The following is a 47,316-nucleotide window of genomic DNA, read 5'->3' on the forward strand; positions in this document are numbered from 1 at the left end:
TGTTGGTAGAATGAATAAGCGTTTGATTATCGGCGGCGCACGGATAATATTTCTAGAAGCAACAGTCCTAACCTGCGCCGCAAAAACCAATGATTCAATCAATGACAATTGAACAATTCAACAATTTGACAATTTGAAAATTCAACAACTCAACAATGCCAATCTGCCTCTGGCGAAGAAAAGAAAAAAAAGCAACAGTTCTGTAAGCCGGGTTCTGTCATCGCATGCAATGGCTTGCGCCGCTTCATACTGTTTCCATCATTTATCTGCCCGCTGCGTTGCCGCAACGATCTAACGACCTACCCCCCGGGATTGGGCGGGCAGCCCTCTTACCCCGGTATATTTGGTCTTTCAACCCATAAGGTTTGCCCCGGCCGGAACTCTCGAACCGGCTGCGTGAGCTCTTACCTCACGTTTTCACCCTTATCATGGCACAAGTGTCATGACGGTATTTTTCTGTGGCACTCGCTGTCTTCCATCCGTTCCCGGATAGAAGCCTTCCCGTTAGGAAGTATGGCGCCCTGTGTTGCCCGGACTTTCCTCCCCGCACAAGGCGGAGCGATGGAACGAACTGTTGCACCGCAAAGGTACGGAATCGGACAATACAAAATTTCGCTTTGATATTATATCGTCAATGCATATCTTTGGTATGACGGAAAACCATTGAATCATATACCAGGCACCAGCCGAAACAGCTAAGAGAATTAAAAAAATTATACTATGATATTTGCCGTTTTCGCTATTGTAATCCACTTCGTGTTGCTGATTTTCTTTATTCAATGGAAATTAGGAATGCTTGAACCCAAAAAGGAAGAAATGGGGAATATGAGTCCTGATGAATACCCCTTCTATTATAAGCTCGATCTTTCCCATCACCGCCTGCGCCCACTTCCGGTGGTCAGACCGGGAAACTACCTTACGGTTGAGGAAGAAGATATTCTCAGGAAACGATTCAGATATTACAATGAATTGCCGCTCTGGCTGCAGCCCCGCTTCTGCAAAAGAGTGGCTCACTTTATAAGACATAAGGATTTTGAAGGGCGGCAGGACCTGGAACCGACAACCGAAATGAAGGTTCTGATTAGCGCTGCCGCCATTAAACTCACTTTCGGACTCGACGACTATATGCTTGACCACTTCCGTAAAATCATTGTTTATCCGGAAATCTATTATTCAAAACTCTCTAAAACCTATAATAAAGGCGAAGCCAGCGAACACGGAATCATTGTATTTTCATGGGACAATTTTGTTGAATCGCTCGAAGAATTCGATAACGGCATCAACCTCGGCTTTCATGAATACTCGCATGCCCTGTTAATGATGTGCTCCAATACCGACATCGGCGACCCTTGCGCCCGCGACGGTTATGGGCAATTAAGCCTGCTGCTGTCGGCCGACCACCTTTCCACAAAAGTCCGTGAAACAGGTTTGTTCAGAGATTATGCCTTTAAAAATAAAATGGAGTTCTTCGCAGTAAGCGTAGAAAATTTCTTTGAACGTCCGGTCCAGCTTCGCGAAAAATGCCGCGAACTGTACGACCTGCTCCGCTTTATGCTCAATCAGGACCCGGCAGCAGAAGTGAAAATAAGTACTGAATTACCCAGGTATTCTGAATAAAAATATCTTCAAAATTATAACAGAATTCATGGCTATATTCGTATCGGATTTGCAAATATTAATAAACTATTTTTGTAATGAAGTTCGTTTTAAGCTATCTTTACAAATCGAATATAAAATTTAAACCATAACCTCAAAAAACAAGACCGTATGAAAAAAGTGATGTTAATGTTGTCTGTTCTTGCTGTGGCAATCGTTGCCTCCTCATTTGTTTTAGCACCCGCAAAAGCAGTGAACGGAGCAAAATCTAAACTTACCGCCAGCACAAGTATTCCTGCCGACGTTTACAAAGTATTTGAAAAATCATGCATTGCATGCCATTCAGACGGAGGAAACGGCATGGCAGCAGGTATGGTAAACTTCCCCAAATGGGACACCTACAATGCCAAAAAACAGGCTAAAAAATCGGCCGCTGTATGCAAAGCTATTACCAAAGGCAGCATGCCTCCGGGCTCTTACAAAACCAGCCATCCCGAAGCAATTCCCAATGCTCAGGATATAAAACTGGTTACCGATTGGGCAACAAGTCTGAAAATAAAGAAATAGAACACATTATTTCTGCAATAACAAATGGCTCACAGTGCATAATCAAGCACAGGTGGGCCATTTCTGTTTGCAAAAAAATAGTACTTTCGTACAATAATAATATGTATATCGAATGGCGCAAAGGGTTTTTGTGACAGGCAGCGGTATCGTTTCCGCAATTGGGAATAACACACCTGGGGCATTGGATTCACTGATGAACAGACGTTCGGGTGTGGGTAAGATTACGCGTATGGAAACATCGTACCGCGATGTGATACCCGTAGCCGAAGTAAAATATTCGAATGATGAATTGCTTGCCGCCTGCGGACTGAAAAACAGGGGAACATACACACGCACCGGACTGCTCGGCATGCTTGCCGCACGCGAAGCGCTGCAAAGCGCCGGACTTGACCCGAAAGCACAGCGAACAGCACTGTTATCGGCAACATCTGTTGGCGGAATGGACCGCAGCGAATTGTTTTACGACACCTTTTTTACCGACCGCTCAAAAGGCAGATTGTGCGATGTGGCATCACACGATTGCGGAAGCAGCACTGAGCAGATAGCCGCTTTTATTGGTGCACAGCACATGGTAAGCACCATCAGTACAGCATGTTCATCTTCAGCGAACTCGATAATGCTGGGTGCACGCCTGATTAAAAACGGACTGGCCGACTGCGTGATAGCCGGAGGTACGGATTCACTGACACGCTTCACACTCAACGGATTTAATACACTGATGATACTCGACCGCGAACACTGCAAGCCCTTCGACGAAAACAGACTCGGGCTGAATCTGGGCGAAGGCGCAGGCTTCATTGTGCTTGAATCGGAAAAGATGATTGAAAAAAGCGGAAAGAAAGTACTGTGTGAGCTTACCGGCTATGCCAATGCCAACGATGCATTTCATCAAACAGCATCTTCGCCCGAAGGCACAGGCGCCTTTCTGGCCATGAGTGGCGCTATTGCTATGAGCGGACGCGAACTTTCCGATATCAGCTATATCAATGTTCACGGAACGGGCACTTCTAACAACGACCTGTCGGAAGGCATTGCCATAGAACGCCTCTTTGGCGAAAATGTTCCTTTATACAGCAGTACAAAACCCTATACCGGACATACACTGGGTGCCGCTGGCGGCGTAGAAGCCGTATTTTCGGTACTTTCCATAATGCATGGAATTGCCTGGCCATTGCTGAACTGGCACACTCGGATGAAAGAACTGAAATCAACACCCTTAACAGAACTGAAACAGGGTTTGGATATACAAAACGTTCTTTCCAACTCATTCGGATTTGGCGGTAATAATTCATCACTGCTGTTCTCAAAAGTATAACGGATCAACAAGATTATATGAAGGCTTACATTACAGGTATAGGAGCAATAACAGCACAGAAAACGGCTGTAAAGCCATTCTTTGCGGAAACTCCCATCGCGCAGGAAGGTGAATGGCTCCGCAGCATTGAACCCGATTATAAAGAATATGTAAACCCGGTTCTTATCCGAAGAATGAGCCGCGTCATAAAAATGGGTGTAGCATCAGCGCTGATGTCGCTGAAAGAAGCCGGCATCACCATGCCCGACGCCATCATCACCGGAACGGGTCTGGGATGTATTGAAGACACCGAGAATTTTCTGAATAATATTATTACCAACAAAGAACAATTTCTTCCCCCTACTCCCTTCATTCAGTCAACACACAACACCATTGCCGCGCAGGTAGCGCTCATCCTGAAATGCAACAATTACAACTTTGCTTACGTGCACGGCGGACTCTCGTTTGAATCGGCTTTGCTCGATGCTATGATGATGATGAACGAAGGCAATGGAACTAATATTCTCGTTGGAGGCACCGACGAACTTACACAGGCATCGTGGAGCATCATGCACCGTATGGGAATGTATCGCAGCAGCTGCAGCAACCATCTGAACATTCTCAGCAATAAAGGCCGCGGAAGCATCGGAGGCGAAGGTTCGGTTTTCCTGACGCTGAGTACCGAAAACAACAATGCTTACGCAAGCATCAATTCCATCGATATTTTTTCGGGAAAAGCAGACTCGAAAAGAGTTACCGAATATATAAAATCAGGACTTGACACTGCAGAAATGAAGGCAGATGATATTGACCTGTGTATTTTCGGAATGAACGGCGACCGCCAAGGCGACCGCATCTACGACGAACTCAGCAACGGGATGTTCGCAGGTAAAACTGTTGTGGCCTACAAACATCTTACGGGCGAATATCATACGGCAAATGCCTTTGCACCGGCACTTGCGGCAAGCATCCTCCGTTCACAATCCGTTCCCGACAGTGTTGCTGTGCATGGAAACAAACCCGGCAACATCAGAAATATCCTGATCTACAATCATTATTTCAATACGCATCATTCTGTTATTACGCTTTCGGGATGCTGACATTCAGAAACACCAGTACCGTTTTCCTGCTTTCGCTGCTCACGCTGAATCTGCTTAATGTTTTCATTGGCATCAGCGGATGGTGGTACGCCCTGCCTTTAGGATTGTATTCGATAGTAATCATGTGGGGGTCGTCGAAAGTGGATTCCAACTTTCACTTTAAGGTATACTGCAAAGGCGAAACCGATGAAAAGCTTGTTGCACTTACCTTTGATGATGGCCCCGACCCTGAGCTTACACCACAGGTACTGGACGTTCTCAACAAACACGGTGTCACCGCGGCATTCTTCTGCATCGGTAAAAAGATGGATGCTGCCCCCGAACTTACGAAACGCATTATAGACGAAGGGCATGTGTTGGGAACCCACACGTATTCGCACGGCAACTGGTTTGACATGTATGCCCCGTGGACCATGCGTAAAGATATTATGAAGGCTGCAGATGCAGCTTTTAATGCAACAGGGTTGCGTCCGCTGCTGTTCAGACCGCCCTATGGCGTAACAAATCCGAATCTTCGTTTAGCACTGCGCAAAACACCGTTTCTCTCCGTTGGCTGGAGCATACGGACCCTCGATACTGTTAAAAGCGACCACGATAAAATTGCCTCACGCATGAAAGAATTACATCCGGGCGATGTTATTTTGCTGCACGATACCACGAAAGGCATTGCAAAACTTCTGGATGAATCGATTATCAATATTAAGAATTCCGGCTTTAAAATTGCCAGAGCAGACACACTTCTGAACATCAAGGCTTATGAAAACTATGAATCGTAACATCAGCATACTGCTGTTTTCTGTAATAATTCTACTGTCGGCACATGGTGCAAAAGCCGAAGCTAATCCGGCTTTTCAAGATAATACACCACCAAAGGATACGGCTTTCACTGCCATGAAAGACACAACGGCATTCAAGAATAAACTGTCGCAGACATCTAAAAATCTTAAAACACTTGAAAGCGATTTTATTCAGGAAAAGCATATGGATATCCTGACGGAAGCAAGCATTTCCAAAGGACATTTCAGTTTTAAGAATGGTAACATGGTAAGGTGGGAATACACGGATCCGTTCAAATATATCATCATTATAAACGACGGGAAAATATCGGTAATTGACGAAAAGCGCACGTCGAGTTATGATTTGACTTCCAACTCTGCCTTTATTGAAATCAACGGCAAACTTTCAGGACTTATCAATGGCGATATCGTAAATTCAAAAAGTGATTTCAACATTAATTATCTGGAGAACGAACATTTTTATCTTTTAAAACTAAAGCCGGTAGCCAAAGGCATGAAAGACTATTTTAAGAGTATCTTTGTGTGGTTCGACAAATCGGATTATACTGTTGCAAAAATACGTATGACCGAGTTGAGCGGCGATTTTACGGAAATAAGTTTTACCGGTAAAAAAGTCAATCAGCCCATTGCTGACGACCGGTTTATTATTAAATGACAACTAAAAATTCAGTGTATGCTTCTGAATGATTTCTTTACGATAACGGGAATTGAATCAGTTGATGATAAAAATATTGTCAGCGTTGAATTGAATAAAAGTCACACAATCTACGACGGACATTTTCCGGGAAACCCTGTGGTGCCGGGAGTTTGCCAGACTCAAATGATTAAGGAAGCCCTGGAATCTATTATAGGTTCAAAGCTGAGAATGACAACAGCCAATGAAATTAAATACCTTGCCGTGATAAATCCTGAGGTTGATTCACATCTGGTTATTGAGATGAAAATAAAAACTCAGGAAGAAGGCTTAATCGCCGTGAACAGCGCCATAATCTCAGGAGAAAAACAGTTCCTGAAATTTCGCGGTACATTTATTAAAGAATGAATAACAGCACCATAATACACAGCTATCTTTATTCGGCAGCACTGCAGGCCGCACTGGAAGCCGGAAAGAAAGCGCTCAGTTTTTTTCGTTCCGGGTACACCATAAAATATAAAACAGATTCATCACCTGTTACCGATGCCGATATGGCCGCTCATCAGGTAATTCACGACAGACTGCTGCCTTTTGGTTTGCCGATGCTGAGTGAAGAGAGTACTATTTTTGATTATGAGGAACGTCAGCACTGGCAGCAATTCTGGCTCGTTGATCCGCTTGACGGCACTAAAGAATTTATAAGCGGAAACGGAGAATTTACCGTTAATATTGCATTGATAGTTGAGCAAACGCCCGTCTTTGGCGTAGTGTACGCACCGGTTCCTGATGTGATGTATTTTGGATTTGACAATGGCTCGTACAAAGTCGAGAAAGCATCTGAACGTTCGCAGGCTGAATTTAATCTTGAAGCCTTACTTCTGACCGCAGTAAAACTGCCATGCAGCAACACATCCACGTTTACGGTGGTAGCCAGCCGCTCACATCTGAATAAAGAAACAGCTGATTTTATTGAGAATCTGAAACTGAAGCACGGAAAGATTTCAAAAATAACAAAAGGCAGCTCATTGAAACTTTGCGCAGTAGCAGAAGGCAGCGCAAATATGTATCCACGAATCGGCCCTACTATGGAATGGGATATTGCGGCAGGTCATGCTGTGCTTAAGTTTGCTGACGGCACAGTAAGGGCAACTGCAGACAGCTTGGATTTGAAATACAACAAACCGGACTTACGCAATCCGGATTTTATAGCCGTAGGAATGGAATAGTAAATTTTATAAATTTGACTATTGTTTCTCATTCTTATCTCAAAAACATACACATCATGGCAGAAGAAAAAACTGAATTTAAAGTCTCCGGTGAAGATCTTCTTAAAAAGATAAAACAGATTATCCATGAAGGAAACGCGCGCCGCATCTACATCAAAGATGAGAACGGACATGTGTTTATTGAAATACCGTTGACCGTAGGAATCGTCGGAGTGGCCCTCGCTCCTATCCTTGCAGCAGTTGGCGCTATTGCAGCGCTGGTAAGCAGTTTCACAATAGAGGTGGTGAAAAAAGAAGAAGATAAAAAGGAAGAAGATAAAAAAGACTAAACCCGGATTCGCTCTTCATGGAAGCATCGCCACAAACAAGATTATCACCCACTGAAATAAAGGAAACAGCAAAACTGCTGAGAGCAGATATTCTGCGAAGCCTTGCCGAAGCCGGCTCAGGTCATACCGGCGGAAGTCTGGGACTGGCCGATGTTTTCGCATGTCTTTATTTCAATATTATGAACCACCGTCCGGATGAACCTCTATGGCCCGACCGTGACCGGCTTGTGCTGTCAATAGGACACGTGGCGCCGGTGCTGTATGCGAGTCTGGCACATGCAGGATATTTCCCCCTTGAAGAATTGCTGACGCTGCGTAAGCTGGGTTCACGCCTGCAGGGACATCCGGGGCGCGACCACGGACTGCCGGGAATTGAAGTCTCATCGGGCTCTTTAGGCCAGGGATTGTCGGTAGCTGTTGGTATGGCGCTGTCGGCTAAATCGGATAACAAAAGCTGGCGCACATTCAGCATACACGGCGATGGTGAGTTACAGGAAGGCAGCATCTGGGAAGCCGCCATGAGTGCCGCACACTACAAACTTGACAATCTTACCGCGCTTGTAGACAGGAACGGTCTGCAGATTGACGGTCCCACGCAAAAAGTAATGGCGCTCGAACCGCTTGCCGATAAATGGGCTGCCTTTGGATGGAATGTGATTGAATGCAGCGGGAACGAACCTGAAGAGATTATAGAAGCATACGGCATTGCCGGAAGACACAAAGGACAACCCTCGGTTATTCTTGCCGGAACACTTATGGGAAAAGGCGTACCTGAAATTGAAAACGACTACCGCTGGCATGGCAAAGCACCTTCAAAAGAGGAAGCAGAACGATTTATTTGCCAGATATCATAATTTTCTGTTTACGAATAACGTCCTTGCAAATATCCCTATCTTTGTACACTAACTGATTACTGAAGTCTATACAGATGAAAACTATATTCACACTTATTTTCAAAAACATCCTCGCCCCTGTTGTTATTGTACTGAGCATTTATAACGGTCAGCTTTCTGCACAGGAGTATAATGTGTACTACGGTAACATTCATTCACATTCATCATACAGCGACGGCAATCAGGACAGCACTAATTACATTCCTTATGATGATTACGTGTATGCAAGCCAGTCGCACCATTTTGATTTCTTAGGCATTTCCGACCACAACCACATGAACACAAGTGCCAATTTTTATAACGGGACCCTTCAGGCAGATAGTTTCAACCTCACACATCCCAATTTTGTTGCCTTATATGGTATGGAATGGGGATATTACTCCTACGGACATGTGGTCATCTACGAAAGTCAGGCTTTATATGGATGGTCGGGCAGTTACGATGTATATACCGATGCCTATGATTACGACAGTCTGTTTCATAAAATAGTAGCGAAACCCGGTTGCTTTGCTTATCTGGCACATCCATCCACTGCCCATTTTGGCGGACTGGTCAGCAAGCCTTTTGATTCTATTGATGACAAAGCCATTATTGGAATGGCCTATGGTGCTACCAGTGCATATTCGGAAGACACGACCTACAGCGAATGGCCGGGCTATTATCCCGGATATTTCAAGAAGATGCTTCTGCGCGGTTATCATCCCGGTGCGGGTATTGACCACGATAATCATAAAACAAATTATGGACGGAATACACAAAGCCGTCTGGCAGTGTTAGCGCTCTATCGCGAAAAATATCATATTCTCGATGCGCTGCGCAACCGTCGTTTTTTTGCAACGGAAGACTGGAACGCGGTGATAAATTTCAAGATAAATCTGCAACCCATGGGCAGCATATTCACCTCTGCCGGTGTACCGCATATTGAGGTTTATGCCTCAGATGGTGATGGCGAGACCGCTTCTGCCATAACATTATATTACGGCATTAAAGGCGACACGGTAAATACCTATACCTATACAACGGTTTACAACACCGATACGCTTACCATTGATACCGACAGTATTCCCGACCTTTCCACCCATTTTTACTGGGTCGTGGTTCAACAGGATGATGGCGACATCATAACCAGTTCCCCTATCTGGTACACCCGCGACGACGGTCAGCTTGTTGTTGGACTTGACGAAAACTCTGCTCCTGCTCAGGCGCAGGTATTCCCGAATCCTGCATCGGCCTATTTTACGGTTTCGGCATCGTCAGCGATTCAAGACATAGAATTATACAATATTACAGGAATCATGCTTGCCAAACACAACTACAGCGGCAACGGTTTTTCCGCATCCTTTCCATTGACGGGCATCAGCAACGGTATCTGCATCGCCCGCATCCGAACAACTTCCGGCGTTTTCACGAAGAAAATTATTGTACAGAAATAGTTTTTTCCTTGCTCGTATAATCGCTCGCTGTTCAGCAATTAAAATTACTATCTACACTTCACTACCATAACTGTTCATTTTTCATTTTTCATTATTCATTATTCATTTTTCATTTTTCATTATTCATTTTTCGTCTCACCACCTTCATCAATTGCGGCACAAGCTATTCCATTACATTAAGAATCATCATCCGTGCGCCGCCGGGTCTAATCACTCATACACATTCTACCAACAGGTCGCCCCTAGCGGGGCTAAAAAAATTACAAATTGTTAATTAATAATTATTAATTGGAAGCGCGTTGGCCCGGCAAAACTGCGGGGCAGGCGCGGGCATGAATGTGATATTTCGTAGAATTCCGACAATGAAGTTTACTCGCATTGTCAGGAATTCAGAAATATCGCAGAGCGGGCGGAAGCATAGTTTTGCCATGTCCTTTTGGGTACTTTTGTGACTAGACAAAAGTACCGGAGAAAAAACAAGCCCCGGCTGGCGCGCGTTTGTAACGCGTGCCCACGCAGTAATAACCAAAGATACTCAAACTTTTGTTTTTCCGTTAATAAACCAAAGCGTTTATAATCGCCAATTTGTGATTTTTTCGTGTAGACACATTTATCCAGCCAACAACAGTCTACCGTCGCACGCGTTACAAACGCGCGCCGGCAGGAGACGGATTTCGGCTACGCCTCAACTTACTATTTCATTATCACAATCTTCTCCTCCCCAAGCAACAGCCCATTGTTCCATACCTTTGCAAAGTAAAGCCCCTGAAGTTGTTTTGAAAAACTGATATGTTTTTTGATGATGCCGTTACCAATGTCGGCGGAGAATACCTGTTGACCAAGAATATTGGTGAGTTCAATGCGCGCATCCTGAAACGTGCCATTGATTAGCTCCACAGTAACATCTCCCATAGAAGGATTCGGGTAAATTCTAAAGCCCGGCTTTGCTTGACAGTCTTTAACATAAACCGTAACGCTGTCTTTTGTTTCAGACAGATCAAAATATTTTACAGTAAGGTAATACGTCGTTGTTTGTGTCGGACTTGCTTTAGGCCGCGCAATTCCGGGATTACTCAATCCAATAGAAGGCTCCCACGAATAGTTGTAATAAGGTTTGTCATGGCTACCCAAAATAGTACTATCTCCTCGGCAAATTATTGCATTGTCCCCAGCGCCTGCCGCCACAAATACCGAATCACAGGGAATAACACTGACCATGTCTATGTAATAGCCTGCTCCTGCAAAGGTTTCTCCGCCGCCGAAATCAATATACAGAGTATCGGTATTTGCATCATCATTGAAATTTCCTATTGTAATGCATCTTTCCTGACCTAGTGAGAAAAACGAACCTTGAACAAGCATCCATTTTGATTTATCACTTAGAAAGTTGCCACGCTTATTTGAAATTTGTGGAGTAACAGGCAATTCTACAATATCTGAACTTCGTATCGCTGTATCCGAAAAAAAAACGCCAACATCATCAGTTGCATATTGTGCAACGTCATTTAAATTTACATAAAAACTCACACAATATTGCCTGCCTTTTGTTAAAGTTTCTTTTAATTCATTCTGAATGTATTCCCTGTATAAAATACTTTTCCCGTAGACTGCGATGCAATAATATGCAATACCATCTTTCGCATACTGAAATCCATACTGATTTGATGGAACATCATTATTCTCACAATTTGTAAGTGCATTGAAATAATCAGGAGTCCCATCCGTAGGATTTCGCCAATTAAAAACCTCCATTGCACTATCACAAATTGGGTTAGGAAATATTTTATACTCCTCAAAAGATGGGTTCCTCACAAGATTTTCTTGAGCGTAAACCCCTGTGCAAAATAATACTGTAAGGGGAAATAAAGCAATTTTCAAAAGTCCGCTTTTCACTTATTTTATTATTAATATTTTCCCATCGTCATATGATTCTCCGGCCATACTGGAGATTGAATTGACTTAAAAATAATTACCGAATCAACGTAACATTCCCCTTCTTCACCACGCTGCTGCCATCGGCAAAAGTGACCTCCGCCAAATAAAAGTAAACCCCTGCGCTGCAGTCTTTGTTTTTGTAACGCCCATCCCAGCCGGTGTTTAATTCCTCAGTGCGGAACACTTCACTGCCCCAACGGTTATACACAGCAAAGTTTAGTTGTGTAATATTCTCACCGTATATTTTGAAATCATCATTTTGCCCATCCTTATTTGGAGAGAATACATTGGGGATGAAAACGGTATTATGCACCTCCAGTGGCGCAATGGTATCGGGACATTCCATAACAAGGACATCATCGATAAAGTAATAGGCATCTACTTCGAAATTATTTCCAGAAAAAGTATGTGCATTACAATCCTCTATTTTCCAAAAATTGCCAATTAGTAAGTACTTTTCACCGCCATGTGCGGTAAAAGTGCCGCTTATTTTAGTCCATCCCACTGTATCATCAATAATATTACCGAGTGGATTGCGAATTTGAGGCTGATAATATAATGGAACAGGATAGTTTATTGCATCTCCCAGATTAACAATTACAGTATCTGAAAAATACATTCCAAGTGCATCAGTTGCCCAATAACTATAATTATTTAAATTTACATAACACTCGGCATAGTAGCATTTATCGTTTTGTAATGGTATTTTAAGCTCTGTTTCAATATATTCACGCCACATAGGGTAAAAATATATTCCGGCCACACCCTCCCCTGTCCTTGGCATTTGGGCGGCAAATATGGAATTCAATACTGGAGAATGCCCACAAGTATCATAAAAATCACTGCTGGCAACATATAACGGTTGAAACCACGGAGCTGCATAATCAATTTGACAGCAATTATCCGGGCAAATTGTATGATACTCAAACCCGGGATTATTCACAAGATTCCCGCTCTGCCCCACACCAATCCGGCATGAGAGCAGAACGAAAACCAATGGGAATATTAAAACTCGTATTATCATTATTCTCTAATTATTATAAGGTGGTCGGTAACAAGAACGCCCTGCAAATCATATATCTTGTAAAGATACAAACCCTGAGGCATAGAAGCAAGCGATATTATGTTTGTAATGCTGTTTTCAAACGCCTCCTGCATTACTTTTTTACCTAAAATATCATAGAATTCAATGTGAAGTTGTGCTCCGGCAGCTAACCCGGAAGTTTCAATATATACTTCATTATCCCGGCTGGCGCGCGTTTGTAACGCGTGCCTCAACTTCTTTTCGTTTGTAACGAAATAACTCATTATACTGTTTTTAACCGGCGTCCTTCAATAATAATCACAACAGGCCAACCAACCGGTAAGCCTTGCAAATGCTCGCCGGCAGAGGCCGGGTGTAATTTGAAAATTCTAAATTACATACTCCGATATACCTGTGAACACTCCCGGATATAGTTAACAACATACTCTGATATACCTGTGAACACTCCCCGAGATAGTTAACAACATACTCTGATATACCTGTGAACACTCCCGGAGATAGTTAACAACACCTTCCCGATATACCTGTGAACACTCCCGGAGATAGTTAACAACATACTCCGATATACTAATGAACACTCTCGGATATAGTTGATAACATACTCTGATATACCTGTGAACACTCTCCGATATAGTTGTGAGGATACTCTGATATTCTAATCAGCAGTTTGCCGATATAATGAGGGTGGTTTTGGACACTTTTAAGGGGTATTGCGTGAAATGCTCAACGGAGATGTTACTGCTCCGGGGCGGGTGTTTTGGGAACCGAACCGGCACCCGGGAAGCGTTTTTGCAGGTCTTCATAGATGGCTTTGGCAGCCGGGACACCCTGCTTTGCAGCAACCTTCACCGCGGTATAAAACACCATGGACGACGACAGGGTTTCCACCCCCGCCTGCATGGCGGTGTCTTCTATATCCTGCACAAGCGGTTTAAGCTCGCGCAATAATTCATGAAGATACTTCGAAAGCTGATAGACTTTGTTAAACTGGTTCATGTCGAGGTAAGACGGAACCAAATCGCTGTTGCTTGACGCATAATTGAGCGTTTTATCTGCAAAGCTAATGGTTTTATCGCCCAGCTTCAGGCATTTTCTTCGCTGAGCCGCGGTCATGCTGATTACAAAGGTTAGCTTACCCGAAAGGGTCTGTATAGCCTGCAGTGAGTCTGACATGTCCTGTTGTGAGAAATTTGCTGAAGTAAAAGCTGAATTGTTCATAGTTTTAATTTTTTATGGTTTATATTGATTTGGATGATGCCGCCCTGGTCTGTTAGCCAGTGCGGTATAACTTAAAGGCATTTTTTATGCCATTTTGTTATGTCATTAAATATAAACCTCTTAAAGCGAAAATACACACCGGATTTATTCTAAAACAGGAAAAACACGTTCCAGATTGGGACAAAATGAGGGATAAACGCGCGCCGGCTGATTATTTCAACATGATTAGGACCTTTTGGGTTTTAAGAATTTCTTTTCCCTTTCTCAGGCGGCATTCGTAAACGCCGGAGCCAAGATAATCCAGATAAAAAGTATTAACTCCTGATACCAGATTGAAAGAGTTTTTCTTTATCAATTGCCCCATCATATCATATATTTCTAAAGTTAAACCAGTGCCAGCATCAATGCCCAGCACTTTAACATTTATCCACTCCACAGCGGGGCTTGGGTATATCATTATTCCACCGCTCGCGGTTGTATCCAGTGGCGCAATGGTATCGGGACATTCCATTACGAGGACATCGTCGATGAAATAATAGCACAACAGTTCAGGTGCGGTTCCTGGCATGATTTGGTAATTGCATTCCTCTTTACGCCATAAATTGCCAATTAACAGAAACCGTTCACCCCCGGTTGCTGTGAAAGTGCCGCTTATCTTCGTCCAGCCCGCTGTATCTGTAATAATATTGCCTACTGGATTTCTGACTTGAGCGGGTTTGGGCAAATGAAGAACACAATGCAATGTGTCAAATCCAAAAATTGTATCACCGAAATTAATAAACGCTGTATCAGAAAAAAACATTCCTAAAGCGTCGGTTGCCCTATGAGAGACATTATGCAAATTCACATAGCACTCTGCATAGTAGCATCTACCGGCAACTAAGGGTTGTTTTAATACGGTTTCAATATGTGAAGGATAATACCAAGGCCATGGATAATTAATTTCGCACCAGACACCAGCCATACCATCACCGGTTCTCGGCTGTTGAACTGAAAATTCGTAAAGATTATGTAACGTTGTACTGCACCGATGAAAAAACGCACTACTAGCACATGATTGCGGTTCGAACCATGGTACTGCAAAGTATATACTTACACTTTCATCAGGGCAGGTAGAGTACAATTCAAACCCGGGGTTATTTACTAAATTCTGCCCAATGCTGCTCTGCCCCCATAATAAATAACACAGGGATAAAGCAACAAAGCAACAATTCATTTTTATGATACGGCTCATTTTCCCCTGATAATTACTATCCTGTCTGATTTTAGTATACCTGAAGCATTCTTTATTTTGTAAAGATAAATACTCTGGGGTAATTTGTCAATTGAAATTTTATTATAAACACTGTTTGTAAAAGTAGCTTCTTCTACCAATGTCCCAGTAAGATTAAAGAATTCTATTGTCATTTCCTTACCCGTCGGCGTACCTTGTATTTCAATGGTCAATTCATCTGCCGCAGGATTGGGGTAAACACTCACAACTACCTCGGAGATGACACTGTCGTGAGCATTTTCGTTGATTTTGGCAGACCGCTCCCGGCTGGCGCGCGTTTGTAACGCGTGCCCACGCAGTAATAACCAAAGATACTCAAACTTTTGTTTTTCCGTTAATAAACCAAAGCGTTTATAATCGCCAATTTGTGATTTTTTCGTGTAGACACATTTATCCAGCCAACAACAGTCTACTGTGGCACGCGTTACAAACGCGCGCCGGCAGAGATAGCTTCAACAAAGCATTATCTGATAAAATCGGTCAACGCTATTCAGGGATGATCACCTGTTCCCTATTACCTGTTACCTATAAGCTATAATATTTTGTTAAGTGGCAGTATCTCAATATTGAAAAAATATTTTTATACTTCTGGGTACAACTATAGTACAACATCTATTGTTTTCCCTTGTATAAAACTTTAATCAAATATCACAATGGTAATTAAAAGTAAACCGAAGATGAAATTAATCATTTTTCATACGAGCCATTTCTTTTATTCATTACTGAGTTAATTTTGCTAGTGAACTGAAACTTTTGAGAAATGAACAGTGATATTTTTCTTTCTGTGAAGGATCTGATGATTCTGACTGGGAGCAACTGTTATAATTCATGTTGGAGAAGGCATAAAGCTATCCGCAATACTCTATGTCATAACAAAAAAAAACTTACGGTAAGAGAATTTTGCACAGTTGAAAAGCTAAATCCAAAAGAAATTTATCGCGAGCTTGGTCGGAAATTTGTTTTTTAGTTCATCAATTATTTACTACGAACATCAATATGCCTGCGAAAGTTAGAACATTTAAGGAAATCGCAATAGAGTATGGTGTCAATCGCAACACTTTAACAATCTGGTTAAAACCAATTTCTAAAGCTTTAATGCATATTAAGGGCAAAAGATTACTTAGTTGGCAGATACACCTTATCTATAATTTCCTTGATTCTCCAGAATTCCCAATTAGCGACGAACAGTCATCTGACGATATTCAGTGAATGCTGAGCTGTACTTCGTTTATTTGGCTTAAATGGACTCGCGCAACATTTGGCCAATCTGCGCCGTTTTACATTGACCACCCAAGTATGTTCAGTACTATTATTATATGGTGGTCAAATTATTTTGGCGGAAGGTGATCAAGACATCAGGCGCGTCTTTATAACATGTTCTTTATGGCTCATGGTAGAACAACAAGTACCTTTTGGGTTTTAAGAATTTCTTTTCCCTTTCTTAGGCGGAATTCGTAAACGCCGGAGACAAGATAATCCAGATAAAAAGTATTAACTCCTGATACCAGATTGAAAGAGTTTTTCTTTATCAATTGCCCCATCATATCATATATTTCTAAAGTTAAACCAGTGCCAGCATCAATGCCCAGCACTTTAACATTTATCCACTCCACAGCGGGGCTTGGGTATATCATTATTCCACCGCTCGCGGTCGTATCCGGCGGTGCAACAGTATCAGGGCATTCCATGACAAGAACATCGTCGATGAAATAACCGCACAACATTTCTGAAGTTCCTACCATGATTTGGTAATTGCATTCTTCCTTACGCCATAAATTTCCGATCAGCAGAAAGCGTTCACCTCCTGCGGCCTTGAAAGTACCGCTTATCTTCGTCCAGCCAACTGTATCCGTAATAATATTGCCTACTGGATTTCTGACTTGAGGGGGTCTGGGCAAATGAAGAACACAATGCAAGGTGTCGAAGCCAAAAATGGTATCGGTAAAACTACTAATTGCAGAATCAGAAAAAAACATTCCTAGAGCGTCGGTCGCTCTATGAGAAGCATTATGTAAATTCACATAGAATTCAGCATAGTAACATTTTCCTGCGACTAAAGGTTGTTGCAATTCAGTTTCAATAAACGAAGGATATATCCATGGCCAGGGATAATTAATTTCGCACCATATTCCGGCCATGCCATCTCCAGTTCTAGGCTGTTGAACTGAAAACTCGTAAATAGTTTCCGGGGTTAAACTACACTTATGATAATACTCGCTGCTACCACATTGTGGTTCGAACCAAGGCACTGCAAAGTATATACTATTATTTTCGTCAGGGCAGGTCGAGTACAATTCAAACCCAGAATTATTTACTATATTCTGCCCAATACCGATCTGCCCCCATAATAAAAAACACAGAGACAATGCAGCACTGTAACAGCTCATTTTCCTAATACGTCTCATTTTCCCCTGATTATTACTATCCGGTCTGATTTAAGTATTCCTGAAATATTCATTATTTTGTAAAGATAAATACTCTGGGGCAATTTTTTAATAGAAATCTTATTGAAAACACTGTTTTCGAAAGCACATTCTTGTACCAATGTCCCTGTAAGATTGTAAAACTCGATGGTCATTTCCATTCCCGCCGGTGCACCTTGTACTTCAATGGTCAATTCATCTGCCGCAGGATTGGGGTAAACACTCACAACTACCTCGGAGATGACACTGTCGTGAGCATTTTCGTTGATTTTGGCAGACCGCTCCCGGCTGGCGCGCGTTTGTAACGCGTGCCCACGCAGTAATAACCAAAGATACTCAAACTTTTGTTTTTCCGTTAATAAACCAAAGCGTTTATAATCGCCAATTTGTGATTTTTTCGTGTAGACACATTTATCCAGCCAACAACAGTCTACTGTGGCACGCGTTACAAACGCGCGCCGGCAGAGATAGCTTCAACAAAGCATTATCTGATAAAATCGGTCAACGCTATTCAGGGATGATCACCTGTTCCCTATTACCTGTTACCTATTACCTGTTACCTATTACTTATTAACTGTTAACTGTGCAAACCCTGCCGTTAACTGATTTGCCTGTTTCTCAGCATACATTAAATATACTTTCACTGAAAATCATTTCCCTGTTTATGGAATTTGAGAAATGATTTCATCTATAAGCCACTTTTCCAAAAAACAAATAGGATTAACCATAAAAACCAACGTCATGAAAACACCAAAGTTCTTAAAAGAAAGTGTGGCACTGCTCTTCATCATTGCTATACTGATGGTAGTTCCCTTCACCATCATTTCGCGCAACCTTCCCGACAGTAAAAAAGCACAGTTCGTACTGAACGATCCGCTGCTGGTAAAAGACAAGGATGATGACAAAACACTGTCGCCCTACTTTTATGTAAACAGTGAAAATGCCGAAACCGATCAGCTTCCACTCAAGTCCACTTCTGCCAAAGTAAATATTGCGGGTGTTATTGCCGATGTTACCGTTACACAGGTATACATGAATGCAGGCAGCAAACCCATTGAAGCCATTTACGTGTTTCCGGCCTCAACGCGTGCTGCCGTTTATGGAATGACGATGACCGTTGGCGACCGCCTGCTTATCGCGAAAATAAAAGAGAAACAACAGGCACGTCAGGATTATGAAACAGCCAAACAACAGGGCAAAAGTGCCAGCCTGCTGGAGCAGCAACGCCCCAATGTATTCCAGATGAATGTGGCGAACATCATGCCCGGCGATACCATTCGTGTGGAACTGCACTATACCGAACTGCTGATTCCCGAAGGCGGCGTATATGAATTTGACTATCCTACTGTGGTAGGTCCGCGCTATTCAAACAAGCCGGAGGCCACCGCCAGTGCCAACGATCAATGGGTATCGAATCCTTATCAGCATGAAGGCGAAAAACCATTGTACGCTTTCGATTTTGATGTAACACTCGATGCAGGAATGCCGATACGCGATATCCGCTGCCCGTCGCATAACCTGAATATCAATTACGAAGGAACAAACATAGCCCACCTGATACTCCCGTCAACCGGCAAGTTTGAAGGCAACCGTGATGTAATTATTCAGTATCGTCTGGCTGAAAATAAATTAGAGTCAGGACTGCTGCTGTATCAGGGAAATGAGGGCGAAGAAAACTTTTTTCTCACCATGATACAACCACCCGCACGACCAACCGAAGACCAGATTGCACCGAGAGAATACATATTTGTAATGGACGTTTCAGGTTCTATGTATGGTTACCCTATTGATGTTTCTAAAAAGCTGCTGACAAATCTTATCGGAAAACTGCGCGCCACAGATAAATTCAACGTACTGCTGTTTGCGGGTGGCTCAAGCACTTTCGCCGATCAGTCGGTATTTGCAACGCCCGAAAATCTTAAAAAGGCGTTGAATATGATAGACAATCAGCAAGGAGGCGGTGGTACCGAATTATTGCCTGCACTTAAAAAAGCGCTGACTATAGAAAAACAAAATGGCTTTTCCCGCACGTTTGTGATTGCCACCGACGGCTATGTGGATGTAGAAAAAGAATCGTTTCAGCTGATACGCGACAATCTGGGCAAAGCCAACTTCTTTGCATTCGGTATAGGCACTTCCGTGAACCGTTTCCTGATAGAGGGAATTGCCAATGCAGGTATGGGCGAACCATTTATTGTTACCGATGCAGGCGAGGCAGATAAGCAGGCAGAGAAATTCAGGAACTACATTCAGACACCTGTTCTGACCGATATTAAAGTTACCTACGAGGGTTTCGATGCCTATGATATGGAACCTGCAAACGTTCCTGATGTACTTGCAGAACGGCCGGTTATTATTTTCGGGAAATGGAAGAACGGAGCCAAAGGCACGATTAAACTCACCGGAAAATGCGGCAGCGAAAAATTTACCTATACTTATAATGTAGGCGATGTTAAACCGGAAAAGAAAAACAGTGCACTGAAATATCTGTGGGTGCGTCAGAAGATACGTATGCTCGACGACTTCAATAATGCAGGAGCTGATGATAAACTAAAGGAAGAAATCACCGGACTTGGATTGAAGTACAATCTGCTCACCAATTACACGTCTTTTGTTGCCATCGACTCCATAGTACGCAATGTCGGCGGAAGGCAAACCACCGTAAAACAGCCGCTGCCACTGCCCGAGGGTGTTTCTGATTATGCCGTTGGCGGCACCGCAACCACCGGTTATGGAGCAGCAAACGGAAAGAGTTGTGAAAAAATGGCGGCACCTTCTGCAAATTATGAAGTTGATGAAGCAGTGGTAGAACAGGACAGCGTTGCATATGCCATTGTAGAAACAGCCGCCAGTTATAAAGGAGGCGAAAGCGCCATGAAAAAATTCTTACTGGCAAATATTGTGAAGCCGCAGTCAGCAGTAGCAGCCGGCATCAGTGGTACGGTTTATCTGCAGTTTGTCGTTGAAGCAAGCGGAGAAATATCCAATGTGACAGTACTGCGGGGTATTGGTTTTGGCTGCGACGAAGAAGCGGTGCGGGTAATATTATTAATGAAGAACAAATGGAAACCGGCAAAGCAGGGCAATCATAACGTTGCAACAACCATGACATTGTCGATTAAATTTTAGGATTGTAAGTGGTTCAATTTTATAGTTCGGATAAAAGGCGAAGCTGCGTGCTTCGCCTTTTTGCTTTTGAACAGCACATTTTCATTACTTTTGTGTTGTACCACACAAAAAGCCATGAATCAATTTACAAATAGAGGAAATAAGCCCACCAAGACCGGCTTTGGCGAAGGTGTTGAAGCCGCCGGTGCACTGAACCAAAACGTTGTTGGGCTGGGTGCCGATATTACCGCTTCTGTTGGAATGGATCTTTTTGCAAAGAAATTTCCTGAACGATTTTTCTCATTAGGCATTGCCGAACAAAACTGCATGGGCGTTGCAGCCGGTATGGCGTTAAGCGGCAAGATTCCTGTTTTCAGCACCTACGGTGTTTTTGCGGCATTACGTACTACTGACCAGATACGTGTTTCCGTGTGCTATAATAATCTTCATGTTATCATTGGCGGTGCGCACGCAGGTATTTCGGTTGGTCCCGATGGCGCCACCCACCAGGCGCTCGAAGATATTGCCATCATGCGGCCTTTGCCCAATATGACCATCTTTTCGCCCTGCGATGCTACACAGGCCAAAATAATGACCATCGCTGCCGTGAATGAAATGAACGGTCCGGTGTATATACGTTTCGGAAGAGAAGGCGTGCCCGATTTTACTGCCGGTGATACGCCTTTCGAGATGGGAAAAGGTCAACTGCTTCATGAAGGGAATGACCTGAGCATTATTGCCACCGGACATATGGTTTGGGAAGCGCTGCAGGCAGCATATTCGCTGAAACAAATCGGCATCGGCGCACGGGTAATAAACATGCATACCATAAAACCCATTGACACCGAAATAATAATCAAGGCAGCCAAAGAAACAGGCAGGATAATGACCGTAGAGGAACATCAGGTTATTGGCGGGCTCGGCTCTGCCGTGGCAGAAGTCATTGTTCAACATTGCCCCGTGCCCATGCGGTTTATCGGCATGCATGATGTATTCGGCGAATCGGGCAAACCTGTTGAGCTGATGGCGAAATACGGACTCGACGCAGCAGGCATTATTAAACAAACCCAAGAATTTATTCAGCAACAATGGTGACAACAACTCATATGAAAATATTCAAAGGCACCGGGATTTATATGGCAGTTACCATTTTTGTGCTGGTAGCATATTCATTCGTATTACGCTTTGTAAAAAATCGTCCTGAAAAAGATAATGCAGCGCCTGTAGCAGCCGACAGTTCAAAAGTTGCGCAGAAGAAAACTGCCATGATTGCTGACAGTTCGCTGAGCGTTGCCTACCTCGTCGGGCAATTCGATCCTGCCAAAGACACGACTTTTATCCGTACAGACAACGAATACGCCAACAGCGATCAGATGTACCTGAAAAAAGAAGCTTACCTTGCCTTTATCAGAATGTTCTACGCCGCACAGAAAGACGGAGTTAAAATATTCATTGTTTCGGCCACACGAAATTTCGCTTATCAAAAAGGCATATGGGAAGCCAAATGGAACGGCAGCCGGCTCGTTGAAAATAAAAATCTGGCAAGTACCATCAAAGATCCCGTGGAACGGGCGCTGAAAATATTAAAATACAGCTCCATGCCCGGAACATCACGCCATCACTGGGGTACAGATATGGACCTGAACAGCATGGACCCGAAATATTTTGAATCGGCCAACGGAAAGAAAGTGTACGAATGGCTGAGTAAGAATGCTTCCGATTACGGATTCTGCCAGCCCTACACTGCCAAAGGCACTTCCCGCCCCGACGGTTATGAAGAAGAAAAGTGGCACTGGTCGTACCTGCCGCTGGCATCCAACTGCATGAAACAATACCTGAATAAGGTTAAATACAGCGACATTGCCGGATTTAAAGGTGCCGAAACAGCCGAAAAGATTGGTGTTATAGAAAAATACGTGAAAAGCGTGAATTGTAAATGATTAATTTTAAATGTTAAATTTTAAATTGAAATCAAGTATTGAGCGAACAATTAATTTAAAATTCAGCATTTATCATTTAAAATTCTTTAACTCTGAGGGATATTCAACACGCTCCAGGAAAAGTGCTTGTGCAGGCACCGAATATCCGGCTTCAGAACGGTTCTTGCTTTCAACAATTTTTTGAAGGTCATTCAGATTTATTTTTCCGGCGCCCAATTCAACAAGCGTACCCACAATGGCACGAACCATATTCCGCAGAAAACGGTCGGCAGTAATCGTAAAAACGAGCATGCCGTCTTCGTACTGCCATCCGGCTTCAGCAATAGCGCAGTTATTTGTCTTTGTATCTGAATGCACTTTCGCAAAGCTTGTAAAATCGGTGCATTCCATCAGCAAAGCAGCGCCTTTGTTCATACGTTCAATATCCAGCCGTCCGGGATAAAACCATGAATATTCGCGTGCAAACGGGTTGCGCTCAGGAGAAATATAATATTTATAGGTGCGGCTCAACGCACTGAAGCGTGCATGCATATCGGGAGCTACCGCATAGACCTCGTAAATGACAATATCATCGGGCAGTATGCCGTTCAGCTTGAATGTTATTTTTTGAAGTTCGGCAGGGCTCAATTCATTTTCAATCTCAACATGTGCGAAATATTCCTTTGCGTGAACACCGGTATCGGTTCGTCCGGCACCGACAACAGGCAGGTGATTGCGAAAAAGCATGGATAACGCACCTTCAACAGCCTGCTGCACAGTGGCTGCATTATCCTGCGCCTGCCAGCCATGATAGGCAGCCCCGTTAAATGCCATTCGGATAAAATATCTCATTTGCACATATTAATGACGTAAAAGTACAACAAAAGATTATTTTTATACTTTTGTTCTGACTAATTAGGAATAACGAAAATGATAGTTGACCTTTTCATCCCGTGCTTTATTGATCAAGTGTATCCGCAGATAGGAAGCAGTATGCTCAAAATATTTGAGAAAGTTGACGTGGGCGTACACTATAACCCTGAACAGACTTGCTGCGGTCAGATGGCTTTTAACAGCGGTTTCTGGGACGCCACCAAATGCATGGGCGAAAAATTTATACACGACTTCTCGAACAACCGCTATATTGTGGGACCGTCGGCATCCTGTGTGGGTATGGTGCGCAACTATTATCCCGAATTATTCAACAACACTTCGCTGCACAACGAATTCAAAACGATACAGAAAAATATATTTGAATTTTCCGATTTTCTGGTGAACGTACTGAACGTTACCAATCTGGGCGCCACCTTTGAGGCAAAAGTAACTTACCATGATGCCTGTGCCGCTTTACGCGAATACGGCATTAAAGAAGAACCGCGCATGTTGCTCAACAACGTGAAGGGTTTGCAGATTATCGAAATGGAAGACAATGATGTGTGTTGCGGATTTGGCGGCACGTTTGCTGTGAAGTTTGAATCCATTTCAACGGCTATGGCCGAGCAGAAAGTGAAAAATGCCATTGATTCCGGTGCAGAATACATCATCTCTACGGAAGCATCCTGCCTGATGCATCTGGAAGCCTATATCAAAAAACACAAACTTCCCATCAAAACCATTCACATCGCCGACGTACTTGCCAGCGGACTCTAAGAAATAGTAGTAAGTATTAAGTAGCAAGTATTTAGTACAAAAAAACGCTGCCCGCCAATGCGTCTATGAAGATATTTTTTGTACTGACTACTAAATACTAACTACTATTTACTGTTTTCAGGCTCTAGGGTGGTACTGAATAATTGTTTCGCGCAGGTATTCGCGGTCGAGATGGGTATAAATCTCCGTGGTAGTAATGGATTCATGTCCAAGCATATCCTGAACGGCACGCAGATCGGCACCACCCTCAATAAGATGTGTTGCAAAACTGTGTCTGAAAGTATGCGGACTGATTGTTTTCTTTAATCCAATCGCCTCGGCAAGACCTTTTATTATGGTGAAGATCATTTCACGGGTGAGCTTACTGCCTCTGCGGTTCAGAAACACATAATCTTCATTTCCCTTTTTAATGTCCAGATGAACACGCATATGCTGCATGTAAAATTCAATCTGTTTACGGGCAACATTACCCACCGGAACAATGCGTTCTTTATTTCCTTTGCCGATGATTCGGATGTATCCGGAATCAAAATACAAACCGGAGATTTTTAAATTCACCAATTCTGATACACGCAAACCGCATCCATAAAGCGTTTCAATAATAGCCCGGTTGCGATGGCCTTGCGGCTGACTCAAATCGATGGCACCAATAAGTGCATCAATCTCCGGAAGGCTCAGCACGTCGGGCAGCTTACGCCCTATTCTGGGAGCTTCAAGCAACTCAGCCGGATTGGATGAGATGATATTCTCAAGAAGCAGGTACTTATAGAATGCCTTAATACCGGAGATAACACGAGCCTGAGTGCGTGCGCCCATTCCCAGTTCGTTCACCCACATCAGAAAATCCTGCAGTTGACGCGGCAACACCTTTTCAGGTTGAATGTTCTCGCCAATAAATTCCAGATACTGCGTCAATTTCTGCACATCATGCAAATAGGCTTCCACAGAATTTCCCGAAAGGGATTTCTCAAGTTGCAGAAACGCCCGGAAGCCTTTGATGTATGATTGCCAGAGCATAAGGAAACGAATAATTGTGTCGTCTCAAAATTAATACAATTCAACTAAAGCAAGGAAACTCTTTTCAATTAACTTTGCAGGGATTGCCTGCAGGCAGCAGGCAGAATTTCGTCGCAAGCAGAGGAGAAAAATGAATTACGCGACTTCACAAAAACGTGTTTAAATAACATCCTGACCATGGCAAAAATCAGAAATCCATACACACACGTTAAAGATTACAATTGTTTCGGATGCGCACCCGGTAACGAAAACGGGCTGCGTATGCAGTTCGAAACCGACGGTGAAGTGGTAACCAGCGTATGGGAACCTAAAAGCTTTATGCAGGGATACAACAACGTGCTGCACGGCGGGATTCAGGCAACACTGATGGATGAAATCGGGGCATGGCTGGTAAACATCAGGCTGAATACGTCAGGCGTAACTTCAAAAATGGAAACACGCTATATTAAGCCGGTGTACGTCGACGGTGGTCCTGTATTTCTGTGCGCAACGCTTAAAGAAGTGCGGCATAAAATGGCATTTATCCACGTTACCCTGAAAAACGGCGAAGGCATTCTGTGTGCTGAATCGCACATGTTATATTATGTGATGAACAAAGAGGAAGCTACTGAGAAATATGATTATCCGGGCATAGATGCCTTTCTTCCTTGATACAGACAACAGACAATAGACAATAGTCAGTCGCCTCCATTATAACTTTATGAACTTTCGACTCTCGACTCACGACTCTAGACTCACGACTCTTGACTCTCGACTCTCGACTCACGACTTTCATTGTTTCACAAAATCGTTTTTAATGGCGAGGAAATATTCTTTGTCTATATACACGTTCTGATAATCGTAAAAAAGTATTCTCGCTGTTACGCGATGCGTGTACTGAAATGCTTTCCGCAACACTTTTGCCAGCAGTAAATCTCTGACCTGTCCGCTAAATCTGCTTTTCAAAACACGATAACGGTAGTCCCAGTAATTTTCTATTTCGGTGTTATCCGTTTTTTTATATTCAACCAGGTAATCGCTGTAATACTGAAGGAAGTCAATATACACGCTTGATGTAAGCGCATCGGGATTATTGATATCATCTTCTTCAATCAACCCGTCGATTGTGGCTGTATCAATCTGTACCTTGCTGTTGTTCTTATAATACAGCAGGATATTGCTATACGATTGATAAACCGCCATGGCACGTATGTACTGATAAAATTTGGGATTGTCAGCCTCGCTGAAACCTTTATCAATAAATGTCATCGCGTTTTTCTGAATTTCCTTGTTACGGGCAAAGAAATCACGCTCCTCATATTTTTGCATTTTCTTTCTGAAGTCAGCTTCATCCTTCAGATAATCGCGCAGGTACTCACATAACAGATTATTTTCCTTCGCTCCTTTTCCTTCGAACACAGCTGATTTTAATATTTTTTTCGCATTTCCGTCAATATAGATACTATCGCCCGGACTTAAAAAAACAGAAAGTGGCTTTCCGTTAAAAAACAAATACGCAGGCCACGCTTTGGGCCATTTGGCGTGTAATTGAAAGTATCCGTCCCTGTCGGCTTTAACCACCACTACCGTTACTTTTTTGTAATACAAAAAGTCTTTGTAATAGCCCAGAGAGACTTCACGGTTCTTGAAATGTTCGATTTTTCCTTCAATGAAAACTGTTCCCGGACCGGCCAACCCTCTATAGGCAGCCAGCAGCAATAAAATTACCGGGAGTAACAGACGTTTCATCGTCGTTTATCAGATTACAGCACACCACAAAACAACCCGGCATTTTGCCAAATTGCGATTGCGGTGATACATTATTATATGTTTTACTGCCTGAGTGCCAATAAAGTTACAAAAAATCATTCATTTTTTGTATTCCGGTCATCACAAATTTTAATTAAAAAAGTGTACGAATGAGGTTCGCACAGAACATCAGCATCACATATGTATTTCAGGTCTTGAGTTAATGACATTTTAATATCCTCAACCCCTGTAATTCGCTATCATTCAACAATCTTTTATATCTTTGTGCCCTTAATAACCGGCACTGAATACTGTGCCATTAACAAACAAAAACAATCGATGGAAACACGTACAAAGCACGCGGTGAAAAACGTCATTACCCATTATCCTACAAAAGCTATTGCATTAATAGCCTTTTTGCTGATATTTCTGTTTGGCAGCATTGCATTGCAGGCAACTAATTATTATTGGATAGGCGGTTCGGGAAACTGGAGCCAGACCTCGCATTGGTCGCTGAGCAGCGGCGGACCTGCAGGCAGCAGCCTTCCAACCTATACCGACAATGTATATTTTGATGCGAATTCAGGATTTGCACCCGGAAGTAATACCGTGAACGTTGACCCGGCAGATGTTTTTTGTAAAGACATGGACTGGACCGGTGCACAGGAGTACCCGAACATTACCGGTTCCGGTAATTTGCAGATATACGGCTCACTGAAGCTCATACCAACCATGAGTTTTTCGCATTACGGCTATATCTTTTTCAGAGGCACAAGCCCCGGAAAGACCATTACCACGGCAGGTGCGACTTTTTCATATCCTATAAGTTTCAGCGGTATTGGCGGCGGATGGACGATTCAGGATGCATTATATTCTAACAGCACCATACGCCTTGACCACGGCACGCTGAATACGAATGGAAAAGACCTTAGCTGCTACGATTTCTTCTGCGACAGCGCCAATACCCGCTCGTTAATACTCGGAAGTTCACATTTTTATTGCAACACCACCATGTGGATGAATTTCGACAGCCTCACTTTTGATGCAGGCACTTCCACTCTTTCATTTCCTGCCGACGGTTACCTGAACCTGGATTCGGTTTCAACACCCATGATCTTCTACAATCTTGAATTCACGGGCAATACAAACAACACCGGCAACATTACAAATTATTCGGGCACCCGAGCCATCTTCAATAATATCACGTTTGCACAGCACGCCATGATATATGGCGACAATACTGTTAACGGCACACTTCGGCTTTCAGCCGGCGGTATTATTCAGTTTTCGCCCAACACAACCACAACCTTAAATGGAAATATTATTACCAGCGCGAATTGCGGGCAGGTGGCGAACATTCAAACTCAGGGTCCGGGTTCACCCGCCTATTTCAGAAGAACAACCGGCACACTCACTGCCGACCATGTTTTTATCAGAGATATTCAGACAACAGGCGGCGGTACTTTTATTGCGAATAATTCTATTGATGGCAGCGGAAACAGCGGCTGGACATTCAATGCCGCAGCCGTAAACGATCTTTACTGGATAAACGGCGCGGGTAGCTGGAGCGATACCACACACTGGTCAACATCGAGCGGCGGGCTGAACACATCCTGCATTCCGGGTCCAAACACCAACGTGCATTTTGATGCAAATTCATTCTTTTCACCCAACGAAACCGTAACACTTGATGTGAATGATGCCTATTGCCGTGATATGGACTGGACGGGCGTTCTTCAGAATCCGATGCTGGGCGGCAATTACACGAACCTGAGGATTTTCGGTTCACTCACGTTTGACCCGACCATGTTTAATAATTTCCCCGGCTATGTTTATTTCCAGGGACCGTCGGCAGGCAACACCATTACATGCGCCGGTTCTTACTTCTACACGGTATATTTCAGCGGAAGCGGTGCCTACACCCTGCTCGATGACTTTACGGCACAGTATGACATCAATTTCGATTATGGCACTCTCAATACAAACGGAAAGACAATAACAGTCAACAATTTCTATTCAAATACGTTGAACTACCGCACACTGAACCTTTCCAATTCAACACTCAACATTAACTACAGCATGCAGTTCTACAGTACCAATCTCACGCTCAATGGCGGAACTTCATCGCTTAATATTCTTACAAACCAAAACATTGGTTTCTATAACTGGGGAACAGCGCCTGCTTCAAACATACAGATGTATAATGTTTCATTTGCGGGTCCGGCAAGCATTTATGGAAACAACACGATTAACGGTACACTCAGTCTTGTTGGCGGAAACATTTACACTTTTGAATCAAACAGAACAACCGTGATGAACGGCACCATTAGTGTTTCGGGCAGTTGCGGACATCCTGCAACCATTAAAGGCGCATCAACAGGTACGGCAGCCACTTTCAGCAGAGCTACCGGCACATTCAATGGAGATATGCTTGAGGTTATAGATATAGCAGCCACCGGCGGCGCTACGTTCAATGCGACCAATTCAACGGGCAGCGGTATCGTTACAGGATGGAATTTTACGGCACCTGCAGCGGTTGATTATTACTGGATTGGTGGTGCAGGCAACTGGTCTGATGCTGCGCATTGGTCAGCAAGCAGCGGTGGACCGGCAGGCACCTGCATTCCCGGCTCGGAAAACAATGTGTATTTTGATGCAAACTCCGGATTTACGGCAGGTAACCGCACAGTAACAATTAACTCAGGTTATTATTATCTGAAAAATATGGACTGGACGGGAGCTACTGCATCTCCTGTTCTCACCGGCGGCTACTCGTATTTTTATCTTAGTGGTTCACTCACACTAATACCCACTTTAAGTTTGACGTTCAACGGTTCAATTACATTTACATCAACCACAACCGGCAAGACTGTAAAAACAGCCGGTGTTACCATGCCCTGTGATGTTTATTTTAACGGAAACGGCGGTGATTGGACCTTGCTCGATAACCTGACGTCTGTCAGAAGCGTTGTCTTATACGGGGGCACATTCAACAGTAACAATAAAAATATTACCTGCGAATCGTTTCAAAGTTCAGGACAAAACCCAAGAACCATCAATTTAGGAAGCTCAACGATAACAGTCCACTGGAGCATTTCTATGGATGGCAGCAGCCTGACCATGAATGCAGGCACATCTAAATTTATTTATTCCAATAATTATCCGAATGCCTATCAGAGTCTTCAGATTTATAATGTGAATCCGGGTTTCCGTTTGTACGATGTGCGTTTCAATAATACAAATGTTACTCCAAATTTCAATTACGGTTCCATGGACTCCCTGATATTCCATGATGTATATTTCACCAACAATGCGTATATCTACGGTAAAAATGTTGTTGAAGGCACCATGACGCTCGCCGGCGGAAAGACCTATCAATTTGAGGCCGGTAAGAAAACAATATTTGTCGGAAACCTTGCCGTGACCTCGGGCTGCGGGCTTATGGCCACTATTCAGTCGAACAGCCCGGGCACAGCGAACATCTTCTATAAATCAAGCGGAACGCTGACAGTAAGTGATGTAAGTCTGACCGATAATGCTGCCACCGGAGGTGCAATCTTCACTGCAAACAATTCGCTTCAATCAACAGGTGTCACGGGTTGGAACTTCACAACACCCGTTATTACCGATTTATACTGGATCAGCGGTAGCGGAAGCTGGAGCGACCCGAATCACTGGTCACTGACAAGTGGTGGAGCTGCTGGAGTCTGTATTCCGGGACCGAATACCAATGTACATTTCAATGCAGCATCAGGCTTCACACCATCGAATCGTACTGTTACAGTCCCGTCAGCAAATATTTTCTGTCATGATATGGACTGGACAGGCGCTGCGAATAACCCGATACTTACTGGCGGCAGTTACTACGGTTATTGGTTCAGGATTTACGGTTCACTTACGTTTATACCCAACATGACCTACAGCGTAAACAATTATTTAAATTTTGAAGCAACGACAACGGGGCACACCGTAACCAGCGCCGGGGTGACATTCCCACAATATGTCACCTTTTCAGGAATTGGCGGTGGCTGGACACTTCTCGATGCACTCAACACCAGTGCCTCATTCAATCATACTGCCGGAACCCTGAATACTAACGGGCAAACAGTCACATGCAGTGGATTTTCTTCAAATTCTATTACTCCACGCACTCTGAATTTAGGCAATTCTACTATTAATCCCAACTATCAGTTCATGGTTGATTATACCAATCTTACGCTGAATACGGGCACTTCCACCATCAATTTCACAAACCTTGGTGGCGGTTCATTCTATACCGTTGGCGTAAATCCGACAGCACAATTCTACAACATAATTTCAAATTCAACATCGGGTACGTTCACTATTATTAATTATGATACAAGCTCTTCAACCACCTTTAATAATATAACCCTTGCGGGAAGTTCGAACTTCTGGGGAAAAAATACCATCAACGGCAATCTGAGCCTTGCAGGCGGAATGATTTATTCATTTGAACCCGGTAAGACAACAACATTAAACGGTACGGTAACGGTGAACGGAAACTGTTCGCAGAAAGCCGTGATAACAACTGTATGGCCCGCAGCACCGGCAATATTCAAAAGAACCACCGGCACGCTTACCATCGATAATGTTCTCCTGAATGAGAATACGGCCACCGGCGGTGCAACATTCATAGCAAACAATTCAGTGGCCGGCAGCAACGTTACAGGATGGACGATAAACGCAACTCCGGTTGTAAATTACTACTGGGTTGGAGGAAGCGGAAACTGGAGCGACCTGAACCACTGGTCGCTGACAAGCGGCGGCACACCGGTTTCCGTTTGCGTACCCGGTCGTTATACCAATGTTCGTTTTGATGCAAACTCAGGATTCACACCCGGCAATGCAAATGTTTTTGTTGACATTGATTCAGCGGCCTGCCGCGATATGGACTGGACAGGCGCTACAGATACTCCTCATTTTATGGATAATGCCCCCAACCTGCATTTGATAGTTGCCGGTTCGCTGAAACTCATTTCGGCTATGACGTTTGATTATACGGGTAACATTACATTTACTGCCACCACAACAGGTAAAACAATAACTTCTGCCGGTCACACCTTCGCGGGAGTCATTTACTTTGCAGGCAACGGAGGCGAATGGATATTACAGGATGCGTTCAATTCATCCAATCAGGTTTATCATGATTTAGGAACTTTTAATACCAATAACCAAATAGTAAATGTGAGTTACTTCGGTTCCTGGAATTCGGGCAGCCGCAACCTCATCTTAGGAAGTTCGGTGTTCACATCAATGAATGGGATGGGCTTTGGAGGAACAGGACTCAGCATCAATCCGGGAACTTCCCTGATTTCTTTGCCCAATGGAGGATATATTTATTCAGGCGTTTCGGGAAATAACCTGCAGTTTTACAATGTAGATTTCCCGACCGTCGGCATGACCGGAAATATTCAGAACTACTCAGGGACACAGTGCATTTTCAATAAAATCACTTTTGCCGACAATGGAATCATCTGGGGCGATAACGTAATAAACGGTACGCTGACGCTGATAGCCGGTAAGGTTTATCAAATTGAAAGCGGACGCGTGCTTACCCTCAACGGCACTGTTGTTACTCAGGCTAATTGCGGATACACTGCCATTCTGAAAGCAAGTACTCCCGGCTGGAGCGCCTTTATTTCCAGAGCTTCCGGTACGCTTACAGCAAATTACTTAGGCCTCAGTGATAACAAAGCAACAGGCGGCGCGACCTTTATTGCAAACAATTCTATGAACTTTGGAAATGTTTCAGGATGGACCATAAACACTGCCACTGCCACTAATCTCTACTGGGTGGGCGGTTCAGGCAACTGGAAAGACCCGAATCACTGGTCAGCCACGAGCGGCGGCACACCTGCAGGCTGTATTCCGACGCCAACGGTAAATGTTTTCTTTAATGCCGCTTCGGGGCTTACATCGGGAACAACCATGACCATTGACACCAGCGAAGCTTCATGCCGCAATATGGACTGGACCGGCGTGAACATGCCAACGTTCAATTCAAGTGATTACCTGAACAATCTTCACATTTACGGTTCACTGAAATTCAGCCCTTCAATGACATATTCATTTGACGGCCGATTGAATTTTGATGCTTCCACCACAGGCAATACAATTACAACAGCAGGACATCTTTTATATCAGACGCCCATATTTTTTAATGGTACAGGAGGATGGACATTGCAGGATGCGTTCACAAGTAATGTAACCATCACGCATAATAAAGGGACCTGGAATACCAACGGCAAAACGGTGACCTGTAATTTTTATAATTCCATAAGCAACTTCCCGCGCTCGCTCATCTTAGGCAATTCACTGTTCCAATGCCAATATACCTGGCAGGCAAGCGGACAGGGATTTACATTTGATGCAGGCACTTCTACCCTTTCGTTTATGGCAGGAGCCTACAACTGGCTGCAGTGGTTCAACACAGGTGGTACAATGCAATTCTACAATGTGGAATTTCTTGAACCTAACAATACTACTTATATCTTCAACGGAAATAACGGACAGACCTATCCTAATGTTCCCTGTCCGTTCAATACGATAAGCTGCAGCGGCAATCTGATTGTTTACGGTGAGTTAATCACGAATACTGCCTTCAATATGGCTCCCGGAAAATCTTACACCTTTGAATCGGGCCGTACGCAGGTATTCAATGGAAGCCTGAATGCTACCGGCAATGGTGCTCAGTTTATTGACATCAAATCAACAACACCAGGAAGCCAGTGCACCTTCTCAAAAGGCGGTTCATGTGTAATGCTTGATTATATTAATCTTTCAGACTGTAAAGCCATAGGTGGCGCGAGTTTCTATGCCGGTGCCAACAGTAATAATCTTGGCAATAACAGCGGATGGAGTTTTATTACATCACCCGGCTGCGGAATATTCTGGACTGGAACAGTGAGCACCAGCTGGAACACTGCCGGCAACTGGTCGAATAACGCAGTACCGGGCACAACTTCCGATATTATCATACCGGGTGGTACGCAGTATCAGCCTACAATTTCCACGTCAGCCAATTGCAATGACATTACAATAATGAGTGGTGGTGTTGTAACTATTTCACCTCTTGGAACGCTTACAGCAAAAGGGACAACGTCTCTTGGAGCGGCACAGTGTCTGGTATTGAAATCAGATGTTACAGGAACAGCTTCATTTATTGATAATGGAACAATTACCGGAGCCGGCACAGCAAAAGCAGAGCGTTATCTGAAAGCGAACGACTGGCACTATGTTTCAAAACCTGTAACGGCAGCTCTGGCATCTGTGTTTAACGGTCAGTATGTAAAAAAATGGACAGAATCCAATTATTCGTGGGTTAATATTATCAGTCCCTCAACAGCATTCGCTTTGCTGGAAGGATACGCCATCAAGTCAGGCATCAGTAAAACATATACATTCACCGGCTCACTGAACACGGGCAATCTGACGAAAAGTCTTACGCGCAACACCACTCAGGTCGTTTCTAAAAGAGGCTGGAATCTTGTCGGAAATCCTTATCCGAGTTCTATTGACTGGGATGCTTCAACGGGCTGGACTAAAACGAATATCAACAACGCAATTTATATTTACAACACAACTTACGCACAGTACGCCACGTATATCGGCGGACTCGGCACCAACGGCGGCTCACGATATATTGCACCGGAACAGGGATTTTTTATTATCTGTAACACATCACCCGGTGGAACCTTGGGCATGAACAACAACGTACGTGTACACAGCAATGCACCCTTTATGAAAACAGCTTCGGAACAGGACTATGTACGCCTGACACTTGGCAGCAACGGGTTCAAAGATGAAATCATTGTCCGCATAAACAATTCTGCGACGACCGGTTTTGACGGCGATTTGGACGCTTTGAAAATTCCTGAAGAAAACATGAATCAGCTTTGGTCGCAGACTATCGGCGATGCAGCTACACAGTATGCAATAAACAGTTTGCCTGATGTGCAGAACAATCCCGATGTGCCGGTGTATTTCAAACCTTCAGCCTCAGGAACATTTACCATCACTGCTTCGGAATTTGAGTCGCTTTCGGCACAGACGGGAATATGGCTTGAGGATGTAAAAACGGGAATTATCACCGACCTTATTGCTGTTCCCGAATATCAGTTCAGCGCCACACCGTCGGATCAGACGAACCGCTTTATTCTTCATTTTAATCAAAGTTCAACTTCAATTCAAACTTCCGCGGCAAGCGACCTGTCCGTGCTGATGACACCCAACCCGAACAGCGGTCGGTTTGCATTAAGCGCAGCTAATGAAGAATTGAACGGCTACACAGTAAAAGTGTTTGACCTTCCGGGAAAATGTATTTTCAACGCTCAATACAACATGCTGCATAATCAGATGATAGACCTCGGCGACATCACACCGGGCTCTTATTATTTAAAAGTAACATCAGCCGGCAGCACCAGAGTATTTAAATTCATGGTGGTGAAATAATTTTTGAGATTCAAATAAAAAGAACTGCCGCACATACTGTGGCAGTTTTTTTTTCGTTATACCCTATGAAAAATCCTGTTATACCGGTAGGATTCACTGACATGAATCATCCCTGCAACAGCGAAATTCACGGCGAAATATTGAAACCTGAACGATAAAAGCACTATCTTTGTAGTATCACAAGGGTTCGCCCTGAAAATAAAAAACAGATAGCAGATTTCATCGGAGCAACATAAATATCAGCAACTAAACAAACTAATTAAACTTTTTGGTGTAATAATTCCTGCTGAAGTGAAAAAAACGACACTGATACTGTTCACACTCATAACGCTGCTGGGGAATCTCTCTTACGGACAAGGAAAGCATTTTTGGTATCTGCCGAACTCCACAACAAAAACGAGAATCGTTCACACTTACTACACAGTTTCCTATTCTGTGCCGGATAAAGAGGCGGAATGGGATGCGTATATGCTGACCCGTGAAAGAGCGTCGAGTGAAAAGGTTACGAGGGCAAATAATTTCAGGAAAGACCCGCTGATTTCAAAATCAGCTTCAGCGAATCCTGATGATTACAAGAAATCAGGCTACGACCGTGGTCACCTCACCCCTGCCGGCGACATGAGATTTGATTCGGTTGCAATGTCGGAATCTTTTTACTTAACCAATATAAGCCCTCAGCTGGCCGACTTTAACCGTGGCATCTGGCAGCGTGTAGAACAGCAGGTAAGGAACTGGGCTGTGGATTATGATACACTTTATATTGTTACCGGTGGGGTGTTGAAAGACCCAATGGGAACTCTGGGTGAAAGTAAAATTACAATCCCAAAATACTTCTACAAAGTTGTGCTTGATTATAAAAATGGCAAAGCCAAGGCTATCGCCTTTTTATTGCCGAATATGCAGGGAGGAAGAAAATTACGGGAATATACGGTTACCATTGATTCTGTTGAAAAAATGACCGGAATTGACTTTTTTCCGGCATTGCCTGACAGCATTGAGAACCGGGTTGAAAGTACGGTTGATACTACCTTGTGGAAATGGGACGTATCACCCGAGCCACGAAAGTATTACAGTACGAAAAAAGTAGATTATTCGGAATCTGATATTACCATCAAGCCATCGAATGCCATGGAGCATATTGGAGAAAAGGTGAATGTTGCCGGAGTCATCGCCCAGGTTTCGGAAACGGCTAACATTATATATCTGAATATGGGAGGCAAATACCCTGATAATAATTTCTCCGGACAGATATACCGCAAAAATGCAGGACTGTTTAACGACGTCGCCTCGTATTCAGGAAAAAAAGTTTCCATCACAGGGAAAATAAAAGAATACAATGGCAAGCCGCTGATAATAATCGACAGTCCGGAACAAATACGATTCATTTAGTGAGTCAAAAGACAGCATAAAGCTTAAGACTAAAAGTGAAAGCAAAAATGCATCGGCAGAGGTCTTTGCCGGTCTGATTTCACTCAGCAGGATTTTCATATTATGTATCTTATTACAATGCAGTCAACACTGTCAGTTACTACATCCATTTTAATTTTATACGTACTTTTCTAAGTATAAAGATTTTTCTTATTTTTACGACTCCATCATTCTATTTACTAATAAAATAAATTCTTAAAGTATGAGAAATACGACGTACTCTTTCAAACTCTCTATTGCAACGATGGCGTTAGTACTTATATCATGCCTGCATAGTTATGGTCAGGGCGTTGGCATAAATACAAGCGGTGCCGCCGCCGATACATCAGCTATTTTGGATGTTTCAAGCTTATCTAAAGGTGTACTGATTACCCGAATGAATACTGCCCAGCGCAATGCGATTGTAAATCCTGCACGCGGTTTGTTTATCTATAATACAGATACCGACTGTTTGAACTTCTATAAAGGCGGTCAATGGTTCGAGATCTGCGGAAACTGTATCACACCACCTACTCCGGTGGCCGGTGGCAACAGCCCTGTTTGCTCAGGAGGCTCTATTCACCTCACTTCTACTACCGTTCCAAACGCCACTTATACATGGACAGGACCAAACGGCTTTACATCAACCGCACAGAATCCCAGCATACCAAATTCCGGGACATCAAACACAGGATTGTATCAGGTTCAGGCAGTGATAGGACCCTGCTCCAGCCTTTCATCCAATGTTTTTGTTCAGGTGTATCAAACGCCTGTTTCAACCTTTACTTTTTCTCCAACATCGCCGGGTATCACTCAAAGTACAATATTCACACCCACTGTAACCGGCGCTTCATACAGCTGGTTCTTTCAAAATGGTATTCCGGCAACCAGCACTGCACAGAATCCCGCGGTACAATGGACATCAGCCGGAACCTATACTATAAAATTAGTGGTTTCACAAAACGGTTGTGTTTCTGATACCACCTTTAATAACATTACTGTTGTGAACTGCAGCCATGGCTCTCAAACATTCACCTATTCGGGCAGCATTGTTACATGGACGGTTCCCGGTGGTGTTTGCCCACCCATTACTATTGAAGCATGGGGCGCTCAGGGCGGATATGGCTACGGCTACACCAACTCAGGTCTGGGTGCCAGGATGCGGGGCGAATTCACATTAAACGCCGGAGATGTTCTTTCTATACTTGTAGGCGAAATGCCTCCCACCAATGGAACTTACAACCAGGGTGGCGGCGGTGGCGGAACCTTTGTGGCATTAGGTGCCAGCTATACAACTGCTACTCCGCTTATTGTTGCCGGAGGCGGCAGCGGAGGCGGTTACAACGGCGGCACTCCCGGAACAGGCGGATTAACGACAACGAACGGAGGCGGCATTTCAGGCGGAACAGGCGGTAATGGTGCGAGTCAAACGTTCTGCGCCGGAGGCGGCGGCGGATTCTATACTTCGGGTGCAAGTTCATCGTATTCGGGTGGCGGTACTGCCGGTGGTGGGGCAGGATTCCAGCAGGGTGGTGCAGGTGGAGGCATTGGTAACAGCGGCACACACGGTCCCGGTGGATTTGGCGGCGGCGGTTCAGGAGACCCCTGGGGCTCATGCAACACATCGGGCGGCGGTGGCGGATATAGCGGCGGAAGCGGCTACAGCGGCTACGGTACCGGTGGTGGTGGTGGCTCATACAACGGAGGCGCTAACCAGTCAAATACTGCCGGAACCTGGAGCGGTAACGGACAGGTGACGATAACATGGTAGTCGTGAGTCGAGAGTTGAGGCGAAGTCGAAATCCGTCTCCTGACGGATCGTGAGTCAAAAAGCAAAAAAGCAAGAGGGGTGCGATAAAAGAACTGTTCATTGTTAATTATTAATTATTCATTGTGAATTACTAATTGTACCATCCATGGTAAAAAATCTACTAATCACAGCCGGTCTTACTCTTTTTCTTGCGTCATTTATAATGCCCGCTTTTAGTCAGGGTGTCGGTATTAATGCTACAGGTGCCACAGCAGACACAAGTGCCATGCTCGACGTATCAAGTGTTACGAAAGGTGTACTCGTAAGCAGGATGACCACTGCACAACGCAATGCCATAGTCAACCCGGCGCGGGGTCTGATGATTTATAATACCGATTCGGACTGCTTCAATTTCTATAAAAACAATCAGTGGTATGAATGGTGCGGCAACTGCATCATGCCTTCATCACCGGTGGCGGGAAGTAACAGTCCGGTTTGCTCGGGAAGTAACATACAGCTTACGGCGACAAACGTTCAGAATGCCGTATACAGTTGGACGGGGCCGAACGGTTTCTCATCAACAGCTCAAAACCCATCGATACCAAATTCCGGCACTGTAAACAGCGGATTGTATATGGTACAGGCAATCGTAGGTAACTGCACCAGCAATGCCTCCAATGTTTTTGTTCAGGTAATGCAAACGCCATCGTCAGGATTCACGTTTCTGCCATCAACAACCACCATTAATACGAATGTCACGTTCAGCCCGACTGTTACAGGCGCATCATACAACTGGATTTTTACGGGAGGCACGCCTGCAACAAGTACGGCACAAAATCCTGTTGTACAATGGACCGCAGGCGGTACTTACACGGTAAAACTGGTAGTAGCACAAAATGGTTGTATCTCTGACACTACGTACAACTCTATTATTATCACCAACTGCACCCACGGTTCACAAACCTTCACGTTTACCAACAGCATAGTGAACTGGACTGTTCCTTCAGGCATTTGTCAGGCAGTCACCATTGAAGCCTGGGGCGCTCAGGGCGGATATGGAAGCGGTTACTCCAATTCAGGACTGGGAGCCAGAATGCGTGGCGATTTCTCATTGAATTCAGGTGATGTACTCACGATACTTGTGGGTGAAATGCCTCCCATCAATGGTTCGTATAATCAGGGAGGCGGCGGCGGCGGCACCTTCGTTGCGCTTGGCAGCTCATACACCAGTGCCACTCCTCTCATTGTGGCAGGCGGTGGCAGCGGTGGCGGATATAATGGAGGCACTCCGGGTGTTGGCGCCCTTACCACAACCAATGGTGGTGGCATTTCCGGCGGAACAGGCGGCAACGGCGCCACTCAGACTTTCTGTGCCGGTGGCGGCGGCGGATTCTATACTGCAGGAGCAGCATCATCGTACTCAGGATGCGGTGCTGCACAAGGCGGACAGGGATTCAGACAGGGCGGAGCCGGCGGGAACACAGGTAATAGCGGCTATCATGGTCGTGGTGGCTTTGGAGGCGGCGGTTCAGGCGACCCCTGCGGCTCATGCAACACATCGGGCGGCGGTGGCGGCTATAGCGGCGGAAGCGGTTACAGCGGCTATGGTACCGGCGGCGGCGGCGGTTCATACAACGGCGGCACTAACCAGTCAAATACTGCCGGAACCTGGAGCGGCAACGGACAGGTGACGATAACATGGTAGTCGTGAGTCAAAAGTCGTGAGTCGTGAGTTGAGGCGAAGCGAAATCCGTCTCCTGACGGATCGTGAGTCGTGAGTCGTGAGTTGAGGCGAAGCGAAATCCGTCTCCTGACAGATCGTGAGTCTACATTAATAATTAGATAATTTGAAAGTTTATCAATTTGAAAATGTTTGTCTGTCTGTGATTTTTGAAAAATCCTATAAGAATATTTTATTTATTTTCGCAACGTTCAACAATCAATAAAAGATGCGGAAGCATCAGCGATTAATAACACATTATGAAAAAAGTTTTACTCTCAGCTTCAGTACTTATCTTGTTAGCCGGAAGCGCCTGCGCTGCCGTATGGAATGTGGGTGCCACACGTACTTACACAATCCCAAGTCAGGTGCGCACATTGGTACAGGACGGTGACACCATTTACATTGATGGCGGCATGTATGCAAACGACGCCGTGAAATGGGTTAAAAAGGATTTGAAGATTATCGGTCTGGGCACGGGCATGAACCGGACCATATTGCAGTACACCGGCGATATTCCAAACGGCAAAGGAATCTTTGTATTTGAAACTCCCGGCACATGCGACAATGCCTACATAGAAAACATTGTGTTCGACGGAGCGCAGGTGTCGGATGCCAATGGTGCGAACGGTGCAGGCATAAGGTTTCAGGCAACCAACCTGATGGTGAAGAATTGCAAATTCATGAATTGCCAGAACGGAATTCTGGAAGGAAACGGAAGCGTGACCACCAGCAATGTCACCATCTTTGATTCGGAGTTTTATAACAACGGCTACCAATTGCCCAACAATCCGAATTATTCGGGCTATGAACACAATATATACATCAGCGCAAGCACCGACTCGCTTTTTGTAATTAACAACTGGTTCCATCATCCGCGCGGACAGGCAAACTCGCTCAAAACAAGGGCGCAGCGCAGCTATATACTGTATAACCTTATCGACGAGGAAGCTACCGGTTACGGAAGCTGGGAACTGAATATTGCACAGGGCGGTCTGAACGTAATTATGGGAAACATTATCATTCAGGGACCCGCCGGTGCAAACCACGGCATCATCGGATACGATGCCGTTACCAATGCATTGGAAGATTTCTATTTTGTGAATAACACCGTAATCAACCAGTTTGCGGGTAATATAAAATATTTCAACATAGCGCCGGCATCGGGCATCAACACATTTAAAATATTCAACAACATTTTCGCCTCCGTACCCGGAGCAAGCAACACTGTGTTCACCGGGAACGTTCCCACAGCGCTGGACTCGTCGGCCAACGCATTTTCAAATAATTACCTGACGTTCGGATTTAGCAATCCTGCCGCGACCGATTACTCACTTACTGCAGCAGCACTGCAGGCCATTGATAAAGGTGTGTTTGCCGGAAATACAAATACGGCATACCCGCTTACACCTTCTTTCACATACCAGCCGCTTGCTCCCTTGTCCACACCCCGTGTTATCGTAAACTCGGTTATTGACATCGGCGCTTACGAATATTCCGGCGGGCTCAACATCAGTGAAAATGATATGCTGAACAGGATAGCGGTATATCCGAATCCATCGTCGGGAAAATTCCAACTCACCATTGAAGATCTGAATTATGCCGAAAAATTTCATCTGGACGTTTATAATGTAAAAGGTCAGAAGGTGGCGACAAATTATAATATAAGCTATCAGACATCCAATGAAATTGACCTTTCTGAAGCTCAGAAAGGACTTTATTTTGTAAACATTTATTATAAGAATACGGTTCAGACCGAAAAAATTGTGATACAGTAAGTATTGAAAAAGCTGTTACCAACCTGACCGGCGACAGACACCAGTGTGAAGTTATACAATACGATAAACGATGGGCACAACGTTTAAAGATACCGATGAATACATCCGCAGCTTCCCTGAAGAAACACAGGAAATGCTGTACAAACTCCGGGCATTGATCAGAAAAGCGGCACCCCAGGCCGAAGAAAAGATAGGTTATGGAATGCCGTCGTATAAGCTTTATGGCAGGCAACTGTTATACTTCGCCGGGCACGAAAAGCATATCGGATTGTATGCAACACCTACGGCACAAATCGCATTTGAAAAGGAATTGTCAGGATATAAAACAGGGAAAGGCTCGGTACAGTTCCCCCTTGGCAAACCACTTCCCGTTGGGCTTATCACTAAAATAATTAAATTCAGGATTGAAGAGAATCTGCAGAAATCCAAAACAATGAAAAAATAGCTCGAAATGAAAATACTGCGACGCATCATTCTTCCGGTCTTTCTGGCCACCGTATGGATCAGCATTTCGGAATTTGTACGGAATGAAATCCTGCTGAAATCATTCTGGACCGAGCATTATACTTCGCTCGGGCTGACCTTCCCTTCTGAACCGGTGAATGGGGCGGTATGGGGAATATGGTCATTGTTGTTCGCCATAGCAATATTCATTATCTCTAAAAAATTCTCCCTGTTACAAACCATGCTGCTGGCATGGTTCACAGGCTTTGTGCTGATGTGGTTCGTAATCGGGAATATGGGCGTGCTGCCTTTCGGCATGCTGTGGTATGCAATTCCACTTAGTCTGCTCGAAGCATTTCTGGCAAGCTTTATCATACATAAGCTCAAGTAAACCCGTCATAGCACACCCTTTATAAAATCTTTATACTATTGCTGCATCCTTTTATATGAGTTTTATAAAAGCCATTGTAATTTTGCCATAGATTTTAATACCTCGAAAAGTGCCGGGACTTCTATTCAATAAGGTGAACAAAACTCAACAGTATATTATAAGTATACTGTTGATTAGCGTGGTGTCCGTATTCTGTTATTTCCTTTCAGGATATCTGGGATACAGAGTGGTAGCACTGGTGCTGTTAGTAACGGTCTCACTGATATCCATGTTTTTCGGGTTATGGCCGGTGCTGCTCTCGGCTTTTCTGAGTGCGCTCATCTGGGATTTTTTCTTCATCCCTCCTACCTTCAAATTTACTGTTGACAACACAGAAGATGCATTGATGCTGATGATGTATTTTATCATTGCCATGGTAAATGCCGCGATGACGTTCAAGATTCGGCAGATTGAAAAAACATCGCGCAAAAAAGAAGAAAAAGAGAAAGAAGTGGTACTGTACAATACGATTATCAATTCTCTTTCGCATGAACTGCGGACACCCATTTCAACCATTATCGGGGCAACCGACAATTTAATGACGGAGTTCAACCACCTTTCGGAAGACAATAAAAACGAGCTCATCACAGAAATTTCCAAGGCATCACTCCGACTCGACCGTCAGGTGGAGAATCTGCTGAATATGTCGCGGCTGGAATCAGGGTTCATAAAAGCAAAGCGCGACTGGTGCGATATGACCGAACTGGTGAATGAAGTGCTGAACCGTTTGAAAGAAAATCTTGACAAGCGCGTTATCAATGTACAGTTCAAAGACGACCTGCCGCTGTTCAGGGTTGACCACGGCCTGATTGAAGAAGTGTTGTATAATTTACTGCTGAATGCCACCTTATACAGCTCCAAATATTGCGTTATCACGCTGCGTGTGAATGGATGGGACGACAAACTGATACTGGTGGTTGAAGATAACGGGAACGGTTTTCCGGAAGATGCCATAGGCAAAGCATTTGATAAATTCTACCGGGTGAAGAACAGTGAAGCCGGAGGCACGGGTCTGGGATTATCAATAGCCAAAGGATTTGTAGAAGCTCACGACGGCTCCATAGAACTTGACAACCTGCCCGATGGCGGCGCACGATTCACCATACAAATACCGGCTGAAACATCATACATAAACAACCTGAAAAATGAATAAGGCAGAAATTCTGGTTATTGACGATGAAGCACAGATACGCAAGCTGCTTGAAATAACATTGCAGAGCAATGATTTCACGGTTGTAAGCGCTGCTACTGCTCATCAAGGACTGATTGCTGCAGCCAATCATCCGCCCGATATGATTCTGCTCGACCTCGGCCTTCCCGACGAAAATGGTCAGGTGGTGCTTCAGAAACTGCGTGAATGGTACAACCAGCCGATTATTATTTTATCGGTACAGAGCGACGAAGAAAATATTGTTAAAGCGCTCGACAACGGCGCCAACGACTATCTGGTAAAACCGTTCCGCACAGGCGAACTGATTGCACGAATCCGCTCAGCCCTGCGCAGTGCATCGCAGGAAGAAACCTATCCTGTTATTACAAATGGCGCATTGAAGATTGACCTTGCCACACGCTCGGTCAAAAAGAACAATTGCATTGTCAGACTTACTGCAACAGAATATTCATTACTGACTTTGCTGGCCCGCAACGAAGGCAGAGTACTTACGCATCAGTACCTGCTGCGCACAGTTTGGGGACCGGGATTTATAAGTCAGTCGCAATATCTCCGCGTTTATATAGCACAACTCAGAAAAAAAATAGAGAACGACCCTAACCGTCCTGAAATCATCGTTACCGAATCAGGCGTTGGCTACCGCTTCGTAGCGAAGGAGTAGCATCATTACAACATAGTAATTTACATCATGAAAACGAATTCAATACATTCGCGCAGGGTCACTGTGGCCTCACTGCTCGTTGCCCTTGGCATCATTTACGGCGATATCGGAACCAGTCCGCTGTATGCTTTAAAAGCTGTTATCGGCGAACGGAATATCGACGAGATACTTGTGTATGGAGGCGTATCCTGCATCTTCTGGACACTCGTATTCCAGACCACCATAAAATATATCTGGCTTACGCTGAAGGCTGATAACGACGGTGAAGGCGGCATTTTCTCACTCTACGCACTGGTTCGCAAACACAGTAAAAAGCTTGTCATTCCCACCATACTGGGTGCTACCACCCTGCTTGCCGATGGTATCATCACGCCACCCATTTCAGTAACATCGGCTGTTGAAGGGCTTGAAATGATTACACCCAACATACCCGTTGTTCCCATCGTAATCGTGATTTTATCGCTGCTGTTTTTCTTTCAGCGATTCGGAACACAAAAAGTGGGCGGCGTTTTCGGTCCTGTTATGATGATTTGGTTCAGCTTATTGTTTGCCATGGGTTTCTCGCAGATTCTCCATTATCCGGGCGTGTTAAAAGCTGTGAATCCTTACTATGCCTTTGAATTGCTGGCAAAATACCCCAATGGTTACTGGCTGCTGGGTGCCGTATTTCTTTGTACAACGGGCGCCGAAGCACTGTATTCAGATCTCGGGCACTGCGGTCGTAAAAATATCAGGATTTCCTGGATGTTCGTAAAAGTAACGCTTGTAACAAATTATCTGGGGCAGGCTGCATGGGTTATGCATCAGGACGGAACAACGCTGAGCGGACGCAATCCGTTCTTTGAAATGATGCCGTCGTGGTTTCTGTTTCCGGGTATTATCATTGCAACGCTGGCAACCATCATTGCATCGCAGGCACTCATCAGCGGTTCATTCACGCTGATAAGTGAAGCCATGAACCTCAACTTCTGGCCGCGCATCACCGTGCGCCAGCCTACCGATCTCAAAGGTCAGATCTACATTCCGAGTGTCAATAATATTCTGTGGTTCGGATGTATTTTGATGGTTCTCTATTTTAAGTCGTCCACCAATATGGAAGCGGCTTACGGTTTTTCAATCACCATTGCCATGATGATGACCACCGTGCTGCTCACGTATTTCCTGCGTTACAGACAAAAGTGGCCTGTTCTCTTAATTGTACTCGTGCTGCTGGTATTCGGTACCATTGAAACATCATTCTTCATCACCAATGTAGCGAAGATAAAACAGCGCTGGATGTTCCTGTTCTTCGAACTGTTTATTTTCACAACGATGTACGCATGGTTTTATGCACGCAAGATACACAACCGGTTCACGAAATTTGTTCAGGTCGGAAAATTTGCAAACCGCCTTATCTGCCTGAGCAAAGACACCTCTATCCCCAAATTCTCGACACACCTCATTTATCTCACCAAGGCAAATAACCGCGATGAGATTGAAGAAAAAATCATCAATTCCATATTCGCAAAAAAGCCCAAACGTGCCGATTTGTACTGGTTCGTGCACATCAACCGAACCGAACAGCCCTACACGCTCAATTATGACGTCACCGAACTGATAGAAGACAAACTCATCAAAATCAATATCCATGTAGGATTTCGCGTTCAGCCAAAAACAGAGCTGTACTTTAAAAAAATTGTACAGGAATTGTCGGATAACAAAGAATTGAATCTTCACGTTATGCCCGATGGCTCAACAACCTACAATGATGAGCCGGATTTCAAATTCGTAGTATTCGAGAAATTCCTGTCTGTTGAGAACGAATTTTCCATACGCGACGGCCTGCTGCTCAACTCCTATTTTTTGTTGAAAAGATTAGGTCAAAGCGACCAGAAGGCGTTTGGACTTGACAAAAGCGACGTTACCATCGAGCAGGTTCCCCTCGTCTATCACCCCATCCGTAAAGTTGGGCTGGTGAGGAATAGTTCGTGAGTCGTGAGTCGTAAGTCGTGAGTCGAAAGTCGTGAGTCGAAAGGTCATAAAGTTCATAAAGTTTATAAAGTTAAAAGAAGTCAGGAGTCCGAAGTTTCGGTCGTTGAGCTTGTCGAAACGCCGAAACGCGAGTAATGTGTCACGAGTCGAACAGAACGACTCGCTCCAACATATTTTCGACTCACGAGTCGAACGGAACGACTCGCTCCAACATATTTTCGACTCACGACTCGAACAGAACGACTCGCTCCAACATATTTTCGACTCACGACTCGAACAGAACGACTCGCTCCAACATATTTTCGACTCACGAGTCGAACGGAACGA

The 47,316-nt window shown here is 44.3% G+C and carries 36 protein-coding genes and 1 other RNA gene; 26 read left to right on the forward strand and 11 right to left on the reverse strand.

Annotation, left to right across the window (positions count from 1 at the left end; genetic code table 11):
* Positions 1-187: 187 nt before the first annotated feature.
* An RNA gene (rnpB, locus tag WCM76_11515) (RNase P RNA component class A) lies at positions 188-578 on the reverse strand.
* Positions 579-720: 142 nt separating this feature from the next.
* Between rnpB and WCM76_11520 the strand changes: the two genes are divergently transcribed.
* The 11 genes from WCM76_11520 (at position 721) to WCM76_11570 (ending at position 9,869) form a co-directional block, all read left to right on the forward strand.
* Positions 721-1,617, forward strand: a complete 897-nt coding sequence (locus tag WCM76_11520) for a zinc-dependent peptidase (GenBank protein MEI6766262.1) — start codon at positions 721-723, stop codon at positions 1,615-1,617.
* Positions 1,618-1,767: 150 nt separating this feature from the next.
* Positions 1,768-2,163 carry a heme-binding domain-containing protein gene (locus WCM76_11525; protein ID MEI6766263.1) on the forward strand — a complete coding sequence of 132 codons (396 nt, stop codon included), beginning with the start codon at positions 1,768-1,770 and terminating at the stop codon, positions 2,161-2,163.
* Positions 2,164-2,275: 112 nt separating this feature from the next.
* Complete coding sequence (locus WCM76_11530; GenBank protein MEI6766264.1) at positions 2,276-3,478, forward strand: beta-ketoacyl-[acyl-carrier-protein] synthase family protein; 1,203 nt, start codon at positions 2,276-2,278, stop codon at positions 3,476-3,478.
* Positions 3,479-3,495: 17 nt separating this feature from the next.
* Entirely contained in the window at positions 3,496-4,557 is a 1,062-nt protein-coding gene (locus WCM76_11535; protein ID MEI6766265.1) for a beta-ketoacyl synthase chain length factor, read from the forward strand.
* Positions 4,551-5,333: a polysaccharide deacetylase family protein gene (locus WCM76_11540; GenBank protein ID MEI6766266.1), complete on the forward strand. Its 783-nt coding sequence runs from the start codon at positions 4,551-4,553 to the stop codon at positions 5,331-5,333. Before WCM76_11535 ends, WCM76_11540 begins: the two co-directional genes overlap by 7 nt.
* A complete protein-coding gene (locus WCM76_11545) occupies positions 5,314-6,009 on the forward strand; it encodes an outer membrane lipoprotein carrier protein LolA (protein ID MEI6766267.1) in 696 nt (231 codons plus the stop codon). The genes WCM76_11540 and WCM76_11545 overlap by 20 nt, the downstream gene beginning before the upstream one ends.
* A gap of 18 nt (positions 6,010-6,027) precedes the next feature.
* On the forward strand, positions 6,028-6,396 hold the full coding sequence (locus WCM76_11550; GenBank protein ID MEI6766268.1) for a 3-hydroxyacyl-ACP dehydratase: 369 nt from the start codon (positions 6,028-6,030) through the stop codon (positions 6,394-6,396).
* On the forward strand, positions 6,393-7,214 hold the full coding sequence (gene cysQ / locus WCM76_11555; GenBank protein MEI6766269.1) for a 3'(2'),5'-bisphosphate nucleotidase CysQ: 822 nt from the start codon (positions 6,393-6,395) through the stop codon (positions 7,212-7,214). Before WCM76_11550 ends, cysQ begins: the two co-directional genes overlap by 4 nt.
* Positions 7,215-7,270: 56 nt before the next feature.
* Positions 7,271-7,543, forward strand: coding sequence for a DUF4342 domain-containing protein (locus WCM76_11560; protein ID MEI6766270.1), 273 nt, complete (start codon positions 7,271-7,273; stop codon positions 7,541-7,543).
* A gap of 17 nt (positions 7,544-7,560) precedes the next feature.
* Positions 7,561-8,397 (forward strand): transketolase, encoded by an 837-nt coding sequence (locus WCM76_11565; GenBank protein MEI6766271.1) that lies wholly within the window; start codon positions 7,561-7,563, stop codon positions 8,395-8,397.
* 74 nt (positions 8,398-8,471) lie between these two features.
* A complete protein-coding gene (locus WCM76_11570) occupies positions 8,472-9,869 on the forward strand; it encodes a T9SS type A sorting domain-containing protein (protein MEI6766272.1) in 1,398 nt (465 codons plus the stop codon).
* A 693-nt stretch (positions 9,870-10,562) separates the two neighbouring features.
* On the opposite strand, the gene WCM76_11575 is transcribed toward WCM76_11570, so the two are convergent.
* The 7 genes from WCM76_11575 to WCM76_11605 all read right to left on the reverse strand — a co-directional run bounded on the left by WCM76_11575 (position 10,563) and on the right by WCM76_11605 (position 17,990).
* The gene (locus tag WCM76_11575) at positions 10,563-11,621 is read right to left on the reverse strand and encodes a T9SS type A sorting domain-containing protein (GenBank protein MEI6766273.1); all 1,059 of its coding nucleotides are present in this window, start codon (positions 11,619-11,621) and stop codon (positions 10,563-10,565) included.
* A 217-nt stretch (positions 11,622-11,838) separates the two neighbouring features.
* The gene (locus WCM76_11580) at positions 11,839-12,588 is read right to left on the reverse strand and encodes a gliding motility-associated C-terminal domain-containing protein (GenBank protein ID MEI6766274.1); all 750 of its coding nucleotides are present in this window, start codon (positions 12,586-12,588) and stop codon (positions 11,839-11,841) included.
* A 239-nt stretch (positions 12,589-12,827) separates the two neighbouring features.
* Positions 12,828-13,112, reverse strand: coding sequence for a T9SS type A sorting domain-containing protein (locus WCM76_11585; GenBank protein ID MEI6766275.1), 285 nt, complete (start codon positions 13,110-13,112; stop codon positions 12,828-12,830).
* A 472-nt stretch (positions 13,113-13,584) separates the two neighbouring features.
* Positions 13,585-14,067 (reverse strand): hypothetical protein, encoded by a 483-nt coding sequence (locus WCM76_11590; protein MEI6766276.1) that lies wholly within the window; start codon positions 14,065-14,067, stop codon positions 13,585-13,587.
* Positions 14,068-14,278: 211 nt separating this feature from the next.
* Complete coding sequence (locus WCM76_11595; GenBank protein ID MEI6766277.1) at positions 14,279-15,301, reverse strand: T9SS type A sorting domain-containing protein; 1,023 nt, start codon at positions 15,299-15,301, stop codon at positions 14,279-14,281.
* A 1,427-nt stretch (positions 15,302-16,728) separates the two neighbouring features.
* A complete protein-coding gene (locus WCM76_11600; protein ID MEI6766278.1) occupies positions 16,729-17,745 on the reverse strand; it encodes a T9SS type A sorting domain-containing protein in 1,017 nt (338 codons plus the stop codon).
* Positions 17,742-17,990, reverse strand: coding sequence for a T9SS type A sorting domain-containing protein (locus tag WCM76_11605; GenBank protein ID MEI6766279.1), 249 nt, complete (start codon positions 17,988-17,990; stop codon positions 17,742-17,744). The genes WCM76_11600 and WCM76_11605 overlap by 4 nt, the downstream gene beginning before the upstream one ends.
* A gap of 514 nt (positions 17,991-18,504) precedes the next feature.
* Here WCM76_11605 and WCM76_11610 point away from each other — a divergent pair.
* The 3 genes from WCM76_11610 (at position 18,505) to WCM76_11620 (ending at position 22,811) form a co-directional block, all read left to right on the forward strand.
* The gene (locus tag WCM76_11610; protein ID MEI6766280.1) at positions 18,505-20,892 is read left to right on the forward strand and encodes a TonB family protein; all 2,388 of its coding nucleotides are present in this window, start codon (positions 18,505-18,507) and stop codon (positions 20,890-20,892) included.
* A gap of 114 nt (positions 20,893-21,006) precedes the next feature.
* Positions 21,007-21,966: a transketolase family protein gene (locus WCM76_11615; GenBank protein MEI6766281.1), complete on the forward strand. Its 960-nt coding sequence runs from the start codon at positions 21,007-21,009 to the stop codon at positions 21,964-21,966.
* Between the two features lie 11 nt (positions 21,967-21,977).
* The gene (locus WCM76_11620) at positions 21,978-22,811 is read left to right on the forward strand and encodes a M15 family metallopeptidase (protein MEI6766282.1); all 834 of its coding nucleotides are present in this window, start codon (positions 21,978-21,980) and stop codon (positions 22,809-22,811) included.
* Positions 22,812-22,883: 72 nt separating this feature from the next.
* On the opposite strand, the gene truA is transcribed toward WCM76_11620, so the two are convergent.
* Complete coding sequence (truA, locus tag WCM76_11625; GenBank protein MEI6766283.1) at positions 22,884-23,642, reverse strand: tRNA pseudouridine(38-40) synthase TruA; 759 nt, start codon at positions 23,640-23,642, stop codon at positions 22,884-22,886.
* A gap of 78 nt (positions 23,643-23,720) precedes the next feature.
* On the opposite strand from truA, the gene WCM76_11630 reads away from it, so the two are divergent.
* Positions 23,721-24,440, forward strand: a complete 720-nt coding sequence (locus WCM76_11630; GenBank protein MEI6766284.1) for a (Fe-S)-binding protein — start codon at positions 23,721-23,723, stop codon at positions 24,438-24,440.
* 117 nt (positions 24,441-24,557) lie between these two features.
* Here WCM76_11630 and xerD read toward each other — a convergent pair whose 3' ends face one another.
* Positions 24,558-25,457, reverse strand: a complete 900-nt coding sequence (xerD, locus tag WCM76_11635; GenBank protein ID MEI6766285.1) for a site-specific tyrosine recombinase XerD — start codon at positions 25,455-25,457, stop codon at positions 24,558-24,560.
* 177 nt (positions 25,458-25,634) lie between these two features.
* On the opposite strand from xerD, the gene WCM76_11640 reads away from it, so the two are divergent.
* A complete protein-coding gene (locus WCM76_11640) occupies positions 25,635-26,108 on the forward strand; it encodes a PaaI family thioesterase (protein MEI6766286.1) in 474 nt (157 codons plus the stop codon).
* A 120-nt stretch (positions 26,109-26,228) separates the two neighbouring features.
* On the opposite strand, the gene WCM76_11645 is transcribed toward WCM76_11640, so the two are convergent.
* Positions 26,229-27,185: a hypothetical protein gene (locus WCM76_11645; GenBank protein ID MEI6766287.1), complete on the reverse strand. Its 957-nt coding sequence runs from the start codon at positions 27,183-27,185 to the stop codon at positions 26,229-26,231.
* Between the two features lie 339 nt (positions 27,186-27,524).
* Here WCM76_11645 and WCM76_11650 point away from each other — a divergent pair, with 339 nt between their 5' ends.
* The 10 genes from WCM76_11650 to WCM76_11695 all read left to right on the forward strand — a co-directional run bounded on the left by WCM76_11650 (position 27,525) and on the right by WCM76_11695 (position 46,989).
* Positions 27,525-35,657, forward strand: a complete 8,133-nt coding sequence (locus tag WCM76_11650) for a T9SS type A sorting domain-containing protein (protein ID MEI6766288.1) — start codon at positions 27,525-27,527, stop codon at positions 35,655-35,657.
* A 291-nt stretch (positions 35,658-35,948) separates the two neighbouring features.
* Positions 35,949-37,046, forward strand: a complete 1,098-nt coding sequence (locus WCM76_11655) for a DNA/RNA non-specific endonuclease (GenBank protein ID MEI6766289.1) — start codon at positions 35,949-35,951, stop codon at positions 37,044-37,046.
* Between the two features lie 241 nt (positions 37,047-37,287).
* On the forward strand, positions 37,288-38,835 hold the full coding sequence (locus WCM76_11660; protein MEI6766290.1) for a PKD domain-containing protein: 1,548 nt from the start codon (positions 37,288-37,290) through the stop codon (positions 38,833-38,835).
* A gap of 145 nt (positions 38,836-38,980) precedes the next feature.
* Positions 38,981-40,519: a hypothetical protein gene (locus WCM76_11665; protein ID MEI6766291.1), complete on the forward strand. Its 1,539-nt coding sequence runs from the start codon at positions 38,981-38,983 to the stop codon at positions 40,517-40,519.
* A gap of 275 nt (positions 40,520-40,794) precedes the next feature.
* Positions 40,795-42,312 (forward strand): T9SS type A sorting domain-containing protein, encoded by a 1,518-nt coding sequence (locus tag WCM76_11670; protein MEI6766292.1) that lies wholly within the window; start codon positions 40,795-40,797, stop codon positions 42,310-42,312.
* A 70-nt stretch (positions 42,313-42,382) separates the two neighbouring features.
* The gene (locus WCM76_11675; GenBank protein MEI6766293.1) at positions 42,383-42,757 is read left to right on the forward strand and encodes a DUF1801 domain-containing protein; all 375 of its coding nucleotides are present in this window, start codon (positions 42,383-42,385) and stop codon (positions 42,755-42,757) included.
* Positions 42,758-42,763: 6 nt separating this feature from the next.
* Positions 42,764-43,147, forward strand: coding sequence for a hypothetical protein (locus tag WCM76_11680; GenBank protein MEI6766294.1), 384 nt, complete (start codon positions 42,764-42,766; stop codon positions 43,145-43,147).
* 109 nt (positions 43,148-43,256) lie between these two features.
* Positions 43,257-44,339, forward strand: coding sequence for an ATP-binding protein (locus WCM76_11685; GenBank protein ID MEI6766295.1), 1,083 nt, complete (start codon positions 43,257-43,259; stop codon positions 44,337-44,339).
* Positions 44,332-45,018 carry a response regulator transcription factor gene (locus WCM76_11690; GenBank protein ID MEI6766296.1) on the forward strand — a complete coding sequence of 229 codons (687 nt, stop codon included), beginning with the start codon at positions 44,332-44,334 and terminating at the stop codon, positions 45,016-45,018. Before WCM76_11685 ends, WCM76_11690 begins: the two co-directional genes overlap by 8 nt.
* Positions 45,019-45,045: 27 nt before the next feature.
* Positions 45,046-46,989 (forward strand): KUP/HAK/KT family potassium transporter, encoded by a 1,944-nt coding sequence (locus WCM76_11695; protein MEI6766297.1) that lies wholly within the window; start codon positions 45,046-45,048, stop codon positions 46,987-46,989.
* Positions 46,990-47,316 lie beyond the last annotated feature (327 nt).

The sequence above is a fragment of the Bacteroidota bacterium genome (assembly GCA_037133915.1).
In the GTDB taxonomy this organism is placed as follows: domain Bacteria; phylum Bacteroidota; class Bacteroidia; order Bacteroidales; family CAIWKO01; genus JBAXND01.

What these genes read in the sequence shown, in the direction of transcription:
- WCM76_11585 (MEI6766275.1), bottom strand. Translation starts at nt 13,112, where the DNA reads ATGAGTTATTTCGTTACAAACGAAAAGAAGTTGAGGCACGCGTTACAA.
- cysQ (MEI6766269.1), top strand. Translation starts at nt 6,393, where the DNA reads ATGAATAACAGCACCATAATACACAGCTATCTTTATTCGGCAGCACTG.
- WCM76_11615 (MEI6766281.1), top strand. Translation starts at nt 21,007, where the DNA reads ATGAATCAATTTACAAATAGAGGAAATAAGCCCACCAAGACCGGCTTT.
- WCM76_11645 (MEI6766287.1), bottom strand. Translation starts at nt 27,185, where the DNA reads ATGAAACGTCTGTTACTCCCGGTAATTTTATTGCTGCTGGCTGCCTAT.
- WCM76_11650 (MEI6766288.1), top strand. Translation starts at nt 27,525, where the DNA reads ATGGAAACACGTACAAAGCACGCGGTGAAAAACGTCATTACCCATTAT.
- WCM76_11550 (MEI6766268.1), top strand. Translation starts at nt 6,028, where the DNA reads ATGCTTCTGAATGATTTCTTTACGATAACGGGAATTGAATCAGTTGAT.
- WCM76_11695 (MEI6766297.1), top strand. Translation starts at nt 45,046, where the DNA reads ATGAAAACGAATTCAATACATTCGCGCAGGGTCACTGTGGCCTCACTG.
- WCM76_11680 (MEI6766294.1), top strand. Translation starts at nt 42,764, where the DNA reads ATGAAAATACTGCGACGCATCATTCTTCCGGTCTTTCTGGCCACCGTA.
- WCM76_11575 (MEI6766273.1), bottom strand. Translation starts at nt 11,621, where the DNA reads ATGGAGGTTTTTAATTGGCGAAATCCTACGGATGGGACTCCTGATTAT.
- WCM76_11570 (MEI6766272.1), top strand. Translation starts at nt 8,472, where the DNA reads ATGAAAACTATATTCACACTTATTTTCAAAAACATCCTCGCCCCTGTT.
- WCM76_11545 (MEI6766267.1), top strand. Translation starts at nt 5,314, where the DNA reads ATGAAAACTATGAATCGTAACATCAGCATACTGCTGTTTTCTGTAATA.
- WCM76_11670 (MEI6766292.1), top strand. Translation starts at nt 40,795, where the DNA reads ATGAAAAAAGTTTTACTCTCAGCTTCAGTACTTATCTTGTTAGCCGGA.
- WCM76_11565 (MEI6766271.1), top strand. Translation starts at nt 7,561, where the DNA reads ATGGAAGCATCGCCACAAACAAGATTATCACCCACTGAAATAAAGGAA.
- xerD (MEI6766285.1), bottom strand. Translation starts at nt 25,457, where the DNA reads ATGCTCTGGCAATCATACATCAAAGGCTTCCGGGCGTTTCTGCAACTT.
- WCM76_11600 (MEI6766278.1), bottom strand. Translation starts at nt 17,745, where the DNA reads ATGAGACGTATTAGGAAAATGAGCTGTTACAGTGCTGCATTGTCTCTG.
- WCM76_11530 (MEI6766264.1), top strand. Translation starts at nt 2,276, where the DNA reads ATGGCGCAAAGGGTTTTTGTGACAGGCAGCGGTATCGTTTCCGCAATT.
- WCM76_11660 (MEI6766290.1), top strand. Translation starts at nt 37,288, where the DNA reads ATGAGAAATACGACGTACTCTTTCAAACTCTCTATTGCAACGATGGCG.
- WCM76_11675 (MEI6766293.1), top strand. Translation starts at nt 42,383, where the DNA reads ATGGGCACAACGTTTAAAGATACCGATGAATACATCCGCAGCTTCCCT.
- WCM76_11630 (MEI6766284.1), top strand. Translation starts at nt 23,721, where the DNA reads ATGATAGTTGACCTTTTCATCCCGTGCTTTATTGATCAAGTGTATCCG.
- WCM76_11665 (MEI6766291.1), top strand. Translation starts at nt 38,981, where the DNA reads ATGGTAAAAAATCTACTAATCACAGCCGGTCTTACTCTTTTTCTTGCG.
- WCM76_11535 (MEI6766265.1), top strand. Translation starts at nt 3,496, where the DNA reads ATGAAGGCTTACATTACAGGTATAGGAGCAATAACAGCACAGAAAACG.
- WCM76_11525 (MEI6766263.1), top strand. Translation starts at nt 1,768, where the DNA reads ATGAAAAAAGTGATGTTAATGTTGTCTGTTCTTGCTGTGGCAATCGTT.
- WCM76_11595 (MEI6766277.1), bottom strand. Translation starts at nt 15,301, where the DNA reads ATGAGCCGTATCATAAAAATGAATTGTTGCTTTGTTGCTTTATCCCTG.
- WCM76_11560 (MEI6766270.1), top strand. Translation starts at nt 7,271, where the DNA reads ATGGCAGAAGAAAAAACTGAATTTAAAGTCTCCGGTGAAGATCTTCTT.
- WCM76_11580 (MEI6766274.1), bottom strand. Translation starts at nt 12,588, where the DNA reads ATGCCAAGGACAGGGGAGGGTGTGGCCGGAATATATTTTTACCCTATG.
- WCM76_11590 (MEI6766276.1), bottom strand. Translation starts at nt 14,067, where the DNA reads ATGAACAATTCAGCTTTTACTTCAGCAAATTTCTCACAACAGGACATG.
- WCM76_11640 (MEI6766286.1), top strand. Translation starts at nt 25,635, where the DNA reads ATGGCAAAAATCAGAAATCCATACACACACGTTAAAGATTACAATTGT.
- WCM76_11690 (MEI6766296.1), top strand. Translation starts at nt 44,332, where the DNA reads ATGAATAAGGCAGAAATTCTGGTTATTGACGATGAAGCACAGATACGC.
- WCM76_11520 (MEI6766262.1), top strand. Translation starts at nt 721, where the DNA reads ATGATATTTGCCGTTTTCGCTATTGTAATCCACTTCGTGTTGCTGATT.
- WCM76_11540 (MEI6766266.1), top strand. Translation starts at nt 4,551, where the DNA reads ATGCTGACATTCAGAAACACCAGTACCGTTTTCCTGCTTTCGCTGCTC.
- truA (MEI6766283.1), bottom strand. Translation starts at nt 23,642, where the DNA reads ATGAGATATTTTATCCGAATGGCATTTAACGGGGCTGCCTATCATGGC.
- WCM76_11620 (MEI6766282.1), top strand. Translation starts at nt 21,978, where the DNA reads ATGAAAATATTCAAAGGCACCGGGATTTATATGGCAGTTACCATTTTT.
- WCM76_11610 (MEI6766280.1), top strand. Translation starts at nt 18,505, where the DNA reads ATGAAAACACCAAAGTTCTTAAAAGAAAGTGTGGCACTGCTCTTCATC.